Origin of the sequence: Micromonospora sp. NPDC023633 (assembly GCF_040640035.1) — a bacterium.
Taxonomy (GTDB): Bacteria; Actinomycetota; Actinomycetes; order Mycobacteriales; family Micromonosporaceae; genus Micromonospora.
In genome coordinates this window covers 1-47,788 of record NZ_JBFABB010000053.1, presented here as the reverse complement: position 1 = coordinate 47,788, position 47,788 = coordinate 1, and the positions used below count along the sequence as shown (strand labels likewise).

At 73.8% G+C, this 47,788-nt stretch carries 41 protein-coding genes and 2 pseudogenes; 27 read left to right on the top strand and 16 right to left on the bottom strand.

Features of this window, described 5'->3' with window-relative positions; translation table 11 throughout:
• From AB0G13_RS18270 to AB0G13_RS18250, 5 genes and pseudogenes are all read left to right on the top strand, one after another.
• A pseudogene (locus tag AB0G13_RS18270) lies at positions 1-84 on the top strand (acyl-CoA carboxylase subunit epsilon); the annotation flags it as partial.
• Positions 85-228: 144 nt separating this feature from the next.
• Positions 229-702 (top strand): hypothetical protein, encoded by a 474-nt coding sequence (locus AB0G13_RS18265; RefSeq protein ID WP_357875567.1) that lies wholly within the window; start codon positions 229-231, stop codon positions 700-702.
• A 1,447-nt stretch (positions 703-2,149) separates the two neighbouring features.
• Positions 2,150-3,271: a type VII secretion-associated serine protease mycosin gene (gene mycP / locus AB0G13_RS18260; RefSeq protein ID WP_357875577.1), complete on the top strand. Its 1,122-nt coding sequence runs from the start codon at positions 2,150-2,152 to the stop codon at positions 3,269-3,271.
• A gap of 101 nt (positions 3,272-3,372) precedes the next feature.
• Positions 3,373-4,029 carry a Maf family protein gene (locus tag AB0G13_RS18255; protein WP_357875565.1) on the top strand — a complete coding sequence of 219 codons (657 nt, stop codon included), beginning with the start codon at positions 3,373-3,375 and terminating at the stop codon, positions 4,027-4,029.
• A 9-nt stretch (positions 4,030-4,038) separates the two neighbouring features.
• Positions 4,039-4,692: an O-methyltransferase gene (locus AB0G13_RS18250; RefSeq protein ID WP_357875563.1), complete on the top strand. Its 654-nt coding sequence runs from the start codon at positions 4,039-4,041 to the stop codon at positions 4,690-4,692.
• A gap of 182 nt (positions 4,693-4,874) precedes the next feature.
• On the opposite strand, the gene AB0G13_RS18245 is transcribed toward AB0G13_RS18250, so the two are convergent.
• The 4 genes from AB0G13_RS18245 to AB0G13_RS18230 form a co-directional block, all read right to left on the bottom strand.
• Entirely contained in the window at positions 4,875-6,248 is a 1,374-nt protein-coding gene (locus AB0G13_RS18245; RefSeq protein ID WP_357875561.1) for an MFS transporter, read from the bottom strand.
• 97 nt (positions 6,249-6,345) lie between these two features.
• Positions 6,346-7,101 (bottom strand): ABC transporter permease, encoded by a 756-nt coding sequence (locus tag AB0G13_RS18240; RefSeq protein WP_357875559.1) that lies wholly within the window; start codon positions 7,099-7,101, stop codon positions 6,346-6,348.
• Positions 7,102-7,122: 21 nt separating this feature from the next.
• Complete coding sequence (locus AB0G13_RS18235) at positions 7,123-8,082, bottom strand: ATP-binding cassette domain-containing protein (protein WP_357875557.1); 960 nt, start codon at positions 8,080-8,082, stop codon at positions 7,123-7,125.
• Between the two features lie 130 nt (positions 8,083-8,212).
• Complete coding sequence (locus AB0G13_RS18230) at positions 8,213-8,836, bottom strand: PadR family transcriptional regulator (protein WP_357875575.1); 624 nt, start codon at positions 8,834-8,836, stop codon at positions 8,213-8,215.
• Positions 8,837-8,983: 147 nt separating this feature from the next.
• On the opposite strand from AB0G13_RS18230, the gene AB0G13_RS18225 reads away from it, so the two are divergent.
• Positions 8,984-10,732: a biotin carboxylase N-terminal domain-containing protein gene (locus AB0G13_RS18225; RefSeq protein ID WP_357875555.1), complete on the top strand. Its 1,749-nt coding sequence runs from the start codon at positions 8,984-8,986 to the stop codon at positions 10,730-10,732.
• 119 nt (positions 10,733-10,851) lie between these two features.
• Here AB0G13_RS18225 and AB0G13_RS18220 read toward each other — a convergent pair whose 3' ends face one another.
• Positions 10,852-11,742, bottom strand: coding sequence for a LysR family transcriptional regulator ArgP (locus AB0G13_RS18220; protein WP_357875573.1), 891 nt, complete (start codon positions 11,740-11,742; stop codon positions 10,852-10,854).
• 81 nt (positions 11,743-11,823) lie between these two features.
• On the opposite strand from AB0G13_RS18220, the gene AB0G13_RS18215 reads away from it, so the two are divergent.
• Positions 11,824-12,435, top strand: coding sequence for a LysE family transporter (locus tag AB0G13_RS18215; RefSeq protein ID WP_357875571.1), 612 nt, complete (start codon positions 11,824-11,826; stop codon positions 12,433-12,435).
• Positions 12,436-12,521: 86 nt separating this feature from the next.
• Positions 12,522-13,961 carry a GuaB1 family IMP dehydrogenase-related protein gene (locus AB0G13_RS18210; RefSeq protein ID WP_357875553.1) on the top strand — a complete coding sequence of 480 codons (1,440 nt, stop codon included), beginning with the start codon at positions 12,522-12,524 and terminating at the stop codon, positions 13,959-13,961.
• Between the two features lie 67 nt (positions 13,962-14,028).
• Here the strand turns inward: AB0G13_RS18210 and AB0G13_RS18205 are convergent, their stop codons facing one another.
• A complete protein-coding gene (locus AB0G13_RS18205) occupies positions 14,029-14,637 on the bottom strand; it encodes a TetR/AcrR family transcriptional regulator (protein WP_357875551.1) in 609 nt (202 codons plus the stop codon).
• 83 nt (positions 14,638-14,720) lie between these two features.
• Between AB0G13_RS18205 and AB0G13_RS18200 the strand changes: the two are divergent.
• From AB0G13_RS18200 to AB0G13_RS18185, 4 genes and pseudogenes are all read left to right on the top strand, one after another.
• Positions 14,721-15,168, top strand: a pseudogene (locus tag AB0G13_RS18200) (DoxX family membrane protein).
• Positions 15,169-15,193: 25 nt separating this feature from the next.
• The gene (locus tag AB0G13_RS18195) at positions 15,194-15,658 is read left to right on the top strand and encodes a MarR family transcriptional regulator (RefSeq protein ID WP_357875549.1); all 465 of its coding nucleotides are present in this window, start codon (positions 15,194-15,196) and stop codon (positions 15,656-15,658) included.
• Positions 15,652-17,385 (top strand): ABC transporter ATP-binding protein, encoded by a 1,734-nt coding sequence (locus AB0G13_RS18190; RefSeq protein WP_357875547.1) that lies wholly within the window; start codon positions 15,652-15,654, stop codon positions 17,383-17,385. Before AB0G13_RS18195 ends, AB0G13_RS18190 begins: the two co-directional genes overlap by 7 nt.
• A 199-nt stretch (positions 17,386-17,584) precedes the next feature.
• Positions 17,585-19,528, top strand: coding sequence for an ABC transporter ATP-binding protein (locus AB0G13_RS18185; RefSeq protein ID WP_357875569.1), 1,944 nt, complete (start codon positions 17,585-17,587; stop codon positions 19,526-19,528).
• A gap of 47 nt (positions 19,529-19,575) precedes the next feature.
• Here AB0G13_RS18185 and thrS read toward each other — a convergent pair whose 3' ends face one another.
• Positions 19,576-20,793 carry a threonine--tRNA ligase gene (gene thrS, locus AB0G13_RS18180; RefSeq protein WP_357875545.1) on the bottom strand — a complete coding sequence of 406 codons (1,218 nt, stop codon included), beginning with the start codon at positions 20,791-20,793 and terminating at the stop codon, positions 19,576-19,578.
• A 546-nt stretch (positions 20,794-21,339) separates the two neighbouring features.
• Here thrS and AB0G13_RS18175 point away from each other — a divergent pair.
• A complete protein-coding gene (locus tag AB0G13_RS18175; protein WP_357875543.1) occupies positions 21,340-21,990 on the top strand; it encodes a DedA family protein in 651 nt (216 codons plus the stop codon).
• Between the two features lie 94 nt (positions 21,991-22,084).
• Positions 22,085-22,705, top strand: a complete 621-nt coding sequence (locus tag AB0G13_RS18170) for a DUF998 domain-containing protein (RefSeq protein WP_357875541.1) — start codon at positions 22,085-22,087, stop codon at positions 22,703-22,705.
• Here the strand turns inward: AB0G13_RS18170 and AB0G13_RS18165 are convergent.
• Entirely contained in the window at positions 22,683-24,086 is a 1,404-nt protein-coding gene (locus AB0G13_RS18165) for an NAD(P)H-quinone dehydrogenase (protein ID WP_357875539.1), read from the bottom strand. The two genes, AB0G13_RS18170 and AB0G13_RS18165, sit on opposite strands and share 23 nt — an antisense overlap.
• 106 nt (positions 24,087-24,192) lie before the next feature.
• Between AB0G13_RS18165 and AB0G13_RS18160 the strand changes: the two genes are divergently transcribed.
• Entirely contained in the window at positions 24,193-24,648 is a 456-nt protein-coding gene (locus AB0G13_RS18160) for a gamma-glutamylcyclotransferase (protein ID WP_357875537.1), read from the top strand.
• A gap of 91 nt (positions 24,649-24,739) precedes the next feature.
• On the opposite strand, the gene AB0G13_RS18155 is transcribed toward AB0G13_RS18160, so the two are convergent.
• The 4 genes from AB0G13_RS18155 to AB0G13_RS18140 all read right to left on the bottom strand — a co-directional run bounded on the left by AB0G13_RS18155 (position 24,740) and on the right by AB0G13_RS18140 (position 28,223).
• Positions 24,740-25,702 (bottom strand): GNAT family N-acetyltransferase, encoded by a 963-nt coding sequence (locus AB0G13_RS18155; RefSeq protein ID WP_357875535.1) that lies wholly within the window; start codon positions 25,700-25,702, stop codon positions 24,740-24,742.
• A 154-nt stretch (positions 25,703-25,856) separates the two neighbouring features.
• Complete coding sequence (locus tag AB0G13_RS18150; RefSeq protein ID WP_357875533.1) at positions 25,857-26,600, bottom strand: hypothetical protein; 744 nt, start codon at positions 26,598-26,600, stop codon at positions 25,857-25,859.
• Positions 26,601-26,637: 37 nt separating this feature from the next.
• Entirely contained in the window at positions 26,638-27,588 is a 951-nt protein-coding gene (locus AB0G13_RS18145; protein ID WP_357875531.1) for a hypothetical protein, read from the bottom strand.
• 5 nt (positions 27,589-27,593) lie between these two features.
• The gene (locus AB0G13_RS18140) at positions 27,594-28,223 is read right to left on the bottom strand and encodes an MBL fold metallo-hydrolase (protein WP_357875529.1); all 630 of its coding nucleotides are present in this window, start codon (positions 28,221-28,223) and stop codon (positions 27,594-27,596) included.
• Positions 28,224-28,339: 116 nt separating this feature from the next.
• On the opposite strand from AB0G13_RS18140, the gene AB0G13_RS18135 reads away from it, so the two are divergent.
• A complete protein-coding gene (locus AB0G13_RS18135; protein ID WP_357875527.1) occupies positions 28,340-29,347 on the top strand; it encodes a DUF4349 domain-containing protein in 1,008 nt (335 codons plus the stop codon).
• On the opposite strand, the gene AB0G13_RS18130 is transcribed toward AB0G13_RS18135, so the two are convergent.
• Together AB0G13_RS18130 and AB0G13_RS18125 are read right to left on the bottom strand one after the other, a co-directional pair.
• A complete protein-coding gene (locus AB0G13_RS18130; protein WP_357875525.1) occupies positions 29,304-30,563 on the bottom strand; it encodes an amidohydrolase in 1,260 nt (419 codons plus the stop codon). The two genes, AB0G13_RS18135 and AB0G13_RS18130, sit on opposite strands and share 44 nt — an antisense overlap.
• Positions 30,564-31,265: 702 nt before the next feature.
• Positions 31,266-32,849: a methylmalonyl-CoA mutase family protein gene (locus AB0G13_RS18125; RefSeq protein WP_357875523.1), complete on the bottom strand. Its 1,584-nt coding sequence runs from the start codon at positions 32,847-32,849 to the stop codon at positions 31,266-31,268.
• Positions 32,850-33,062: 213 nt separating this feature from the next.
• On the opposite strand from AB0G13_RS18125, the gene AB0G13_RS18120 reads away from it, so the two are divergent.
• Positions 33,063-35,231: a protein kinase gene (locus tag AB0G13_RS18120; protein ID WP_357875521.1), complete on the top strand. Its 2,169-nt coding sequence runs from the start codon at positions 33,063-33,065 to the stop codon at positions 35,229-35,231.
• A 48-nt stretch (positions 35,232-35,279) separates the two neighbouring features.
• On the top strand, positions 35,280-37,004 hold the full coding sequence (locus AB0G13_RS18115; protein ID WP_357875519.1) for a phospho-sugar mutase: 1,725 nt from the start codon (positions 35,280-35,282) through the stop codon (positions 37,002-37,004).
• 165 nt (positions 37,005-37,169) lie between these two features.
• Here the strand turns inward: AB0G13_RS18115 and AB0G13_RS18110 are convergent, their stop codons facing one another.
• Both AB0G13_RS18110 and upp read right to left on the bottom strand, forming a co-directional pair.
• Positions 37,170-37,847 (bottom strand): GPP34 family phosphoprotein, encoded by a 678-nt coding sequence (locus tag AB0G13_RS18110; protein WP_357875517.1) that lies wholly within the window; start codon positions 37,845-37,847, stop codon positions 37,170-37,172.
• Positions 37,848-37,912: 65 nt separating this feature from the next.
• The gene (gene upp / locus AB0G13_RS18105; RefSeq protein WP_089002050.1) at positions 37,913-38,545 is read right to left on the bottom strand and encodes a uracil phosphoribosyltransferase; all 633 of its coding nucleotides are present in this window, start codon (positions 38,543-38,545) and stop codon (positions 37,913-37,915) included.
• A 132-nt stretch (positions 38,546-38,677) separates the two neighbouring features.
• Here upp and deoC point away from each other — a divergent pair, with 132 nt between their 5' ends.
• The 9 genes from deoC to cydD all read left to right on the top strand — a co-directional run bounded on the left by deoC (position 38,678) and on the right by cydD (position 47,696).
• Positions 38,678-39,637, top strand: a complete 960-nt coding sequence (deoC, locus tag AB0G13_RS18100) for a deoxyribose-phosphate aldolase (protein WP_334605384.1) — start codon at positions 38,678-38,680, stop codon at positions 39,635-39,637.
• Positions 39,638-39,643: 6 nt separating this feature from the next.
• Positions 39,644-41,074, top strand: a complete 1,431-nt coding sequence (locus AB0G13_RS18095) for an aldehyde dehydrogenase family protein (RefSeq protein ID WP_357875514.1) — start codon at positions 39,644-39,646, stop codon at positions 41,072-41,074.
• Positions 41,067-41,891, top strand: coding sequence for an aldehyde dehydrogenase family protein (locus tag AB0G13_RS18090; RefSeq protein ID WP_357875512.1), 825 nt, complete (start codon positions 41,067-41,069; stop codon positions 41,889-41,891). The genes AB0G13_RS18095 and AB0G13_RS18090 overlap by 8 nt, the downstream gene beginning before the upstream one ends.
• Positions 41,892-41,987: 96 nt before the next feature.
• Positions 41,988-42,110 carry a hypothetical protein gene (locus AB0G13_RS18085; protein WP_357875510.1) on the top strand — a complete coding sequence of 41 codons (123 nt, stop codon included), beginning with the start codon at positions 41,988-41,990 and terminating at the stop codon, positions 42,108-42,110.
• Positions 42,111-42,119: 9 nt separating this feature from the next.
• On the top strand, positions 42,120-42,584 hold the full coding sequence (locus tag AB0G13_RS18080; protein WP_357875508.1) for a BlaI/MecI/CopY family transcriptional regulator: 465 nt from the start codon (positions 42,120-42,122) through the stop codon (positions 42,582-42,584).
• A 10-nt stretch (positions 42,585-42,594) separates the two neighbouring features.
• On the top strand, positions 42,595-43,500 hold the full coding sequence (locus AB0G13_RS18075; RefSeq protein ID WP_357875506.1) for a M56 family metallopeptidase: 906 nt from the start codon (positions 42,595-42,597) through the stop codon (positions 43,498-43,500).
• A gap of 254 nt (positions 43,501-43,754) precedes the next feature.
• Positions 43,755-45,005, top strand: coding sequence for a cytochrome ubiquinol oxidase subunit I (locus AB0G13_RS18070; RefSeq protein WP_357875504.1), 1,251 nt, complete (start codon positions 43,755-43,757; stop codon positions 45,003-45,005).
• A 10-nt stretch (positions 45,006-45,015) separates the two neighbouring features.
• The gene (locus AB0G13_RS18065; RefSeq protein WP_357875502.1) at positions 45,016-46,023 is read left to right on the top strand and encodes a cytochrome d ubiquinol oxidase subunit II; all 1,008 of its coding nucleotides are present in this window, start codon (positions 45,016-45,018) and stop codon (positions 46,021-46,023) included.
• Positions 46,020-47,696: a thiol reductant ABC exporter subunit CydD gene (cydD, locus tag AB0G13_RS18060; protein ID WP_357875500.1), complete on the top strand. Its 1,677-nt coding sequence runs from the start codon at positions 46,020-46,022 to the stop codon at positions 47,694-47,696. The genes AB0G13_RS18065 and cydD overlap by 4 nt, the downstream gene beginning before the upstream one ends.
• Positions 47,697-47,788 lie beyond the last annotated feature (92 nt).

The following is a 47,788-nucleotide window of genomic DNA, read 5'->3' as shown; positions in this document are numbered from 1 at the left end:
TCCGCCTGGGCGCGCTCCGGCCGGCCCGTCGGAGCGGCGACCGCCGGCCCCGGCGCCTGGCGGGCGTCCGGCCTGCCCCGCTGACCATTTCGGTACGTATCACCGCAGCTCGGCGCCCCTGCACGCGCGCGGGGTGGCCGCTGTGTGCCGGGGCGGGGCTGCCGGCATCCCCGGGGACCCATTAATCTCACTCACGGAAACGGCGCAGTGACGGATAGGGAGGGCCGAATGATCCCCGAGGAGGACCGTCCAGCGTCCTGGCTCCGCGGCTACGGCGGCATCGAGGCAGACATCCGCCAACTCCGCGAGTTCGCCGACAAGCTCCAGGCCGAGGTGGAACGCAACTACGCCCCGCACCTGTCGTACATCGCCGAGGACATGACAGCACCGGTGCCCAACCCGGCCGACGCGTTCATCGAGCTGGTCAACTTCCTGCGCGCGCACCACGAGACCCAGCAGGCCACCGCCGACATGGTCTGGGGCGTCCGCGACGCCACCGGCCACCTGGCCGTCGCCGCCGGCACCGTCGCCACCAACTACACCGGGTCCGACGCCTTCGCCTCCGCGCGCGTGACCGACGTCGAGCGGGCACTCGCCAACCCGGCCGCCGCAGCGCCCCGCGGCGCGGCACCGGTGCTGGCCGATCCCACCGGGCCGGAGCCCGTGCCGGGGCAGGGGCAGAGGCCGGTGGTGCTGCCGTGATCGAGCGGGGCACCGGCGGCCGCACGTCCGCCCTCACCGACTGGCGGCTGATGGACGTCACCAGCATGTGGGCCTGCCTCCAGGACCACGACACCACCAACCACTGGAAGCAGGTCGCCGGCTGGCGCAAGGTCTGCGACCTCTCCCGCGCCCACCTGAGCCGCCTCCAGGAATACCGCCGAGGGCTGGCAGAGGCATGGCCCCCGGGAACCAACGAGGCCGCCCGGGCGTACATCCGCGAGCTGGACGAGCTGATCGACAAGGTGCAGCGCACGCACGACGCCGCCAGCGCCAACTACACCGTGCTCTCCGCCGCCACGCAGGCCATCAGCGCCACCCGCGCGGAACTCAAGAAGATCTACGAGGCGTACGCCGTCAAGGTCCAGGAGAAGCAGACGTACGAGGCGACGCTCGCCGACCCGAAGGCGGCCATGGGCAGCCGGGTCCCCGACCGCCCGGTCGCGGACGCCGACCTGGAACGGCTCAACGTCCAGGCGCGCGGCATCATGTACGGCCTCAGCGGCGAACTCCAACACGCCCAAGTAATGCTCCGTCAACCACCGCCTAGGCCTAAGCCTTCACCTGAGGCGGACCAGCACAACTCCGATGTCTACGGAGGCGGTTCAGCCGCTCCGGTGATTCCGCCTGTCGTTCCCGTGCCGTTGTCAAGTTCGACTACTTCGTCCGTTGCCCGGCCGGCTACGAACGCGCGACAGGTCTCCGCACCAACCATCCGTAACGTCGGGCCTGTCCTCGGCGGGGTCAAGCCCGGTCTAGCGCCTTCTCCAATCAATCCCGCGATGCCAGGTGCAACTCCACCCGGCCTCCCCACTGGCCCCGGCAGCGGACCGATGCCTGCTATGCCGCCAGGCGTGCGGCCTGGACACGGGATCTCTGGATTGCCGATCGGTCAGCCTGGCCCTAGCAGCCGGCCGGCAAACGGAACCATTAGCGGGCTCCCGCCTGCCACGCCACCGGGATCACCCCGGCCTATGCCACCAGGTGGTTTGATCGGCGGAACCCCCGGAATGGGATTCGGACCATCGAGTGGCAGCGGCGCACAGCAACGTCGGGTTAACCCGATTGGTGGAGTAATCGGTGGCGGGGGCGCAGGCACCGCTCCGACCGGGGGCGCAGGCTCCCGCCCAGGGGCTGGCCGCAACTTCAGCGCGGTGCAGGGTATACCGCCAATCGGTGGAGCACCCAGCATGGGCACTGCCCGCGCAGGCGGGATGCCGGGCCGGTCAGGGCGGTACGACGGCAGTGATGAGGAGTCGCGACGCTGGGATCCGGACCACCCATGGGAAGTGGACCGAGGCGTAAGCCCGGTAGTCCGCCCGCCGGACGAAGATGGCCCCATCGACCCAGGTCCGGCTATTGGCTTTAACCGTTGAGAACTCGGACCATCCAAGCCGCCTTGGCGCTGTTCAGTCTTACGGCAACACTCCTGCTGCCGACTCCCTCGCATGCTTGGTCTAAGCGTAGCGCCGCAAGTCCGCAGGGCGTCGACCGAATCCGGGGGGACCAGTGGCACCTGAACTTTCTCAGGGTCGCCGAAGTGCACCGGATCACTCAAGGTGAAGGTGTAACGGTTGCGGTGCCAGACACCGGCGTTCATCCGCATCCCGATCTTGCGCGCAATCTGCGCCGAGGCACAGATATTGTTGCTGGGGGTAGTGGCGACGGCCGACAAGACCAAGACAGCCACGGAACCGGCATGGCAGGTCTAATCGCCGCCCACGGGCATGCTGGCAAACAAGGCGCCCTTGGCATCGCACCAAAGGCGAAGATCCTTCCCGTACGGGTGAAAATTAACGACCAGGGGGGCACCAGTTACCACCTGGCAGATGCGATCAACTACGCAATCACGCAAAATGTCAAAGTAATCAGCATTTCAGCAGCAGGAGCAGCGGACAGCCGATTACATGCAGCAATCGAGGCCGCAATTCGCGCAGACATTGTTGTTGTCGCCGCAGCAGGCAATAAGCCCTTTAGCCAACATGTCGGATTCCCTGCCTCCTACCCTGGCGCAATTGCCGTAGGTGGTGTTGATCGGCTCGGCCAGCGAGCCTCAGTGTCAGTCACCGGGCCGGAGATAGACGTGGTCGCTCCGGCAGTCGACATCTTCAGCACTAGCATCGACGGCAAGTATCGCAAAGGCACCGGCACTTCGGACTCCACAGCCATCGTCGCTGGGGCGGCAGCGTTAATTCGGTCCAAGTACCCGTACCTGCCCGCCTCAGAGGTGGCGCACAGGCTCACGGCCACCGCGATCGACAAGGGAGCGCCGGGGCGGGACGACGAGTACGGCCACGGGGTCATCGACCTGGTGGCGGCGTTGACGGCAGACGTACCGCCGCTGGGTTTCGGTTCCGCGACGGCGGGCGCCCCCGCCCCCACCGCCTCGACCACGATGGCGGCAGCGGAGCCGGCGGACGGCGGGGACGGCGGGGCGACGACCCGCGGCCTGGTCACCCTCGGCGTGATCGTGGCTGCTGCCGGCGCGTGGACGTTCATCGCCCGTCGGCGGCGTCGTGGCGACGACCCTCCACCCCGCATCAGTCGCTGAGCTGTCCCTGACGACGACGGCGGGAGAGCGCGGGACGGGCAACGGTCGACTCATCCCACCGGGGGGCATCGTCGCCCCGGTCAGCCGGTAACGTCGGCGACGTGCCGAAATCCATGCCGCTCCGCCTCGTGCTCGCCTCGGCGAGCCCTGCCCGCCGCAAGATTCTCCAGGCCGCCGGGATCGAACCGGACGTGCTGGTCAGCGGCGTCGACGAGTCCCTCGTGGTCACCGATCGGGCCGAGGAGCTCTGCCTGGAGCTGGCCCGGATGAAGGCGCAGGCGGTGCTCACCCGGCTGCGACCGACCGACGACCAGCGGATGTTGGTGATCGGGTGCGACTCGGTGCTGGCCTTCGACGGGGAGATCCTCGGCAAGCCGGCCGACGCGGCGGACGCCACCCGGCGCTGGGAGCGGATGCGCGGGCGCAGCGGCGTACTGCACAGCGGGCACTGCCTGATCGACGTCGAGGCGGGGCGGCGGGCCGAGGCGGTCGCCTCCACCGTCGTGCACTTCGCCGACGTCAGCGACGACGAGATCGCCACGTACGTGGGCACCGGCGAACCACTGGCCGTGGCGGGTGCCTTCACGATCGACGGGCTGGGCGGGCCGTTCGTGGAGCGGATCGAGGGCGATCCGAGCACGGTCATCGGGCTCTCCCTGCCGATGCTGCGTCGCCTCCTCGCCGAGCTGGACCTGCGGATCACCGATCTGTGGACGAAGGTCGCGCTCGGCAACCAGACGGTCGAGCCGCTCGGCTAGCGTCCGTTCATGACCACCAAGTCGATCCCGCTCACGTCGGAACTGCACGCGTACCTGGTCGCGCACGGTGCGCCGCCGGACGAGATCATGCGGGACCTGGCCGAGGAGACGCGCGCGGCCCTGCCGAACGACGCGCATATACAGGTCGCGCCGGAGCTGGCCGCCTTCCTGACCTTCCTCACCCGGCTGCTCGGGGTGCGGCAGGCCGTCGAGGTGGGCACGTTCACGGGCCTCTCGTCGCTGGCGATCGCCCGCGGGCTGCCCGAGGGCGGGCGGCTGACCTGCTTCGACATCTCGGAGGAGTTCACCGGCATCGCCCGGCGGTACTGGGCCCGCGCCGGCGTGGACGACCGGATCGAGCTGCGCATCGGCCCGGCCGGGGACACGCTGCGCGAGCTGCCCCACGAGCGCTACCTGGACTTCGCGTTCATCGACGCCGACAAGACCGGCTACCCGATCTACTGGGCGGAGCTGGTGCCCCGGATGCGTCCCGGCGGGATGATCGCGGTCGACAACGTGCTGCGCGGTGGCCGGGTGATCGCCCCGCAGAACGCCGACGACCGGGCCATCGCGGCGTTCAACGACGAGGTGCTCGCCGACGTCCGGGTCGACGCGGTGATGCTCCCGATCGCCGACGGCCTGACCCTCGCCCGGGTGCACTGACCAACTCCACCGCAAGCACCGCCCTGCGCGATCCTGGTAAGAAACGGCCCCCGGAAGGGCCGTTCCGTACCAAGATCCAAGGGAGGCGTACCAAGATCCAAGGGCGGGCAGTCCGGGATCCAAGGGCGGCAGTCCGGGATCCGAGGGCGGCGTACCGGATCCGAGGGAGGCACCACTCGGGGTCAGGCGGGGGCCGGGGATCGGACCTCGGCGGGAACCGGGCGCAGGGCGCGGCCCAGTCGGGCGGCGAGCAGCGCGGCCGCCGCGATGAAGCCGGGCAGCAGCAGGAAGGCCAGGTGCGGTCCGACGCCGTCGGCCACCCAGCCGAGCGCGACCGGCGCGATCCCGAAGCCGACGCCCATCGAGTACGACGCCCAGCCGGCCGCCCGGTCCGCGGCCGGCCCGGCGACGGCGAGCGCGATCGAGATCGCCAGCGGATAGTGCAGGGCGTTGCCGAGACCGAGGACGACCAGGCCGGTGACGGCGAGCCAACCGACCGGCGCGATCCAGAAGAGCGCGAACCCGGCCAGCGACACGCCCAGCGCGGCCAGCAGCAGCGGCACGGGCCGGTACCGCAGGGCGAACCGGCCCCCGACGAGCCGGCCCACGAACATGCCGCAGACGATCGCGGCGACGGCGGCCGAGGCGGTGCCGGCCGCCATCCCGGCGTGCGAGCGGAGCACGTCGGCCGTCCAGAGCGACAGGCAGACCTCGATCGAGCCGGTGACCGCCATGAGCACCCAGGCGATCCAGTACGCCGGCGGCAGCCGCCGGCTCGACCGGTGCGCGTCGGCAGTCGCGCCGACGCCGGTGGCCGAGCCGATGCCGGCAGTCGCGCCGCCGCCCGTGGCCGAGCCGAGGCCGGCGGCGGCGGGGACCGTCAAGCCGGCAGCGGCAGGGACCGTCGGACCGGCAGCGGCGGGGACCGTCGGGCCAGCGGCGGGGCGGTCGCCGGCCGGTGGGGCACCGGGAGCCGCGGCAGCGGGGGCGGGCCGCGGCAGGCGTACGCGGAAGGTCAGGGCGGCGAGCGCGACCAGCGCGATCAGGCCGATCTCGACGGCCATCGCCGGTCGCCAGCCCCACCCGGCGTCCACGCTGGCGCCGATGAGCAGCGGGGCGAGGATGCCGGCGCCGGCGCCCACGGCGTTGGCCTCGGTCAGCGCCGCCGGCGCGCCGGTGCCGTGCCGGTCGGTGAGCACCACGGACACGCCGCTGATCACCAGCATGCCGAAGGTGGCGATCACCGCGACGGCGGTGATCGTGGCGGGCAGGGCGCGGACGAGGCCCAGGGCGGCGACGCCGGCCGCCACGCCCGCCAGCCCGGTCCAGATCGCCCGGCCCCGGCCGAGTCGGCGGGCCAGGGGCGCGAAGAGCGCCCCGCCGGCCAGCGCGCCGACGGCGATGCCGGTGCTGTGCAGGCCGGCGACGGCGGCCGAGGTGCCCTGTTCGTCGCGGAGCAGCGGCACGACCGGCCCGAAGCCGTAGAGGAAGAAGCCCCACAGCCCGAGTTGGGCGTAGGTCAGCCAGGTGAGCCGGTCACGGGTGAGGCGGGGCACCGGCCTCACGCTACAAGCGTCGGGCCGGCGCCCCGCCCCTGGTGAGAGGCAACTCTCCCCGGACGTCGGGAAGGGACCACCGCTGGGCGTCGCTCGTTCAGCGGACGCTGCGGGCGAACTGCCGGGCGGCCCAGACGACGCCGGCGGCGGCGAGGATCGCGATGATGCCCAGCCCCTGCCAGACCCTGTCGTCGCCGAGGTCGCCGGCGAAGAGGGCCCGGGTGCCGTCGACCGCCCAGGAGAACGGGTTCCACTCGGCGATGCCCTGGAGCCAGCCGGGGGCGAAGGTCAGCGGCAGCAGGATGCCGGAGAGCAGCAGCACGGGCTGGGCCACGGTGTTCATCAGCGGGGCCAGCGCGTCCTCGCTCTTGACCTTGAGCGCGATGCCGTAGGAGACGGCCGAGGTCATCAGCGCGATCAGGGCGAGCATGAGGTACGCCAGCAGCAGGTCGACGAGGGAGACGCGCAGGTCGAACAGGAGCGCGAGCAGGGTGATGATGACCGCCTGCACGATGAGCGACACCACGTCGCGCAGCGAGCGGCCGAGCAGCAGGGCGAGGCGGCTGACCGGGGTGACCCGGGAGCGTTCGATGACCCCGGCGCGCAGCTCGGCGATCAGGCCGAAGCCCTGGAACAGGCCACCGAAGATGGCCAGCAGCACCAGCAGGCCCGGTACGAAGATCTTGTAGGCCTCCGCCTGGGTGGGCGCGTTCAGCGCCGGCTTGAGCAGCGGGGCGAAGAGCAGCAGGTACATCACCGGCTGGAAGACGCCGACGAAGACCCAGACGGGGTTGCGCAGCAGCAGTTGGAGCTGGCGCTGGAAGATCAGCCAGGTGTCACGGGCGAGTTTCATGAGGTCTCTCCGGTCTCCGGATCAGGACTCGCGCAGCGAGCGGCCGGTCTTGGTGAGGAAGACGTCGTCGAGGCTGGGCCGGTGCAGCTCGATGGATTCGAGCCCGAGGCCGGCGGTGTCGACGCGACGCAGGATCTGCGGGATGGCGGTCGCCCCCTCGTCGACGTAGAGCCGCAGCCCGCCCTCCTCGACGGTCTCCAGCTTGTTGACGTAGGGCTCGCCGTCGAGCAGCTGCGCGGCCTGCGGGGTGGCCGCGGCGTCCAGCCCGACCAGCACGACGTCGCCGGAGATCTCGCGCTTCAGGTCCGCCGGGGTGCCCTCCGCGACCACCTCGCCGTGATCCGTGATCGCGATCCGGTCGCAGAGCGCGTCGGCCTCCTCCAGGTAGTGGGTGGTGATGAAGACGGTCATGCCGTCGGCGCGCAGCCGGCGGATCTCGTCCCACATGTGCGCCCGGCTCTGCGGGTCGAGGCCCGTCGTCGGCTCGTCCAGGAAGACGATCCTCGGCTCGTGGATGATGCCGAGGGCGATCTCCACCCGCCGCCGCTGACCGCCGGAGTAGGTCTTGCACTTGCGGTCGGCGTACTCGGTGAGCTGGAAGGCGTCGAGGGCACGGGCGGCCCGCCGGAGCGCCTCGGCCTTGCCGATGCCGTACATCCGGGCGTGCAGGACGAGCTCCTCCCGGGCGGTGGACTCGTCCCAGGTGCTGCCGCCCTGGGCGACGTAGCCGATGCGGCGGCGCACCTCGGCCGGGTCCCGGCGCAGGTCGGCCCCGGCGACGGTGGCCTCGCCGCCGTCCGGCTCGATCAGCGTGGCCAGCATCCGCAGGGTGGTGGTCTTGCCGGCGCCGTTGGGGCCGAGGAAACCGAAGATCTCCCCCTCGGCGACCTTGAGGTCGACGCCGCACACCGCGTCGACGGTCTTCGTCTGGCGACCCTCCCGGGAGCGGAACGACTTCCGCAGCCCTCTGGTCTCGATCATCTCTGCTCCTGGTCGTCCGGGCCGGTGCCACCGGCCACCTGTCTGTCCCTCGGAGACGACGCCGGACGGCAGGCTCCCCCGTGGCGTCCCGGGCAGGCTAACGCGATATAGCTCTTATGGTCAACGTTGATTATTCCTCCGCCGACGGCCCGGGCGACGGCCGGGGCGGCAGCCGCTCCTCCCAGCCCTCCCACCCCTGCGCCCGCTCCAGCCCCTCGGGCAGGTACGACACCCCCGACTCGATCCGTTCCGCGATCCGCTCGCACCAGGAGATCTCCGCCTCGGAGCGGGCCGTCCAGAGCTCGAACATCCACCCCACGTGCACCGGCTTGGTCTCACGCATCCAGTCAGAACTCAACGACGTACGCATCCACTCGACACCGGCGCGCAGCAGGTTCGCCCGGTTGCGCAGGGCAGCCGCCGCCTCCTCGCGCGGCATCGCGGGCAGGAAGGAGAACGCCGCCGCGAAGGGGTCCGGCGGCTCGTGCAGCTGCCACCACAGGCCGCGCAGCAGCGACTCGAACTCCTCCTCCCCCTTCGGGGTGACCTCGTACGTGGTGCGGGCCGGACGGGCGCCCACCTGCTCGGTGGCCACCTCGCGCAACAGCCCTTCCTGCGTCAGCTTGCGCAGGGCGTGGTAGATCGATCCGGGCTGCACGTTCGCCCACTTGTCGGCGCTCCAACTGAGCAGCTCGCGGCGCACGTCGTAGCCGTGCACGGGCTGCATCCAGCGCACCAGGCCGAGGATCATCATTCGCGTGGCAGACACCGGACGAGCGTAATAAGCAAATTTGACTAGGGCGCGGGGAACAGTGCGGCATCCCACACTGAGCGATCGTTAGGGCCGCCACGGTGGCCGATACACTCCCGGTCAGTGACCCTCCGGGGAGGAGCCAGCAAGGTGCGCAAGGTACTCATCGCCAACCGCGGCGAGATCGCCGTCCGCGTCATCCGCGCCTGTCGCGACGCCGGCCTCGGCAGCGTCGCCGTCTACGCGGACTCCGACCGGGACGCCCTGCACGCCACGCTGGCCGACGAGGCGTACGCGCTCGGCGGGGACACCGCCGCCGAGACGTACCTGCGCATCGACAAGCTGCTGGAGGTCGCCGCGAAGGCCGATGCCGACGCGGTCCACCCCGGCTACGGCTTCCTCTCCGAGAACGCCGACTTCGCCCAGGCCGTCATCGACGCCGGGCTGACCTGGATCGGCCCCACCCCGCAGGCGATCCGGGACCTCGGCGACAAGGTCACCGCCCGGCACATCGCCCAGCGCGCCGGCGCGCCCCTGGTGCCCGGCACCCCCGACCCGGTCGGCAGCCCCGACGAGGTGATGGCGTTCGCCGTCGACCACGGCCTGCCGGTCGCCATCAAGGCCGCCTTCGGCGGCGGCGGGCGCGGGCTCAAGGTGGCCCGGACCATGGAGGAGATCCCGCACCTGTTCGAGTCGGCCACCCGCGAGGCGGTCGCCGCGTTCGGCCGGGGCGAGTGCTTCGTCGAGCGCTACCTGGACCAGCCCCGCCACGTCGAGGCGCAGGTGCTGGCCGACCGGCACGGCAACGTGATCGTGGTCGGCACGCGGGACTGCTCGCTCCAGCGCCGGCACCAGAAGCTGGTCGAGGAGGCCCCCGCGCCGTTCCTCACCGACGCGCAGCGCGCCCAGATCCACGACAGCGCCAAGGCGATCTGCCGGGAGGCCGGCTACCACGGCGCCGGCACGGTGGAGTACCTGGTCGGCGCCGACGGCACCATCTCCTTCCTGGAGGTCAACACCCGCCTCCAGGTCGAGCACCCGGTCACCGAGGAGACCGCCGGCATCGACCTGGTCCGGGAGCAGTTCCGGATCGCCGACGGCGAGAAGCTGCGGTTCACCGAGGACCCGACGCCGCGCGGGCACTCCATCGAGTTCCGGATCAACGGCGAGGACCCGGGCCGCAGCTTCCTGCCCGCCCCCGGCACGGTCACGGCGCTGCGGCTGCCCTCCGGTCCCGGCATCCGGGTGGACACCGGCATCTCCGCCGGCGACGTGATCGGCGGCAACTTCGACTCGCTGCTGGCCAAGGTGATCGTCACCGGCGAGACGCGTACCGAGGCGCTGGAGCGGGCCCGCCGCGCCCTGGACGAGATGGTCGTCGAGGGCATGGCCACCGCGCTGCCGTTCCACCGGCTGGTGGTCCGCGACGAGGCGTTCACCGCCGAGCCGTTCACCGTGCACACCCGGTGGATCGAGACCGGGTTCGACAACACCGTCCCGCCGTTCACCGCCGCCGCCGGCCCCGCCGACGCGCCGGTCGAGCGCGAGACCGTCGTGGTCGAGGTCGGCGGCAAGCGGCTGGAGGTCAGCCTCCCGGCCGGCCTCGGCGGGGGTACGGCCGCCGCGCCCGCCGCACGCAAGCCGGCCCGCCGGGGCGGTGGGGCCAAGGCCGGCGTCGCGGTCAGCGGCGACGCGCTCACCTCCCCGATGCAGGGCACCATCGTCAAGATCGCGGTCGCCGACGGCGACACCGTGGCCGAGGGTGACCTGGTCGTGGTGCTGGAGGCGATGAAGATGGAGCAGCCGCTGCACGCCCACAAGGCGGGCACGGTCAGCGGCCTCGCGGCCGAGGTCGGCGCCGTCATCACCGCCGGCGCGGCGATCTGCACCATCGCCTGACCTGTCCGGGGTCGCCGCCCGATCGCCGGCCCGGCTACGTTCGGCGCTCGCCTGATCCCCGGCCGGCGGCCCGCCGGGTCGCTGCCCGGCCCCGGCTCGCTGCCCGGCCGACGCGCGGGTCAGCGCAGCTCGGTGGCGGCGACCGCGCGGACGGCGGCGGTCAGCGCGTCCAGCGTGGTCGAGTCCACCCGCCAGTGCTGCCAGTACAGCGGCCGGTCCAGGTGGCGCCCGGCGCCGAGGTCGACGCAGCGGCCGGCCGCGATGTCGGCACGGGCGAACCGCTCGGGGACCATCCCCCAGCCCAACCCCAGCCGCACGGCCTCGTTGAAGCCGTCGAAGGACGGGACGTAGTGGACGGGCGGGTCGATCCGACGCCGGGTCACGGTGCGGGCGAACCGCTGCTGGAGCTGGTCCTTGCGGTCGAAGGCCAGCACCGGCGCCGCCGCGAGGGCCGCCTCGGTGAGACCGTCGGGAAAGTGGCGGGCCGCGAACTCGGTCCGGGCCAGCGCGACGTACCGCATGGCGCCCAGCCGCTCCACCCGGCAGCCCTGGACGGCCTCGCGCTGGGCGGTCACCGCCGCCATCGCGGTGCCGTCGCGGATCAGCTCCGCCGTGTGGTCCTCGTCGTCGCGGCGTACGTCGAACAGGAGCGCCAACTCGGCGGGCAGCCGCGCCAGCGCGCCGACGAACCAGGTGCCGAGCGAGTCCCCGTTCGCCACGACGGTCACCCGGGTGGGGCCGGCTCCGCCCGTCGTCGGCGGGCGCGCGGCGTCCAGCGCCTCCCGCTCCAGCAGGGCCACCTGCCCGGCCAGCCGCAGCAGCGGCCGGCCCGCGTCGGTGGCCTGGCACGGCTTCGTCCGGCGGACCAGCACCTGCCCGACGGCCTGCTCCAACGCCTTCATCCGCTGGCTGACGGCCGACGGTGTGACGTGCAGGGCGTGCGCAGCCGCCTCGAAGCTGCCCTCGCGGACCACCGTGGCGAACGTCCGGAGCTGCATGGTGTCGAGCATGATGAAGCCCAGCTTATCCGCCATGAGAATCTTTAGCTGGGCTGCATCGGCCGCGCCTCGTAGCGTCGACCCGTGCCCGACATCCTCAGCAGCTCCCCGGCCGGTTCCGCCGTCGCCGGCTTCTCCCTGGCGATCGCGCTGATCGCCGCCATCGGCGCGCAGAACGCCTTCGTCCTGCGGCAGGGCCTGCGCCGCGAGCACGTGGTGCCCGTGATCGTCGTCTGCGCCGCCTCCGACGCGCTGCTCATCGGCGTCGGGATCGCCGGGATGGGCGGCGCCCTGGCGGAACACCCCGCCGCCCTGGCCGCCGCCCGCTGGTTGGGCGCCGCGTTCCTGCTCGGGTACGCCGTGCTGGCGGCCCGCCGCGCGCTGCGCCCCGGCGCGCTCTCCCCCGCCGACCGACCGCCGGCCACGCTCGGGGCGACGGTGCTGGCCTGCCTCGCCTTCACCTACCTCAACCCGCACGTGTACCTCGACACCGTCCTCCTGCTCGGCGGGGTGGCCCGCCAGCACCCGCACCACTGGGTCTTCGGCGCGGGCGCGGCGCTCGCCAGCGCGGTCTGGTTCACCATCCTTGGCGCCGCCGCCCACCGGCTCGCGCCCGTGCTGGCCCGTCCGGCGGCGTGGCGGGTCGTCGACAGCGTGGTCGCCCTCGTGATGGCCGCCATCGCGGTGGGGCTGGTGCTGGGCTGACCCGGGTGGCGTCGCGTACGGCCCGGCCGGGGTGTTTTCCGCTACCGCCGGGGGTGCGGGTGCCGGCGGGCGGGAATGATGGCGGGGTGCGGTTCCTACACGGCGCGGCTCCCGCGCACGACCTGACCTACAACGACGTCTTCATGGCGCCCGCCCGTTCCGAGGTGGGCTCGCGGCTCGACGTCGACCTGGCCACCACCGACGGCACGGGCACGACCATCCCCCTGGTGGTGTCGAACATGACGGCGGTGTCCGGCCGCCGGATGGCCGAGACGGTCGCCCGGCGGGGCGCGATCGCGGTCATCCCGCAGGACATCCCCATCGAGGTGGTGGCGAACGTCGTCGCCTGGGTCAAGCGGCGGCACCTCGTGCACGACACCGCGATCACGCTGGGCCCGACCGACACGGTCGGCGACGCGATCCACCTGCTGCCGAAGCGGTCGCACGGCGCCGTGGTGGTGATCGACGACGAGAGCCGGCCGGTCGGCGTGGTGACCGAGGCCGACACCGTCAGCGTGGACCGCTTCGCCCAGCTCCGGCACGTGATGTCCACCGAGCTGCACACGGTGCCGGCGGACGCGGACCCGCGTACCGGCTTCGACCGGCTCTCGGCGGGCCGGCGCCGCCTCGCCCCGGTGGTCGACGCCGAGGGGCGCCTGGTCGGGGTGCTGACCCGGCAGGGCGCGCTGCGGGCGACCCTCTACCGGCCGGCGGTGGACGACCGGGGCCGGCTGCGGATCGCCGCCGCGGTGGGCATCAACGGCGACGTGACCGGCAAGGCGGCGGCGCTGCTGGAGGCGGGGGTGGACACGCTGGTCGTGGACACCGCGCACGGCCACCAGGAGCGGATGATCACCGCCCTGCGGGCGGTGCGCGCGCTGGACCCGGCGGTCCCGGTGGCGGCCGGCAACGTGGTGACCGCCGAGGGCGTACGCGACCTCGTGCGGGCGGGAGCCGACATCGTCAAGGTCGGCGTCGGCCCGGGCGCGATGTGCACCACCCGGATGATGACCGGGGTGGGCCGGCCGCAGTTCTCCGCCGTGCTCGACTGCGCCGCGGCGGCCCGCCAGCTCGGCCGGCACGTCTGGGCCGACGGCGGCGTACGCCACCCGCGCGACGTGGCGCTGGCGCTGGCCGCCGGAGCCTCGAACGTGATGATCGGCTCCTGGTTCGCCGGCACCTACGAGTCCCCCGGCGACCTCTACACCGACGCCGACGGCCGGCGTTACAAGGAGAGCTTCGGCATGGCCTCGGCGCGGGCGGTCAGCGCGCGGACGGCCGACGACAGCGCGTACGACCGGGCCCGCAAGGCGGTCTTCGAGGAGGGCATCTCCTCGGCCCGGATGTACCTGGACCCGGCCCGCCCCGGCGTGGAGGACCTGATCGACGAGATCATCGCGGGGGTGCGGAGCGCCTTCACCTACGCGGGCGCGCGGGACCTCGCCGAGTTCCACGAGCGGGCCCTGGTCGGCGTGCAGAGCGCGGCCGGCTACACCGAGGGGATGCCGCTGCCCACCAGCTGGTGACCGGCCCCGCGCGGCACCGGGCGCGTGGCCGACGCCGCGCCCGCGTCGGCCGGGGCACCCGGCTTCGTCAGGGCGCAGCGGGTGCCGGCGGGCCCGGGACCGGTGCGGGCGGCTTCGGGAAGAGGCGGTGGATCACCTCGCGGGCCGCCGCCCGGGGGTCGTCGCCGACCCGGGGCGGCAGCGCGCCCGATAGCCAGAGCGTGGCGAAGCCGTGCACGATGGACCAGGCCGCGAGCGCGTCGCCCTGCGGGTCCGCCGCCGTCGGGCGCCCCTCGGGCAGCGCGGCGACGCCGGAGTGCAGCGCGTCGCCGGCACGCTGGCGGGCCGCCACCAGCTCCTCCGCGTCGGGCCGGTAGAGGTCCGGGCGGAACATCACCTCGAAGTGCGCGCGGTGGCCAACCGCGAAGTCGACGTATGCGACGCCCCTGTCGAGCAGGTCGCCGCCGGCGCCGTTCAACGCCTCGGCCAGCAGCTCGAAGCCCTCGGCGGCGAGGGCGGTGAGCAGCCCGGCCTTGTCGCCGAAGTGGTGCGCGGGGGCGGCGTGCGAGACACCCGCCCGGCGGGCCAGGTCGCGCAGGCTCAGGGCCGCCGGGCCGGACTCCTCGATCACCCGCACCGCCGCCGCGAGCAGGGCGCGACGCAGGTCGCCGTGGTGGTAGCCGCGCGTTCCGGTCATGCCGCGATCGTATCTTGCTATTGACAAGATGACACCTCGGGCCGCAATCTTGTCGGCGACAAGTTGCCCCGAGGAGGTACCGGATGGCTCCGCTGATCGCACTCCTGGCCGGCACCGCGCTCGCCCGACTGGCCGGACTGGTCGGCGCGGCCGCCGTCGACGGCTGGCACCCCGCGCTGCGGGTGGGGCTGGCGCTGATGTTCGTGGTGACCGGTGTCGCGCACTTCGCCCCCGCCTACCGGGCGGACATGATCGCGATGGTGCCGCCCACCCTGCCCCGGCCCGACCTGCTGGGTCACGCTCACCGGGGTGCTGGAACTGATGGGCGCGGCGGGACTACTGGTGCCGGCGACCGCCCGCTGGACCGCGGCCGGGCTGGCCCTGCTGATGCTGGCCATGTTCCCGGCGAACGTCTCGGCGGCCCGACGCGGGCTGACCCTGGCCGGCAAGCCGGCGACCCCCCTCGGCCCGCGCACGGCGGAACAGGTCTTCTTCGTCGCCGTGGCCACCGCTATTTCGTTTGGGGCCTGACGTTCAGGGCGCTAATCTATCGGCCATGGAACTGATCACGCTACGGGACGTGCCGATCGGGCGACTGCTCGTGGTCGCCGGACACGTCACCGGGCAGCGGTGGAACCGCTACCTCGCCGAGGCGCACGGCCTCACCCAGGCCGGGATGGTCACCCTGATGACCCTCGCCGAGCACGGTGAACTGTCGCACCGCACGGTCGCCGAGCACTGCTTCGTCCGGCCGGCCACCCTCACCGGCATCGTCGACACCCTCGCCCGCGAGGGCCTCGTCGAACGGCAGCGCGACAAGAGCGACCGGCGCAGCGTCAAGATCACCATCACGGCGGCCGGCCGGGCCCGGGTCGAGGCGCTGGCCGCCGTGATCCGCTCCGCCGCCCCGCTCACCTCGGTCGACGCCGATCCGGCGAAGGCGGCGGTGATCCGTGAGTTCCTCCTCGAGGTCATCGGCAACGGGGAGCACGGCGCCCCGGAAGGGGGCCCGGCGTGCTGACCCGGCTGCTGCGTACGCACCTTCGCCCGTACCACCGGCCGCTGGCCGCGGTGGTGCTGCTCCAGTTCGTCGGCACCATGGCGTCGCTCTACCTGCCCAGCCTCAACGCCGACGTCATCGACCTGGGCGTGGCCCGGGGCGACACCGACTACATCCTGCGCACCGGCGGCTGGATGCTCGCGGTCAGCCTGGTCCAGATCGTCTGCTCGGTCGCGGCCGTCTACCTCGGCGCGCGGGCGGCGATGGCCTTCGGCCGGGACGTCCGGTCGTCGGTCTTCGCGCACGTCAACCGCTTCTCCGCCCGCGAGGTCGCCCGGTTCGGCGCGCCCTCGCTGATCACCCGCAACACCAACGACGTGCAGCAGGTGCAGATGCTCGTGCTGATGAGCTGCACGATGCTCGTCGCCGTGCCCATCATGAGCGTCGGCGGCGTGGTGATGGCGCTGCGCGAGGACATCGGGCTCTCCTGGCTGATGCTGGTCAGCGTGCCCGTGCTGGCCGTCGCCCTGTGGCTGGTCATCCGGCGGATGGTGCCGGGCTTCCGGCTCATGCAGACCCGCATCGACACGGTCAACCGGGTGCTGCGCGAGCAGATCACCGGCATCCGGGTGGTGCGGGCGTTCGTCCGGGAGCCGTACGAGACGGAACGCTTCGCCACGGCGAACGCCGACCTCACCGCGACCGCCCTGCGCATCGGCCGCCTGATGGCGTTGATCTTCCCGGTGGTGATGCTGGTGCTCAACGTCTCCAGCGTCGCCGTGCTCTGGTTCGGCGCCCAGCGGGTGGACGCCGGGGCGATCCAGGTCGGCTCCCTCACCGCCTTCCTGCAGTACCTGATGCAGATCCTGATGGCGGTCATGATGGCCACCTTCATGCTGATGATGGTGCCGCGCGCGGCGGTCTGCGCCGAGCGGATCGTCGAGGTGCTCGACACCGACTCCTCCGTGGTGCCCGCCGCCCACCCCGTGACCGAGGTGACGGCCCGGGGCGAGCTGGAACTGCGCGACGTCGGGTTCCAGTACCCGGGCGCGGCCGAGCCGGTGCTGCGCAACGTGTCGTTCCGGGTGACGCCGGGAACGACGACGGCGGTCATCGGCAGCACCGGCGCGGGCAAGACCACCCTGCTGTCGCTCGTCCCCCGGCTGGTCGACGCGACCGCCGGCACGGTGCTGGTCGACGGCGTCGACGTACGGGACCTGGCGCCGGACGAGCTGTGGCGCCGGATCGGGCTGGTGCCGCAGCGGCCGTACCTGTTCACCGGGACCGTGGCGAGCAACCTGCGCTACGGCAACCCGGACGCGACCGACGCGGAACTCTGGGACGCGCTGGAGATCGCCCAGGCGCGGGACTTCGTCGAGGCGATGCCCGAGGGGTTGGAGTCGCCGATCGCGCAGGGCGGCACGAACGTCTCGGGCGGGCAGCGGCAGCGGCTGGCCATCGCGCGGGCCCTGGTCCGGCGGCCGGAGATCTACCTCTTCGACGACTCGTTCTCCGCGCTCGACCTCGGCACCGATGCGCGGCTGCGGGCGGCGCTGCGTCCCGTCACCGCGGACGCCGCCGTGGTGATCGTGGCGCAGCGGGTCTCCACCATCGTCGGCGCCGACCAGATCGTCGTGCTCGAGAACGGGGGCGTGGTCGGGATCGGCCGACACGACGAACTGCTACTCACCTGCCCGACGTACGCCGAGATCGTGGCGTCGCAGAACACCACGGAGGTGGTCGCGTGAGCGAGCGGAGCGAGCGAACCATCAGGCACGGCAGCGCGGCGCCTCGCGCCGCCGCGGAGCGAAGCGAGGTGGCGGCGTGAGCGAGCGGAGCGACAGGCACGGCAGCGCCGTACCGCAGCAGAAGCCGGCCGCCGACGCGCGGACGCCGAAGCGGCTGCCGCCCGGCGGGCAGCGCGGCGGTCCGCACGCGAGCATCGGGATGCCCGCCGAGCGGTCGATGAACTTCGGGCCCTCGGCCCGGCGGCTGCTGGGCCGGCTGCGCCCGCAGCGCCTCCAGCTCGTCGCCGTGATCGCGCTGGCGGTGGTCAGCGTGGGGCTCGGCGTGGTCGGGCCGAAGGTGCTCGGGTGGGCCACGGACCTGATCTTCACGGGTGTGATCGGCCGGCAGCTGCCGGCCGGCACCACCGCCGACCAGGCGGTGGCCGCCGCGCGGGCGGCCGGCAACGACAACTTCGCCGACATGCTCGCCCGGATGGACGTGGTGCCCGGCGTGGGCATCGACTTCGCCGCGCTGGCGCGGGTGCTGCTGCTGGCGCTCGGGCTCTACCTGGCGTCCAGCGTGCTGATGTGGTGGCAGGGCTGGCTGCTCAACGGGGTGGTGCAGCGCACGGTGCTGCGGCTGCGCGCCGACGTGGAGGAGAAGCTCAACCGGCTGCCGCTGCCCTACTTCGACCGGCAGCCCCGGGGCGAGCTGCTCAGCCGCGTCACCAACGACATCGACAACATCTCGACCAGCCTCCAGCAGACGCTGAGCCAGCTGCTCACCTCGCTGCTCACCGTGGTCGGCGTGCTGGCCATGATGTTCTGGATCTCGCCCCTGCTCGCCCTGGTGGCCCTCGTCGCCGTCCCGGTCTCGGTGGTCGTCACCACCAGCATCGCCAAGCGGTCGCAGCGGCAGTTCATCGCCCAGTGGGCGCACACCGGCGAGCTGAACGGCCAGATCGAGGAGGCGTTCACCGGCCACGAGCTGGTCAAGGTCTTCGGCCGGCAGCGCGAGGTGGAGGCCGCCTTCACCGCGAAGAACGAGGAGCTGTTCCGGGCGAGCTTCGGCGCCCAGTTCATCTCCGGGATCATCATGCCGGCGATGATGTTCGTCGGGAACCTCAGCTACGTGGCGATCGCCGTGGTGGGCGGCCTGCGGGTGGCGTCGGGGTCGATGAGCCTCGGCGACGTGCAGGCGTTCATCCAGTACTCCCGGCAGTTCACCCAGCCGCTCACCCAGGTCGCCTCGATGGCGAACCTGCTCCAGTCCGGGGTGGCCTCCGCCGAGCGGGTCTTCGCCGTGCTCGACGCCGAGGAGCAGAGCCCCGACCCGGTCGAGCCGGCCCGGGTGCGCGACCCGCACGGCCGGGTCGAGTTCGCGAACGTCTCCTTCCGGTACACCCCGGACAAGCCGCTGATCGAGGACCTCTCCCTGGTCGCCGAGCCCGGGCACACGGTGGCCATCGTCGGGCCGACCGGGGCCGGCAAGACCACGCTGGTCAACTTGGTCATGCGCTTCTACGAGCTGGACGCCGGCCGGATCACGCTCGACGGGGTGGACGTCACCACCATGCGCCGAGACGACCTGCGCGGCCGGATCGGCATGGTGCTCCAGGAGACCTGGCTCTTCGGTGGCACCATCCGCGACAACATCGCGTACGGCCGGCCCGGGGCGACCGAGGAGGAGATCGTCGCCGCGGCCCGGGCGACGTTCGTGGACCGGTTCGTGCGCAGCCTGCCCGACGGCTACGACACGGTGATCGACGAGGAGGGCAGCAACGTCAGCGCCGGCGAGAAGCAGCTCATCACGATCGCCCGGGCCTTCCTCGCCGAGCCGTCGCTGCTGATCCTGGACGAGGCGACCAGCTCGGTGGACACCCGCACCGAGGTGCTGCTCCAGCGGGCGATGGCCGCGCTGCGGTCGGACCGGACGAGCTTCGTCATCGCGCACCGGCTCTCCACCATCCGCGACGCCGACCTGATCCTGATGATGGAGGACGGCCGGATCGTGGAGCAGGGCACGCACGACGAACTGCTCGCCGCGCGGGGCGCCTACCACCGCCTCTACCGGTCGCAGTTCACCGCCGCCCTCCAGCCCGACCCCGACCCGGACGCTCTGCCCGAGCCCGCGCCCGCGCCGCTCGAGGGATCCACCCGGTAAGGGGCGGGCCGCCGGTGGCGCGGGGCGGGCGGCCGTCGGGGCCGGGCTCAGCCGGCCGGCAGCAGGGTCGGGGCGCGGTCGGCCACCACCGCGCCGATCAGCCGGAGGGCGTCGGCGGCGGGCATCGGGTCCAGGGCGCGGCCGCCGCGCAACCGCAGCGCGACCGCGCCCTCGGCCGCCTCGCGGGGGCCGACGACGGCGGCGTACGGAACCCGGGCGCGGGCCGCGTCGCGGATGCGGGAACCCAGCGAACCGGCCCCGTCGACCTCGACGCGCAGCCCGGCGGCCAGCGCGTCGCGGGCGAGCCGGGCCGCCGCCCCGGCCTGGTCGTCCCCGACGGGCAGCACGACCAGCTGCACCGGGGCGTACCAGGCGGGGAAGGCGCCCTCGTGCACCTCGATCAGGTACGCGAAGAGCCGCTCCATGCTGCCGACGAGGCTCCGGTGCACCATCACCGGCCGCCGCCGTGCCCCGGACGCGTCGGTGTACGACAGGTCGAACCGCTCCGGCTTGTCGAAGTCGAGCTGGACGGTGGAGAGGGTGAACTCGCGGCCGGCGGCGTCCAGCACCTGGATGTCGATCTTCGGACCGTAGAACGCGGCCTCCCCCGGGGCCTCGGTGAACTCCACCCCGTCGAGCGCGGCGCGGAGCAGCTCCTCGGCCCGCGCCCACTGGGCGTCGTCCCCGACGTACTTCTCCCCCGGCCCGCGCAGCGACAGCCGGAACCCCGCCGGCCGTACGCCGAGCGCGGCGTGCGCCTCGCGGATCAGCCGGAGGATCTCGACGACCTCCTCGCCCACCTGCTCCAGCGCGCAGAAGTTGTGCGCGTCGTTGAGCGAGATGGCGCGCACCCGGGACAGCCCGCCGAGCACCCCCGAGCGCTCGGCGCGATACATGCCGCCCAGCTCGGCGATCCGCAGCGGCAGCTCCCGGTAGGAGCGGCCCCGGGCCCGGAACACCAGGGCGTGGTGCGGGCAGAGCGCCGGCCGCAGCACGAACTCGTCGTCGGCGCCGAGCGCCATCGGCGGGAACATGTCGTCGGCGAAGTAGCCGAGATGGCCGGAGAGCTCGAAGAGTTCCCGCCTGCCCAGCGGCGGGGTGAGCACGTGCCGGTAGCCGGCCCGGCGCTCCAGCTCGCGGACGTACTCCTCGACGGCGTGCCGGGCGGCGGCGCCCGCCGGCAGCCAGAGCGGCAGCCCGGCGCCGGCCAGCGGGTCGGAGCCGAACAGCTCCAGCTCCCGGCCGAGTCTGCGGTGGTCGATCATGTCGCGCTCCTTGATCGGGTACGACCCGGAGGCGACCCGGTCACCGGACGCGACGAGGCCCCGGGGCGGATCGCCCCGGGGCCTCGTCGACGGTCAGGTCAGTACGGCGCGCCGGGGTCTCCCGGCGTCGTGGTGGATACCGCACTGTGCATACGGCGACGATACGTCCCCGCCCGCGCGGACCGCAGCCGGTTTTCCGGGGCGGTCCGGCACCCGGACGGCGCGGCGGGAGCACGGCTCGACGCGCCGCGCGGCACGGGGGCGGGCCGCCGGCACGGGACCTGCCGGCGGCCCGCGGCGGCCGGACCGTCAGGAACGGGGGACCCGACGGTCGTGGGGCCGCGCGCCGCCAACGGTACGCCGGGCCGCTCCGATCCGCCGACCCTCGACGGTCCGCGGGGCCGTCACCTGCGGGTGTGTCCGCTCGTTGTGTCCGGTGGCCCTGCCGTGTCGGTGGTCACCACGAGCCAGGGTCGTGCCCCGTGACGCCGGACGACCCGTCAGGCTCGGTACCCGCAATCGGCCCCGTCCGGCGAGGTGGCAGTCGTGCCCGAACTACTCACTGAGGTCGCGTCGCCGGCCTGGGCGTACCTCGCGCTGCTCGCGCTGCTGGTCGCGGACGCCTTCGTCCCGGTGGTCCCCACCCAGGTCGTGATGATCACCGGCGGCGCCCTCACCGTGTACGGCGGGCTGAACCTGCCGGTGACCATCGCCGTCGGCGCGCTCGGGGTCTTCGTCGGGGACCTGGCCTGCTACCTGCTCGGGCGGGGCGCGCCCGACCGCCGGGCACCCCGTGACATCGAGCGGGGCCGGGCCCGGCGGGTCGCCAGCCGGGTCACCCAGGGGCTGCGCCGGCCCGGGCCGCTCGTGATCCTGCTCTGCCGCTTCGTGCCGGGTGGCCGGATGGCGGCCTGCTTCTCGGCCGGCCGCAGCCGGTACCCGTACCGGCTCTTCCTGCTCTACGAGGGCCTGGCGGCGCTCGGCTGGGCCACCTACGGCGGGCTGGTCGGGCACCTCGGCGGGACGGCGCTCACCGGGTCGGCCTGGCGGCTGGCGCTGATCGCGGCGGTCGCGGCGGCCGGCTTCGCGGCGGCGGGCCTGGCCATGACCGTCGTCGGGGCCCGGCGGGCGACCGAAGCGGTCGCGGTGGTGCCGGTCGCCGTCCCGGTGCGGACGGACGCGCCCGGGGCGGAGTGACCGCCCGGGCGGCGCCGCCTAGGGGTGGTCCCGGGGATCGATCTCGGTGGGTGGCCCGGATCCGTCTGGGGTTCTCTCCGCGACAGGCTGAGCCATGCGCGGAACCCGGAACAGTGGACTGCTGGCCCTCGGCGGGATCGCCCTGGCGGCGCTGCTCGCCGTGATCGGCCACGCCGAGGTGAACGAGGACCTGGACCCGTGGGCGCTGACCGTCAGCGACTACGCCGTCTCGGACCGGGGCGGGGTGATCGACGTCGCGATGGTGGTGCTCGCGGCGGCCACCGCCGTGCTCCTTCCCGCCCTGTGGCGCGCCCACCGGCCGCCCGCCGCCGGAACGAACCGGGCGGCCGAGGCGCTCCTGGCCGCCTGGGTCGGCGGGCTGCTGCTGGCCGCGGTGGTGCCGACGAACGAGCCCGGCCTGCCCATGGACGCCGCCGCCTACGTCCACCGGTACGCCTCGGTGGTCGCCTTCCTGGCGCTGCCGGTCGCCGGCTGGCTGCTCGCCCGACACCTGCCCGAATCCGCCGGCCGCCGGGTACGCGGCCTCGCCACGGCCAGCGTGGCGCTGGCGGCGGCGATGGTCTGGTCGGCCTACCCCGGCGACCGGCTGCTGCTCGGCCTGGTCGAGCGGCTGCTCATCCTCACCGAGGTCGCGATGCTCGTCGTCGTCGCGGTCACCTTGCTGCCGCGGGTCACTCCAGCTCGTGCAGCATGAGCTGGCGGGCGGCCTCGGTGATGGAGCCGGAGAGGCTCGGGTAGATCGTGATCGTCTGGGCCAGCTCGTTGACCGTGAGGTTGTTCTCCACCGCCATGGTGATCGGCAGGATCAGCTCGCTCGCCTTCGGCGCCACCACCACGCCGCCCACCACCTGGCCGCTGGCCGGGCGGCAGAAGAGCTTGACGAAGCCGTCGGCGAGGTCGTCCATCTTGGCGCGGGCGTTGCCGTCCAGCGGCAGCATGACCTGTCGGGCCGGCACCTTGCCCGCGTCGACCTCGTCCTGCGAGACGCCCACCGTGGCCAGCTCCGGGTCGGTGAACACGTTCGCCGCGACGGTACGCAGGCGCAGCGGCCGGACCGCCTCGCCGAGCGCGTGCCACATCGCGATCCGCCCCTGCATGGCGGCCACGCTGGCCAGCGGCAGCACGCCGGTGCAGTCGCCGGCGGCGTAGATGCCGGGCACGTTGGTCCGGGAGACCCGGTCGACGGTGACGTAGCCGCCCCGGGCCAGCGCGACGCCGTACTCGGCCAGCCCCAGGTCGGCGGTGTTGGGGATGGAGCCGACCGCGATCAGCGCGTGCGAGCCGGCCACCCTGCGGCCGTCGGAGAGCTCGACCTCCACCCCGTCGGCGGTGCGCCGGACCGCGTCCGCCCGGGAGTTGTTCAGGATGCTCATGCCCCGGTTGCGGAAGACCCGCTCGATCGCCATCGCCGCGTCGGCGTCCTCGTGCGGCATCACCCGGTCGCGGCTGGAGACCAGGGTCACCTGCACGCCCATCGCCAGGTAGGCGCTCGCGAACTCCGCGCCGGTGACGCCGGAGCCGACCACGACGAGGTGCTCGGGCAGGTCCGGCAGGTCGTACACCTGGCGCCAGGTCAGGATTCGCTCGCCGTCCGGGACGGCGGTGGGCAGCTGGCGGGGGGTGGCGCCGGTCGCGACCAGCACGGTCGACGCGGCGATCGACTGCTCCCCGCCGCCGTCGGTCGGGGTGACGAGCACCCGGTGGGTGTGGCCGAGGGTGTCCTCGCCGAGCCGGGCGGTGCCCGACACGAAGTTCACCCCGGCCTTGACCAGCTTGGCGTGGATGTCGGCGGACTGGGCGAGCGCGAGGCGCTTGACCCGCTCGTGCACCGCGCTGGCGTCGACCGTGACCGCCTCCAGCCCGTCGGAGTGCACCCCGAACTCCTCGGTGTCCCGGTAGCCGGTGACCACCTCGGAGCTGGCGATGAAGGTCTTCGACGGCACGCAGTCGGACAGTACGCAGGCCCCGCCGGCGCCCTCGGCCTCCACGACGGTGACATCAGCGTCCAGCTGCGCGGCGACCAGGGCCGCCTCGTAACCGGCCGGTCCACCGCCGATGATCACGATCCGGCTCACAGCGCTCGCCCTTCGTCAGTGCTCACAGTGACTTTCTTCTCCCGAACGCGTCCGACACGCACTGTCGTATTCTCCCCCACCCGGCGGGCGGGCTATCGTCATCGCCGTGCGTCATCACGCCGCCTACGGCTCAAACCTCGACCCCGCCCGCATGCGCGCCTACTGTCCGCATTCGCCGATGGTGGGCACAGGCTGGCTGGAAGGCTGGCGACTCACCTTCGCGGGCGAGGACGTCGTCGGCTGGGAGGGCGCGGTCAGCACGGTCGTCGAGTCCCCCGGCGACCGGGTCTTCGTGGCGATCTACGACATCCACCCCTACGACGCCGCCCAGCTCGACGAGATCGAGGGGGTGGCCGCCGGCACGTACCGCAAGCTGCACGTGCGCGTCTCGACCCTCGACGGCGACGTGACCGCGTGGATCTACGTCTTCGACGGGTACGAGGGCGGACTGCCCACGGCGTGGTACCTCTCGGAGATCGCGAACGCCGCCGAGAAGGCGGGCGCGCCGGACGACTACGTCACCGAGCTGCGGTCCCGCCCCACCGGCACCGCGTCGGCCTAGCCCGTATCGTCGGCCCAGCGCGTATCCCACGGCCCCCAGTCTGCTCCGGAGCCGGGCGGGGCCTCCAGCCGGCCCCGGTCGGCGTCGTCAATCACACACCGGCGGCCGGGACGACCAACTCGTACATGTCGACCCGGCGCACCTCGCGCAGCCCCACCGAGAGGTAGAGCGACAGCGGGGCGGTCGGGTTGGCCAGGTCGACCCCGAGGCCGGCGGACTCCCGGCCCTTCGCGGCGTACCGGGCGAACGCGTGGCTCAGCAGCGCCGCGCCCACCCCCCGGCGCCGCTGAGCGGGCAGCACGGCCAGGTTCTTGACCCAGCCCTCGTTGCGGTCGAGCGCCTGGTCGGAGGACTGGAGGACGCCCGCGGGCCGCCCGTCCACCTCGGCGACGAACCACTCGTCCCAGGCCGTGTCGGCCGCGATCCGGGCCCGCCAGCGGTCGTAGGCCAGCGGCTCGTAGTCGGGGGTGTCGCGGAAGGCGGTGTCGAAGACCCGGTGGAAGTCGCGCAGCTCCGACTCGTCGCCGGGTCGCAGCGGGCGGACCGTCACCCCGGGCGGCGTTGGCGGCGGCTCGCCGGGCACCCCCGCCAGCGACCGGCTCATGACCTGGTAGCGCTTGACGAAGCCGAACCCGGCGGCGACCAGTTCCTCGACCCACCGGCGCTCGGGCGGGTAGGCGGGGCACCGCACGGTCAGGGCCGGCAGGCCACGCTCGGCGGCCCGCCCGGCCACCCGCTCCACCTGCCGGGCCAACAGCGGCGCCCGCACCGACGCGCCCCGGTCCGGGTCGACGAACACGTCGACGAACTCCCGTCCCGCCCCGGTCGGGTTGTCCAGGATCGCCCAGGCGACCAGCGTGCCGTCGGGGTCGGTCACCACCCAGGAGTCCCGCTCCGGGTCGACGTTCGGCGCGGTCAGCGCGTCGCGCACGTCGTCGGCGGCGAAGTCCGGGTGGCCGATGGCGAACGTGTCGGCGGCGTGCACCACCGCGAGGATCGCCGGTACGTCGTCCAGGGTGGGGCGGCGGGCGTGCCAGCCGGCGGGGAGAGTCACGCGGGCGATCCTGGCAGGCGGGCCGACGGGGCGCCGCCGATTTTCCGACCGCTGCGCCGGCCGGCTGCCGCGACTCCGGACGCCGGGCCACGCACGCCGGACGCCGGGCGTCGGGCCACGGGCGCCGGGCCACGCACCCCCGGGGCGGGGCGGCTCAGCCCTGGTCGGTCAGGTGCGTCCTGGTCGCGATGAGCAGTTCCACCAGCTCGGCGCCGTCCGCCGGGCCGAGCGCCGCGAACGCCGGCGAGGCCAGCCGGTCGGTCACCGCCTCGGCCCAGAGCCGCCGCCGGACCAACGGCCCGACCGGCGGGTACGGCGGCGGCCAGCCGCAGGCGACCGCGCCCGCCTCCCCGTCCGGCCCGGCGAGCACGGCCTCCAGCGGGGTCATCCCGCTGGCCCGGACCGCGATCAGGTGCGCCCCGGCGAAGTGCTCCCGCAGCAGGCGCAGGCCGACGGCCGTCCGGGCGCCGGCCGTCCGGACCGGCACCGGCATGGCCCGCCAGGCGGCGAAGAGCGGCATGCCGCTGGCGTCCGCGGCGTCGACCGCGCGGCCGAGCAGGGCGGCGAGCCGGCTCACCCCGGGAAGGGGGTCGAGCCGCTCCTCACCCCACCGGCAGCACTCGGCCAGGGTGGCGGCGGCCACCTCGACCGGCGGGACGACCCGCCGGGCCGCGTCCCAGCCGTCGGCGACCGCGTCGGGGGCCAGGAAGCCGAGGGCGGCGGCGACCGTCTCGGCGCGGACTTCGCCGAGGGCGCCGGCCCGCCCGGTGACGTAGAACGCCCAGCCGGAGATGCCGAGCAGTCGCGCCCGACGCAGGGTGGTCGGGCAGCGGGTGAAGAGGTCACCGAGTTCCAGCACGACCGGCTTGCTGGCCGCGGCGGCCTGTTCCGGCGTCATCCGCCCGTTCCCCGGTCGACCCGTCCGTCCACAGGGGTCAGTCTGCCGCGCCACCGTCCGACTCGGCAGTCCCCTCCTCGGCGTCGAGGGCCTCCACCGCCGCCTCGACCTCGCCGGCGCGGCGACGCGCGGCCGTCACCACCCGTTCCGCCCCGCGCCGCGCCAGCCGCGCCCGGCTCAGGTCCTGCTCGGCGACGGCCCGGCGCCGCTCCAGCTCGGCCAGCTCCGCCTCGACGGCGTCCAGGGCGGCGACGCCGTCGCGCTCGGTCGTCGTCGCGTCGGCCAGCTCCGCCTCGGCCCGTTCCTGATCGGTACGCGCCTTGGCCAGCTCCTTCTCCAGCGCCCGCCGTCGGCGTGCCCGCTCCGCCCGGGCGGCCCGTTCCGCCTGCTCGGCGCGGAGCGCGCTCCGGTCGGCGTCGCGCCGCTGCTTGCCCGCCGGCTCGGGCCGGGGCGCCGGTTCCGGCTCCTCCCCACCGGTCACCAGGCGCAGCTGCGGGCGGGGCACCTCGCCGAAGCCGGCGTAGGTGGCGGCCTTGAGCAGCCGGCCGGAGCGGACCTGTTCGGCGACGTCGGTGTCGGCGAGCGCGGCGTTGAGGGTGGCCTCCACCTCGGCCAGCGGCAGCTTCCCGGCCGACGGGGCGCCCTCGGCCCCGGCCGCCAGCTTGCGCACCTCGGCGACGAGCGCGCCGACCACCGCCCGCCGCTGGGTGGAGAGTTCCCGCAGCCGGGGCCCGCGCAGCTCGCGTTGGGCGGTGCGTAGCGCCTCGGCGAGCTGGGCCAGGTCGGCGACCAGCTCGGGGCGGCGGATGGCGAGCAGGTTGACCAGCCAGGCGGCCACGGTGGGCCGGCGCAGCCGGGCGATCTCCCGGGCGGTCTTCGGGTCGCCGGCGCGGCGGGCCTCGGCGACGGCCTCGTCGCGGATGGCGACGAACCGGTCCGGCGGGGTGGTGTAGAGCCGGTGCACCAGCTCTCGGGGCGGGCCGGGCATCGCCGTCAGGCGTCGATCCGGGTGCCCGGTTCGAGCCGGCGGTAGTCCACCTCGGACAGCCGGGCGAAGTTGCCGTTGAGCACGTTGAGCCCGTTGTCGTTGAGCAGCCCGTCGTGCAGCGCGTACGCCCGGCGCGGGGCGACCGCCCGGAGGAAGTCCAGCGACTCGGAGAACTTCGTCCACGGGGCGTGGATCGGCAGGAAGAGCGTGTCGACCTGGGTGTCCTCGGGGACGACCAGGCTGTCCCCGGGGTGGTAGACCACGTCGTCCAGCAGGTACGCCAGGTTGTCCACCACCGGGATGTCGGGGTGGATCACGGCGTGCTGCCCGCCGTAGGCGCGTACCGGCACGCCGGCGGCCGTGAACGACTGCCCGGGTCGGACCGGTTCGAGCGCCTCGGCGGCGTCGCCCAGGGTGTCGGCCAGCGACGCCGGACCGTGGATGACGAACCGACGCCGGTCGAGCTGCCGGGTGACCGCCCCGACGTCGAGGTGGTCGGGGTGCTCGTGGGTGATCAGCACCGCGTCCGCCCCGTCGAGCGCCGCCGCCTCGCTGAACACCCCCGGGTCGATGACCAGCACTCCCCCGTCGTGCTCCACCCGGAGGCAGGAGTGCGCGTACTTGGTGAGCTGCATCGTGACTCCAAGATTATCGAATCGTGACGTACTGAGCGCAGTCTGCCGGAACCGACGTGGTGGCGCGTCACGTCTGAGGTATCGCCCCGCACGGGGGCGAGGACGATGGAGGCGGGATGGACGGACGGGAACGGCGACGTCGGGGCGTACGGCTGACGGCAGCCGCGCTGGTGGCGCTGCTCGCGCTGGCGGGCTGCGGCAGCGACGCGAGCGACGACGCCGGCAGCGCGCCGCAGGCCGCGACGGCGGAGAAGGACCGGGCCGGCGGCGCGGCGGACCAGGCGGGCGGCGCGGCGGAGCCGGGCGGCGGCAAGGCCGAGGACGGCAGCGGCGGCGGCGCACCGGACCTGCGGGTCGACCAGCGCTCCATCATCTACACCGGCACGATGCGCGTGCAGGTGGACGATGTGGACGCCGCGGCGCGCAGCGCGATCGCCACGGTCACGGCGGCCGGCGGCTTCGTCGGCGGCGACCAGCGGCGCAGCGTCGACGCGGACGCGCGGGCCGAACTGGAGTTCCGGGTGCCGGCGGCGAAGTTCTACGGCGTCGTCGAGGAGCTGGCGAAGCTGGGTCGCCAGCAGCGGCGGGAGATCCACACCAAGGACGTCACCGAGCAGGTGGTCGACCTGGACGCGCGGATTACCACCCAGCGCGCCCGCGTGGAGAGCGCCCGCCGGCTGCTGGCCCGGGCCACCTCGATCAGCGACCTGGTGTCGCTGGAGAACGAGCTGTCCCGCCGCGAGGCGGACCTCGCCTCACTGGAGGCGAAGAAGGAGCGGCTGGCGGACCTGACCAGCCTGTCGACGGTCACCGTGTCGCTGGTCGGCCCGGACGCGAGCACCGCCGACGAGGAGACCGAGGTCGGCTTCCTGGTGGGGCTCGAGGGTGGCTGGAAGGTCTTCCTGACCTCCATGACCGTCCTGCTGACGGTGCTGGGTGCGGTGCTGCCGTGGCTGCTGGCCGTCGGCGTACCGCTGGCGGTGCTGCTGCTGGTCCTGCGCCGGCGGCGGCGCACGGCCCCGCCGGTGACGACGCCGGCGGGACCGGCCGCGCCGCTGCCGGCTCCGGCGCCGCTGCCGGCTACCGCGCGGCCGCCAGTGCCCGCAGCGCGGTCTGAACCATGAGCCGTACGCCGACCGGGATGGCCCGTTCGTCCGCGTCGAACGAGGCCCGGTGCAGGTCCACGTTCGGGCCGGAGCGGCCGACGCCCAGCCGGGCGAGCGCGCCGGGGACGTACTCCAGGTACCAGGAGAAGTCCTCGCCGCCCATGCTCTGCGGGGTCTCGGCGACGCCCTCCGGCCCGAGCGTGGCGGTGGTGGCGGCGGTCAGCACCTGGATGGCCCGGGAGTCGTTGCACACCGGCGGGCGGCCCCGCAGGTATTCCAGGTCGACCGTGGCCCCGGTCGGGGCGACCACGTCCCGGACCACCTGACCCACGATCTTGGGGGCCAGTTCCCAGGTGTCGCGGTCCATCACCCGCAGGGTGCCGGAGGCGCACGCCTCGGAGGGGATGACGTTGTAACGGGTGCCGGCCGAGGCGTGGCCGAACACCAGCAGCAGCCCGCTGTTGGCCGGCACCCGGCGGCTGACCAGGGCCGGCACCTCGGTGATCAGGCGGCCCAGCGCGTCGACCAGGTCGACGGTCAGGTGCGGGCGGGCGGTGTGCCCGCCGGGGCCGGTGAGCCGGACGGTGACGTTGTCGGCGGCGGCGGTGATCGGGCCGACCCGCAGGCCGATCTGCCCGACCGGCAGGTTGGGGTCGCAGTGCAGCGCGAAGATCTGCACCACGTCGTCCAGGCCGCCGGCCTCGATGACCTCCAGCGAGCCGCAGGGCAGGATCTCCTCGGCGGGCTGGAAGATCAGCCGGACCCGGCCGGGCAGCTCGCCGAGGTCGGCGAGCTGGGCCAGCAGCATGCCGACGCCGAGCATGACGGTGGTGTGCACGTCGTGACCGCAGGCGTGGCAGACGCCGTCCACCGTGGAGCGGTACGGCACGTCCTTCGAGTCGGTCAGCGGCAGGGCGTCGATGTCGGCGCGCAGCGCGACCACCGGGCCGTCGGGGCGGCCGTCGATGTCGCAGATCACCCCGTTGCCCTTCGGCAGCAGCCGCGGCCTCAGCCCGGCCAGGGTGAGCTCCCGGGCGATCAGGGCGGCCGTCTCGAACTCCTCGCCGGAGAGCTCCGGGTGCGAGTGGAGGTGGCGACGGGTGGCGATCAGCCCGGGCACCCGGAGGGCGAGCAGGTGGTCCAGCTCGAACGGCAGGGGCTGGGACCCGGACGGCGCCTCCGGCCAGGACGACGCCAGCTGGTTGCCGGTGGGTAGCGTCAACGCACTCGTCACGTCGAATTCTCGTTCGCTAGAGATGGATGGATCATCAGGAACCGCAGACAGCCTAGACCCCCGGTGACGCTGCGCAACCTCGTTCCCGTAGTGATCGGACCGCACAGCGTCACGTATGCCCTGCTCGGAGCGCTCGTAGATCTGCGGGACAGCAGGTAGATCCCGGTCGAACGTCGTCATCTGCCCCACACCTCCTACAACGCGTAACCGGAACGGCGGTCGCGAAATCGATGTCGATCTCGAAGCCGTCGTTCCGAATTGTCGCATTAGTCGGTCAGGTGAACTGACACTCCGACAATTACCCGACCGCGCCCGACTGAGGGCACCCGAGACGGTGACACGCTCCGTCCCGGACCAACCGCACACCGTGTGCGTCCGCGTCCACCCGGTCGGGATACCCCCGAACCCGTCCGGCACACGCCGTGGCCGGTGGACCACCACGCGCCGCGCCGCGCCGCCGAGCCCTTCCGGCGGCGTCGCCGGGGCCCGCTCCGCGCGTCTGCGCCGCCGATCGGCGGCGGAGCCTCCTCCGACTGTAGCGCTCCGCCCAGACGCCCGCGACCAGCGCAAACGCCCCGTGGGCCGGGCGTTACCCGCAGGTGGACCGGCCGGTTACGGCGCGGCGGTGACGAGCCGCCGGGCCGACGCCGACGGCCGCCCGCCCCGGCGCGGCGGGAGAGCGGACGGCCGTCGGTCGGGTGATCAGAACCGGTCGGTCGGCCGGTAGAGCCCCCACACCTGGCGCAGGGTGCCGCAGACCTCGCCCACGGTGGCGCGGGCCCGCAGCGCCTCCTTCATCGGGTAGAGCACGTTCCCGGTGCCCTCCGCGGCGGCGCGCAGCTCGGCCAGCCCCCGCTCGACCGCCCCGCCGTCCCGCTCGGCGCGCAGCCGGGCCAGCCGCTCCGCCTGCGCCGCCTCGATCGTCGGGTCGACCCGCAGCGGCTCGTACGGCTCCTCCTCGTCGATGGTGAACCGGTTGAGGCCCACCACCACCCGATCGCCGGAGTCGATCTCCTGCGCGATCCGGTACGCGGACTGCTCGATCTCCCGCTTCTGGAAGCCGGCCTCGATGGCGTCGACCGCCGAGCCGTGGTCGGCCACCCGCTCCATCAGCTCGGTCGCCGCCGCCTCGATCTCGGCGGTCATCGCCTCCACCACGTACGAGCCGGCGAACGGGTCGACGGTGGCGGTCAGGTCCGTCTCGTACGCCAGCACCTGCTGGGTACGCAGCGCCAGTCGGGCCGCCTTCTCGGTGGGCAGCGCGATCGCCTCGTCGAAGCTGTTGGTGTGCAGCGACTGGGTGCCGCCGAGCACCGCGGCGAGGCCCTGCACCGCCACCCGGACCAGGTTGACCTCGGGCTGCTGGGCGGTGAGCTGCACGCCCGCGGTCTGGGTGTGGAAGCGCAGCATCATCGACTTCGGATTCCTGGCGCCGAAGTCGTCGCGCATCAGCCGGGCCCAGATCCGGCGGGCGGCCCGGAACTTCGCCACCTCCTCCAGCAGGGTCGTGCGGGCGACGAAGAAGAACGACAGCCGGGGCGCGAAGTCGTCCACGGCCAGCCCGGCCTCCAGCGCGGCCCGGACGTACTCGACGCCGTTGGCCAGGGTGAACGCGATCTCCTGCGCGGGCGACGCGCCGGCCTCGGCCATGTGGTAGCCGGAGATGGAGATGGTGTTCCACTTCGGCACCTCCTTGCGGCAGTAGCCGAAGGTGTCGGCCACCAGCCGCAGCGAGGGCTTCGGCGGGAAGATGTACGTCCCGCGGGCGATGTACTCCTTGAGGATGTCGTTCTGGATCGTGCCGTTCAGGGCCGAGCCGGGGACGCCGTTCTCCTCGGCCACGAGCTGGTAGAGCAGGAGCAGCACCGAGCCGGGCGCGTTGATGGTCATCGAGGTGGAGACCTTGTCCAGCGGGATGCCGTCGAAGAGCAGCCGCATGTCGTCGATCGAGTCGATGGCCACTCCGACCTTGCCCACCTCGCCGTGCGCGATCGGGTCGTCGGAGTCGTAGCCCATCTGCGTCGGCAGGTCGAAGGCGACGGAGAGACCCATCGTGCCGGCCCGCAACAACTGGTGGTACCGCGCGTTGGACTCGGTGGCGGTGCCGAAGCCGGCGTACTGGCGCATGGTCCAGGGGCGGGAGGTGTACATGGTGGGGTACACCCCGCGCGCGTACGGGAACTCGCCTGGGCCGCCGAGCCGGGAGTCCAGTTCCTCCGGAAGGTCCGCCGCCGTGTAGACGCCCTTGATCGGGAAACCGGACTCGCTTGACCGCGGTTCGCTCATTAGCGGATGGTAGGACGCGCGGCGGCGTCGGCGGGTGAGGGATACCACACACCGACCGACGGGTCGACGGGCATCGACGATAGGTGAACGTTCGGATACGTACGGTCCAGTTGGGTAAACGTCCGTCGCGTCGGGTTTCGCATCGGGCGTCGGAACCAGCAAGATAGGGGGGTTGTGTCCCAGCCCCCCTCGAATTCCCCCGGTGGCTTTTCTGTGACTCAGATCCCGACGTGGAGCGGCGGACCAGTCAGTCCCCCCAACGGACGCGCGACCCCCGGCACGACCATCGGTGACCGTTACTCGCTGCGTTCGGCGGTGGGCAACGGCGGCATGGGCACGGTGTGGCGTGCCACGGACACACTCCTGCGGCGGGACGTGGCCGTCAAGGAGGTCGTCCTGCCCCCGGGGCTGGCCCCGAGCGACCGCGACGCCATGTACGAGCGCACCCTGCGCGAGGCCCGCGCCGCGGCGGCGATCCAGCACCCGGCCGTGGTCCAGGTCTACGACGTGGTCACCGAGGGCGGCCGGCCGTGGATCGTGATGGAGCTGCTCGACGCCCGCAGCCTCGCCGACATGGTGATCGAGGACGGGCCGGTCGCGCAGCGGGTGGTCGCCAAGATCGGCATCGCGCTGCTCGGCGCGCTGGAGGTGGCGCACGCGATCGGCGTGCTGCACCGCGACGTCAAGCCGGCCAACGTGCTCATCTGCGCCGACGGGCGTTGCGTGCTGACCGACTTCGGCGTGGCGCGGATGCCCACCGACGTGCAGCTCACCACCCCCGGGATGGTGCTCGGCTCGCCGCACTTCATCTCCCCCGAGCGGGCGATGGGCCAGGAGTTCGGCCCGCCGAGCGACCTCTTCTCGCTGGGCGTCACGCTCTACACGGCGGTGGAGGGGCGGCCCCCGTTCGACAAGGGCGACCCGATCGAGACCATGCACGCCGTGGTCGAGGACCCGCCCGCCCCGCCGCAGCGCAGCGGGCCGCTGGCCCCGGTGCTGATGGGCCTGCTGGAGAAGGACCCGGCCCGCCGCCTCGACGTGCACACCGCCCGGGCCATGCTGCGCGAACTGCTCGCCGGCCCGCTGACCAGCAACGCCGCCGCGGTGAACTCGATGACCGATCCCTACTCGGTGGTCCCGGTCCCCCGGGCGGTGCCGGCCCCGCCGGCCACCCCGGCGGAGCAGCCGAAGCCGAGCGGACAGATCGGCGGGCGGGCGATGCTCAACCCCGGCGAGTCGCTCACCGACCGGCTGGCGGCGCTGCGCCGGGGCGAGCGGCCCGCGCAGGCCGCCCTCCCCGCCAGCCCCGCCGCGATGGAGGACACCAGCGCCGACGCCCTGGCCGGGCCGCTGCACACCCCCACCGGAGCGATGCCGGTGCCGAGCGGGCCCGCGCCCGCCGGCCGCACCTACGGTGGCGCCGAGACGACCCAGCGGGTGACGCCCGGCGGGTCGGACGCCACCCAGCAGTTGCGGACCAACGCCGCCGGCCTGGTCGGTTTCAGCGGTCCGACGGAGGCGACCCAGCGGGTGGGGACCGGCATCCCCGCCTTCGGCGCCCCGTCGGAGGCCACCCAGCGGATGAGCGCCGGAACCCCCGTCTTCGGCGCACCGCCGCCGGAGGCGACCCAGCAGCTGGGCGGGACCTACGGCGGCGGCCAGTGGTCCGTGCCGGGCACCGGGCAGGCGTGGGCGACGCCGGCCACCGCGCCGGGCGCGGCCGGCTCCGGCGGCGGCTTCGCCGGTCGGGTGGGCGCCGTCGGCAACCAGGTCGTCGGCACGGTCAAGGGCTGGCCGCGCAAGATGCAGCTCGCCGCCGCCGGCGGCCTGGCCGTGCTGCTGCTGATCGGGGCGGTCGTCCTGTTCAGCGGCGGCGACGACGAGGCGCCGACCGTCCCGCAGGCCGCCCCGACCTCGCAGGCCCCGGCCGCCGGCGTACCCGAGATGGCGGAGCATTCCGCCCGGGGTGTGTCGGTCATGGTGCCGAAGGGTTGGGAACGGGTGACCGGCGGCCTGTACATCGACTACGTCGATCCCGGGGACGATGGGCGGAAGGTCCGAATCCTCAACGAGAAGTTCGGCGGCGGCTCGATGCGCTGGGCCGAGGTGGCCGAGGGTGTCCTGAAGGGCCCCAAGAGCTCGTGCACGAAGCCGTACAACCGGCTTTCCATGACGGAGCAGGAACTGGCCGGCAAGCCGGCCGCCCAGCTCGAATACACCTGCGGGGAGGGCGACAGCATGCGGCACGGCCTCTGGCGCGGGGTGGTGCACGACGGCCGGGTCTACTCGTTCTACCTCACCTCGACCGACGCGAAGTTCGCCGACAGCAAGCCGATCTTCGACGAGATGGTGAAGTCGTTCCAGCTCACCGAGGCCGGCTGAGCCCCGGGGGAGGCGCGGTGGTGATCCGCTGGCGTGCTATCAAGAGACATGCCGGCGGAAACCACTGACATCGACGACATTCGCGAGCAAGCACGGCGCTGGCTCGACGACGATCCCGACCCGGCCAGCCGGGAGGAGCTGCGGGCGGTGCTCGACCGCCTGCCGGCGAGCGCCCCGGAGCTGGCCGACCGGTTCGCCGGCCCGCTGACCTTCGGCACCGCCGGGCTGCGCGGCCCGCTGCGCGCCGGCCCGAACGGGATGAACCTCGCCGTGGTCACCCAGGCCGCCGCCGGGCTGGTCGCCTGGCTCGCCGCCCAGGGCGGCTCCGGCCCGCTGGTGATCGGGTACGACGCCCGGCACGGTTCCCGCGAGTTCGCCGAGCGGACCGCCCAGGTCGCCACCGGCGCGGGACGCCCGGCGTTGCTGCTGCCCCGCCCGCTGCCCACCCCCGTGCTCGCGTACGCGGTGCGCCACCTCGGGGCGGTCGCCGGGGTGATGGTCACCGCGAGCCACAACCCGCCGCAGGACAACGGCTACAAGGTCTACCTCGGCGCGGAGCTGGGCGGCACGCTCGGTGCGGGCGCCCAGATCGTGCCGCCGGCGGACGCCGGCATCGAGGCCGCGATCCGGTCGGTCGGGCCGCTGGCCGGGGTGCCGCTCGGGCCGGCCGGGCAGGTGCTCGGCGACGACCTGGTGGTCTCCTACGTGGAGCGGGCCACCGCCGTCATCGACCAGGACGGGTCGCGCGACCTGGCGGTGGCGTACACGCCGCTGCACGGGGTGGGTGCGGCGGTGCTCACCGCGGCGTTCGCCCGGGCGGGCTTTCCCGTGCCCGGCGTGGTGCCCGAGCAGGCCGAGCCGGATCCGGCGTTCCCGACCGTCTCCTTCCCCAACCCGGAGGAGCCGGGGGCGGTGGACCGGCTGGTCGCGCTGGCCGAGGCGACCGGCGCGGACATCGCCATCGCCAACGACCCGGACGCGGACCGCTGCGCGGTGGCCGTCCGGGACACGGGTCCGGCGGCGAGCGCGGGCGGCGAGGTCGCCGGTCCGGCCCAGCCGGACGGGAGCCCGCCCGGCTGGCGGATGCTGCGCGGCGACGAGGTGGGTGTGCTGCTGGCCGACCACCTCATGCGGCGCGGCGTGACCGGCCTGTACGCCACCACGATCGTGTCGTCGTCCCTGCTGCGGGCGATGTGCGCCGCCCGGGGACTGCCCTACGACGAGACGCTGACCGGGTTCAAGTGGATCGTACGGGCCGGCGGCGGGGCCGAGCCGCTGGTCTTCGGCTACGAGGAGGCGCTCGGCTACTGCGTCGCCCCGGAGCACGTACGCGACAAGGACGGCATCACCGCCGCGCTGACCGTGGCCGAGCTTGCCGCCGGGCTCAAGGCGCGGGGACGCACCCTGACCGACCGGCTGGACGAGCTGGCCGCCGAGTTCGGCGTGCACCACACCGACCAGCTCTCGGTGCGCGTGGACGACCTGCGGGAGATCGCCGCCGCGATGGCCCGGATCCGGGCCGCCACCCCGACGGCGCTGCTCGGGCAGCCGGTCACCGAGGCGCAGGACCTGCTCCCCGAGGCGGACGTGGTGATCCTGCGCACCGGCGCGGCCCGGGTGGTGATCCGCCCCTCGGGCACCGAGCCGAAGCTCAAGGCGTACCTGGAGGTGGTGGAGCCGGTGCCGGACGGCGACGTCGCCGCGGCCCGCGCCCGCGCCACCCACGCGGTCGCCGCCCTCCGCGCCGAGATGGCCACGGCCCTGGGCCTCTGACCCCCCCAGCCCCGCCCCCGCCCCCGCCCCCGCCCCGTCGATCATGAGGTTAGCGGCACCGGAAAGCGCTTCCCGGCCCGCCAACTCCATGATCGACGGGGTGGCGGCGGCCAGGGCGGGGGGCGGAGGCGGGGGCGGGGGCGGGGGCGGGAGTGCGGGGGTGGGTCAGCGGCGGGGGCCCAGGGCGGCGTCGACGGCGTGGCCCAGGGCCGCCACGACGAGGCCGACCGAGGGGCGGACCACCGAGTCGTCCAGGCTGACGGTGCCGGAGAAGCCGGCGCCACCGGCGATCTCCTCCAGCCGCTGCCGGGCCGCCCGGGCCGCGTCACCGGTCAGGCCGAGCGCCGGCTCCATCCGCAGGACCGCGACCAGGGTCGCCAGGGCCGCCGTCCGCTCGTCGGGCAGTTCACCGCTGGCGAGCGCCTCGGCGAGCCGGCGCCGGGCGTCCGCCTCGACGGCGGGGTCCACCGTCGGGTAGCGGTGCACGTGGATGAAGCCCAGCTCGGTCTCGTCGACGTCGCGCACCACGCCCTGGGCGCACAGGTCGCCGAGGATCCTGTCGCGCAGGCCGTGGCGCAGCCGCTGCACCCAGGACGAGGGGCTGTGCGGCGTGTCGGCGGCCATGCGGGCGAGGACCCCGTCGACGAGCGGCTCGCCGGTGGGCGTCGGGTCGACCACCGCCAGGGACCCCTCGGAGTACACGATCCGCCCGGCCAGGGCCAGTTCGATCAGCACCGCGGCGGCCATCCCCAGGTCGAGGCTGATCCGCGGCATGGTCGCCTTGCCGGTCTCGTCGTCGTACGCGAGGAGAAGCAGCTCTTCGGCGAGCGCAACACCAGTCATGGCCCGGAACGGTAGCGGCTGCGCGCATCTCGCGCACGGACTCGCGCGCAGCCGCGCGGCAGACCTCAGAAGCGGGGCATCCCACCGAACTGGCGGTCGCCGGCGTCACCGAGCCCCGGCACGATGAACATCCGGTCGTTGAGCCCCTCGTCGATCGAGGCGGTGACCAGGCGCAGCGGCAGGCCGGAGCGCTCCAGCCGCTCGATGCCGACGGGCGCGGCGAGCACGCAGAGCACGGTGATGTCGGTGCAACCGCGGTCGGCCAGCAGCCGGCAGCAGTGCTCCAGCGAGCCGCCGGTGGCGAGCATCGGGTCGAGCACCAGCACCGGCAGGCCGCTCAGGTCCCGCGGCAGCGACTCCATGTAGGCGCGCGGCTCGTACGTCTCCTCGTCCCTGGCCAGGCCGACGAAGCCCATCGAGGACTCCGGCAGCAGGCCGAGCGCGGCGTCGGCCATGCCCAGGCCGGCCCGCAGCACCGGCACGAGCAGCGGCGGGTTGGCCAGCCGGGTGCCCTCGGTGCCGGTGACGGGCGTCTGCACCGGGTACTTCTCGACGGGGAAGGAGCGCGCGGCCTCGTACACCAGCATGGTGGTGAGTTCGTGCAGCGCCGCCCGGAACGAGGAGGAGTCGGTGCGCGCGTCCCGCATGGCGGTCAGCCGCGACTGGGCGAGCGGATGGTCAATGACGTGTACGTCCACGATCGCTCAACCTACCGGTCCAGCCGTCCGGGCACTGCGGGTGCGGCCGGAGCAGCGACCCCGCTCACCACCGCAGCGCCGACAGGGCCGTGACCAAGATCACTGTCCGGTCGGATGCGTAGACTTCGGGGCATGACGGCGACAGCGACGTCGGCCCGGTCGGAGCTCTCCGAGTTGGGACGATCCGAGACCGCTCTGCGGACCTTCCTGCACGGCCTGCCGGGCGTGGACCAGGTCGGCGCGGAGCAGCGGGCGGCACAGCTCGGCACCCGCTCCATCAAGACCACCGCCAAGGCCCAGGCCATCGACCTGGCGATCCGAATGGTCGACCTGACCACGCTGGAGGGGGCGGACACCCCGGGCAAGGTGCGGGCCCTCGCGGCCAAGGCGCTGCGCCCCGACCCGGCCGACCCGTCCTGCCCGCACGTCGGCGCGGTCTGCGTCTACCCCTCGATGGTCCCGCACGTGGCCGAGGTGCTGCGCGGCTCGGGCGTCCACCTGGCCAGCGTGGCGACCGCCTTCCCGTCGGGCCAGGCGCCGCTGGAGGTCAAGCTCGCCGACACCCGGGCCGCCGTGGCGGCCGGCGCCGACGAGATCGACATGGTGATCAACCGGGGCGCCTTCCTGGCCGGCCGCTACTCCGAGGTCCACGACGAGATCGTGGCCACCAAGGAGGCCTGCGGGGACGCCCACCTCAAGGTCATCCTGGAGACCGGCGAGCTGGCCACGTACGACAACGTGCGGCGCGCCTCCTGGCTGGCGATGCTGGCCGGCGGCGACTTCATCAAGACCTCCACCGGCAAGGTCCCGGTCGCAGCCACGCTGCCGGTGACCCTGGTGATGCTGGAGGCGGTCCGCGACTTCCGGGCCGCCACGGGCCGGCAGGTCGGCGTGAAGCCGGCCGGCGGCATCAAGACCACCAAGGACGCCATCAAGTACCTGGTGATGGTCAACGAGACCGTCGGCGCGGACTGGCTGGACCCGGACTGGTTCCGCTTCGGCGCCTCCAGCCTGCTCAACGACCTGCTCATGCAGCGCACCAAGCTGACGACCGGCGCCTACTCCGGTCCCGACTACTTCACCCTGGACTGAGAGCCGATGTTCGAATACGCACCCGCCCCCGAGTCCCGCTCGGTGGTGGACCTCAAAGCCTCCTACGGGCTCTTCGTCGATGGTGAGTTCGTCGATCCCGCCGACGGCGGCACGTTCAAGACGGTCAACCCGGCCTCCGAGGAGGTCCTCGCCGAGGTCGCGGAGGCCGGCGCGCAGGACGTGGACCGCGCCGTCCGCGCCGCCCGCCAGGCGTACGAGAAGGTCTGGGGCCCGATGGCGGGCCGGGACCGGGCGAAGTACCTCTTCCGGATCGCCCGGATCATCCAGGAGCGCTCCCGCGAGCTGGCCGTGCTGGAGTCGCTGGACAACGGCAAGCCGATCAGGGAGTCCCGCGACGTCGACCTGCCCCTGGTCGCCGCGCACTTCTTCTACTACGCCGGCTGGGCCGACAAGCTCCCGTACGCCGGCTTCGGGCCGGACCCGCGGCCGGTCGGCGTCGCGGCGCAGGTCATCCCGTGGAACTTCCCGCTGCTGATGCTGGCCTGGAAGATCGCCCCGGCACTGGCCGCCGGCAACACGGTGGTGCTGAAGCCGGCCGAGACGACCCCGCTGACCGCGCTGCTCTTCGCCGAGATCTGCCAGCAGGCCGACCTGCCGGCCGGCGTGGTCAACATCGTCACCGGCGCCGGCGACACCGGCCGCGCGCTGGTCGAGCACCAGGGCGTGGACAAGGTCGCCTTCACCGGTTCGACCGAGGTGGGCCGGGCCATCGCCCGCGCCGTGGCCGGCACCCGCAAGAAGCTCACCCTGGAGCTGGGCGGCAAGGCGGCCAACGTCGTCTTCGACGACGCCCCCGTCGACCAGGCGGTCGAGGGCATCGTCAACGGGATCTTCTTCAACCAGGGGCACGTCTGCTGCGCCGGCTCCCGCCTGCTGGTCCAGGAGAACGTCGCCGACCGGGTGCTGGAGTCGCTGAAGCGGCGGATGGCCCAGCTGCGCGTCGGCGACCCGCTGGACAAGAACACCGACATCGGCGCGATCAACTCGGCCGCGCAGCTGGCGCGGATCCGGGAGCTGTCCGACGCCGGGTCCGCCGAGGGCGCCGAGCGCTGGTCGCCGCCGTGCGAGCTGCCGGAGCGCGGCTTCTGGTTCGCGCCGACGATCTTCACCGGGGTCACCCAGGCGCACCGGATCGCCCGCGAGGAGATCTTCGGCCCGGTGCTGTCCGTGCTGACGTTCCGCACCCCGGCCGAGGCCGTCGAGAAGGCCAACAACACGCCGTACGGGCTGTCGGCCGGGATCTGGACCGACAAGGGCTCCCGGATCCTGTGGATGGCCGACCGGCTGCGCGCCGGCGTGGTCTGGGCCAACACGTTCAACAAGTTCGACCCCACCTCGCCGTTCGGCGGCTACAAGGAGTCGGGCTACGGTCGCGAGGGCGGCCGGCACGGGCTGGAGGGCTACCTCAATGTCTGAGCGGGTCGCGGTACGCAAGACGTACAAGCTCTTCATCGGCGGGAAGTTCCCGCGCAGCGAGTCGGGACGGTCGTATCTCGTGCAGGACGCGAATGTCTCCCTGGCCTCCCGCAAGGACGCGCGGGACGCCGTCGTCGCCGCCCGCGCCGCCGTGAAGGGCTGGGCCGGGGCGACGGCGTACAACCGGGGTCAGATCCTCTACCGGGTCGCCGAGATGCTGGAGGGCCGGCGCGAGCAGTTCGTCGCCCTCGGCGTGCCCGGCGACGAGGTCGACGCGGCCGTGGACCGCTGGGTCTGGTACGCCGGCTGGTCCGACAAGCTCCCCCAGGTGTACGGCGGCGCCAACCCGGTCGCCGGGCCGTACTTCAACCTGTCGGCGCCCGAGCCGACCGGCGTGGTGGCCGTGGTCGCCCCGGAGTCCCCGGCGCTGCTCGGCCTGGTCAGCGTGATCGCCCCGGCGATCGTCACCGGCAACACCGTGGTGGTGGCGACCTCGCCGACGCAGCCCCTGGCGGCGGTGACCCTGGCCGAGGTGCTCGCCACCTCCGACCTGCCCGGCGGCGTGGTCAACCTGCTCACCGGGCGGATCACCGAGACCGTGCCGGCGCTGGCCGCCCACATGGACGTCAACGCCATCGACCTGACCGGGGTGGCCGACGCCGAGCTGGCGACGGAGCTGGAGATCAAGGCGGCGCAGAACCTCAAGCGGGTGCTCCGGCCGGCCCCGGCCGACCACGACTGGTCCGCCGACCCGGGCATCACCCGGATGACCACGCTGCTGGAGACGAAGACGGTCTGGCACCCCAAGGGGGTGTGACTGTTCTCTGTCCTGGGGTTTTCCGGGGGAGCCCCGCCCGCTCCGGGCGGTCAGGCTTGATCCCTGCGCGGGCGGGGCTCCCCCGGAAAACCGTCCGTGGACAGATCCGTGGGAAAGCTCAGCTCAGGTGTGCTGCCTCGGGTGGAGCTCAGCTCCGGGGCGCTGCCGTGGGTGGCTGCGGTGGTGTGCGGGGCGGGGCAGGTCTACTACCGGGGGTAGGATTGCGGCGTGACTCGGCTTGGTGATCTCGAACGTGCGGTGATGGACGTCTTGTGGGACTCGGTCCCGGGCACGTCGGACGGGATCACCGTGCGCGAGGTGGCCGACGCGCTGGACGGCCGCGAGCTGGCGTACACGACGGTGATGACCGTGCTGGACCGGCTCGCCGGCAAGGGCATGGTGCAGCGCCAGCGGGAGGGTCGGGCCTGGCGTTACCGGGCCGCCGCCAGCCGCGAGGCGTACATCGCCCAGCTCATGCTCGACGCCCTCGACCTCGGCGGCAGCCGGGACGCCGCGCTGGTGCGCTTCGCCCGCTCGGTGACCGGCACCGAGGCCGAGGTGCTGCGCGCCGCCCTCGGGGCCGAGGCCGCAGCGACCGGGCACGACGGGGACGCGCTGACCGACCGGGTCGAGGCGCCGACGGTCGACGGGGTCGGCCGCCCGCCCCGGGCCGACAAGGCAGCGGACCGGTAGGGCGGCGGTCGTGGCGTACGCCCTGCACTTCGCCGCGTCGATGCTGGCCTGCTGGCTGACCGCGCAGGTGCTGGCCCGCTCCACCTGGACGTGGCGCAGCCCTCGGGTCGCGATCGTCTGCTGGCAGGCGGTCGGGCTCGCCCTCGGGCTCTCCGCCATGGGCGTGCCGATGGCGCTGGGCCTGGCCGCCTACGACCGCCCGACCGGCAGCGCGCTGGTCGCCCTCGCCACCGACCTCGGCCACGGCACCCTGCCCGTCGGGCTGGGCGCGCCGCACCTGGCCGCCGTCGGGGTGGGCTTCGGCATCGGCGCGGTCCTGCTGACCACGACGGTCCGCAGCGTCCACGGCACCGTACGCGCCCAGCGTCGGCACCGGGACCTGCTCGCCCTGGTCGCCCGCCGGGACCCGACGGTGCCCGGGGCGCTGGTGCTCGACCACCCGAGCGCGGCGGCGTACTGCCTGCCCGGGATGAAGCCCCGGGTGGTGGTCAGCGCGGGCACCCTCGACCTGCTGGACCGCGCCGAACTGGCGGCCGTGCTCGCCCACGAGCGGGCGCACGCCCAGGAGCGGCACGACCTGGTGCTGCTGCCGTTCACCGCGCTCAGCCGGGCGCTGCCCTGGTTCGCCTGGGTGCGCGAGGCGCACGAGCGGGTCGCCCTGCTGGTCGAGATGCGGGCCGACGACAAGGCCCGCGAGGCGCACGCCGACGCCCCGCTGGCCGGTGCGCTGCGCCGGTTCGCCGCGGCCGGCAACCGGATCACCCCGGCCGGCACCCTCGGGCTGGGCGACCGGGACCTCGACGTACGGGTGCAGCGACTCCTGGTCGCCGACCGGCCGCCCCGGCTGCTCGGCGCTGCCGCGCTGGCCGTGGCGACCAACGTGGCCGCCCTGCCGGTCTCCCTCTTCCTGAACTGACCCGGGCGGCCCCTCCTCGGCCGCGTTCCCGCGCCCGGACCGCTCTCCCCGGCGCGGGAGTTACCGCTGCGTGGATCGCGTCCGACCATGCTGGCAACCAGGCCCGCCCGGCGACGCGACCCGCCCGTCGCCCCTCCCCCACAACTACTACGATTCGTCGTAGCATTCTCTACGACGGGCCATAGTAGTCATGCGTAGGCAATCTACGTGTAGGCTCGCTACGACAAGTGAGCCAACCGTACGGAGAGCCGGCCATGGACACCCTGCTCCTCGCCCGCCTGCAGTTCGCCACCACCACGTCGATCCACTTCCTCTTCGTGGCGGTGACCCTCGGCCTGGTGACCCTGCTGGTCTATCTCCAGACCGCCTGGGTGATCACGAACAAGCCGGTCTACGAGCGGCTGACCCGGTTCTGGGGCCAGCTCTACGTGATCAACTACGTGCTCGGCATCGCCACCGGCATCGTGATGGAGTTCCAGTTCGGGCTGAACTGGAGCGGGCTGTCGCGCTACGTCGGCAACGTCTTCGGGGCGCCGCTGGCCATCGAGACGCTCGTCGCCTTCTTCCTGGAGTCGACGTTCCTCGGCATGTGGATCTTCGGCTGGCACCGGCTGCGTCGGGGCGTCCACCTCGCCCTGCTCTGGGGCGTCGCGATCACCGCGTACGCCTCGGCGTTCTGGATCATGGTGGCGAACTCCTGGCTGCAGAACCCGGTCGGCTACGAGGTGCGCGACGGGGCCGCCCACCTCACCGACTTCTCCGCGCTGCTGGACAACCCCACCTTCCGCATGGCCCTCGGGCACGTCGTCACGGCGGCGCTGCTCGTCGGCGGGATGCTGATGGCGGCGGTCAGCGCCTGGCACCTGGTCCGGCGCACCCCCGACTTCGCGCTGCACCGCAAGGGGCTGCGGATCGGGCTGGTCACCTCGGCGGTGGCGATCTTCTTCGTGCAGGCCTTCGGCTTCGCCCAGTTCTTCGCGATCGGGGACGTGCAGCCGACCAAGTTCGGCGACGACCCCGCCGCCGCGCCGCTGATCGCCGACTGGACCGCCCGGTTCGGCCCCGGCGACTACACCCCGCCGGCCCTCGCCAACGTCGGCCTCGGTTTCATGATCCTGATCGGTTTCACCCTCGGCCTGCTCTGGCTGATGCTCCCGCTGCTCTGGCGGGACTGGGTGATCCGGCTGCGCGTCCCGCTGTGGATCCTCCAGTTCGCCCTGCCGCTGCCGTTCGTCGCGATGATCCTCGGCTGGATCGCCCGCGAGGTCGGCCGCCAGCCCTGGGCCGCGTACGGGCTGCTGCCCGTGGAGAAGGCGGTGTCGCCGGTCAGCCCCTGGCTGATGCTCACCTCGCTGATCGGCTTCAGCCTGCTACTCGGCGCCCTCGCCGTCACCAACTGGGTGCTGCTGGCCCGGCACGCCGCCCGGGGCGCGCACGACCCGGCCCTGGGTCGGCAACCGGACCAGCCTCCGGCCGACCCCCACCCCGAGCCCGCCTTCGCCTGAGGAGACGACCGTGGAACTCGCCTGGTACGCCCTGCTCGGCCTCTTCTTCGCCGTCTACCTGGTGCTGGGCGGCTACGACTACGGCGTCGGCCTGCTGCTCGCCCGGCACACCGACCCCGCCCGCCGCCGCGCCGCGCTCAACGCGGTCGGCCCGTTCTTCCTCGGCAACGAGGTCTGGCTGGTGGCCGCCGTCGGCATCCTGTTCGGCGCCTTCCCCGTGCTGGAGGGCGAACTGCTCTCCGGCTTCTACCCGGCGGTCCTCGGCGCGTTGACCGGGGTCGTCCTGGTGACCGCCGGCGTGCAGCTGCGCAGCCGCCCCGACGGGCAGCGCGCCCGCGCCTGGTGGGACCGGGTCGTGGTGGTCGGCAGCGTGCTCGCCGCGCTCGGCTGGGGGGCCGTGCTGGCCGGACTGCTCCAGGGCGTACCGCTGCACGCCGACGGCCACGTCGCCGGGGTGACCCACCTCTTCACCCCGTTCGTGGCCGCCGCCGGGCTCGCCGTCGTCGCGCTGGTCGCGCTGCACGGTGCGACCTTCCTCACGCTGCGGCTGCCCGCCGCCGACGCCGCGCCGGTCGGGCGACTGGCCGCCCGGCTCGTCCCGGTGGCGCTCACCACCGTCGGCGCGGCCGCCGTCCTGGGCCTGCTCTCCGCCGACGTACGCGCCGCCGCACGGCAGCCGGTGGTGGGCGTACTGCTGCTGTCGTTGCTGGTCGCCGCGCTGCTGGGGGCCCGGGTCGCGCTCGCCCGGCGGCGGCCGGGGCTGGCCTTCGCCGCCACCTGCGCCGCCCTGGCGCTGCCGGTGGCGCTGGCCGGCGCGACCATCTGGCCCTACGCGCTGGTCTCGACGGTCGACCCGGGGGCGTCGCTGACCGTGGCCGACGCGGCGGCGAGCGCCCCCACGCTGCGGCTGCTGGGCTGGCTGACGCTGCCGCTCCTGCCGGCCCTACTAGGCTTTCAGGCGATGTGCTGGTGGGTGTTCCGGGGACGGACCGACGGCAGGGCACCGGTGTACTGGTGAACCGCCGTCCCTTCGACCCGCGTCTGCTGCGCCGGGTCCCGGGGGCCCGGCGCGACCTCGCCGTGCTCGCGCTGCTCGGCGTGCTGGCCGCGGGGCTGGTCGTCGCGCAGGCCACCGCGCTGGCCGCGCTGCTGGCGACCGCGTTCGAAGGGGGGCTGGACCGGCCGGCGCTGGCCGGCTTCGCCGCCGCGGTGGCCGCCCGCTCGCTGCTGGTCTGGGCGCAGGGCACGGTGTCCGCGCGGGTCGCGGCGACGGTCAAGGCGGCACTGCGGGCGGACCTGCTCGGGGCGGTCGGGCGGCACGGCCCCGGCTGGGTCGCCGGCCAGCGCGCCGGGCAGCTCGCCACGCTCACCGGGCGCGGGCTGGACGCGCTGGACGCCTACTTCACCGGCTACCTGCCGCAGCTGGTGCTCAGCGTCACCGTGCCGCTCGCCGTGCTGGCCCGGATCTTCGTCGCCGACTGGAGCTCGGCGCTGATCATCGCGGTCACCCTGCCGCTGATCCCCATCTTCGGCGCGCTGCTCGGCTGGCAGGCGCAGGCCGCCACCGAGCGGCAGTGGCGGCGGCTCTCCCTGCTCGGCGGGCACTTCCTCGACATGGTCGCCGGGCTGCCCACGCTGCGCGCGTTCGGCCGGGCCCGGGCGCAGACCGAGGTGGTCCGCCGGATGGCCGACGGCCACCGGGTGGCCACCATGAAGACGCTGCGGATCGCGTTCCTGTCCGCCCTGGTGCTGGAGCTGGTGGCCACCCTCTCGGTGGCGCTGGTCGCCGTGCCGGTGGGCGTGCGGCTGCTCGGCGGCGGGCTGACCCTCCAGACCGCGCTGCTGGTGCTGCTGCTCACCCCGGAGGCGTACCTGCCGCTGCGGGCGGCCGGCGCCCGGTTCCACGCCAGCATGGAGGGGCTCACCGCGCTGGACAAGGCGCTCACCCTGTCGGCCGCCGCCCCCGCGCCCACGCACGGCGAGGGCTCGGCCGTCCCCGACGGCCGCGGTGAGATCCGGTTCGAGGCGGTGACCGTGCGGTACGAGCGGACCACCGCCCTGCGCGACGTCACGCTGACCGTCCGGCCGGGCGAGCGCGTCGCCGTGATCGGGCCGAGCGGCGCCGGCAAGAGCACCCTGCTCGGCCTGCTGCTCGGCTTCGTCACCCCGACCGCCGGCCGGGTCACCGTGGGCGGGGTGGACCTGGCCGACGCCGACGCCGACGGCTGGCGCCGCCAGGTGGCCTGGGTCCCGCAGCGGGCCCACCTCTTCGCCGCCTCGCTGGCCGACAACATCCGGCTCGGCGCCCCCGACACCCCGGACGCCGCGCTCGCCCCGGCGGTCCACGACGCCGCCCTGGACGACGTGGTCGCCGGGCTGCCCGGCGGGCTCGCCACCGTCCTCGGCGAGCGCGGGCACGGCCTGTCCAGCGGGCAGCGGCAGCGGGTCGCGCTGGCCCGCGCGTTCCTGCGGGACGCGCCCGTGGTGCTGCTCGACGAGCCGACCGCCCGACTGGACACCGCCGCCGAGGCGGTCGTCCTCGACGCCACCCGCCGGCTGGTGGCCGGGCGGACGGCCCTGCTGGTGGCGCACCGGCCGGCGCTGCTCGCCGACGCGGACCGGATCCTGCGGATCGAGGACGGCCGGGTCACGGAGCTGACGCCCACGGCGGCCGGGGAGGCGACCCGATGACCGACGAGCCTTCGTCGTCCGGCCCCGGGCCGGGTAGCCGCCCCGCTGACGCGCCCGACACCGACGGCGGGCCGGCGGCCGGCGGCGGCCGG

Excerpts from the sequence above, each read along its gene's own strand:
- AB0G13_RS18230 (WP_357875575.1), bottom strand. The coding sequence starts at position 8,836 with ATGATGATCCTCGGCCTGGTGCGCTGGATGCAGCCCGTGCACGGCTAC.
- AB0G13_RS18220 (WP_357875573.1), bottom strand. The coding sequence starts at position 11,742 with ATGCTCGACACCATGCAGCTCCGGACGTTCGCCACGGTGGTCCGCGAG.
- AB0G13_RS18095 (WP_357875514.1), top strand. The coding sequence starts at position 39,644 with ATGTTCGAATACGCACCCGCCCCCGAGTCCCGCTCGGTGGTGGACCTC.
- AB0G13_RS18090 (WP_357875512.1), top strand. The coding sequence starts at position 41,067 with ATGTCTGAGCGGGTCGCGGTACGCAAGACGTACAAGCTCTTCATCGGC.
- AB0G13_RS18235 (WP_357875557.1), bottom strand. The coding sequence starts at position 8,082 with ATGATCGAGACCAGAGGGCTGCGGAAGTCGTTCCGCTCCCGGGAGGGT.
- AB0G13_RS18265 (WP_357875567.1), top strand. The coding sequence starts at position 229 with ATGATCCCCGAGGAGGACCGTCCAGCGTCCTGGCTCCGCGGCTACGGC.
- thrS (WP_357875545.1), bottom strand. The coding sequence starts at position 20,793 with ATGATCGACCACCGCAGACTCGGCCGGGAGCTGGAGCTGTTCGGCTCC.
- AB0G13_RS18240 (WP_357875559.1), bottom strand. The coding sequence starts at position 7,101 with ATGAAACTCGCCCGTGACACCTGGCTGATCTTCCAGCGCCAGCTCCAA.
- AB0G13_RS18195 (WP_357875549.1), top strand. The coding sequence starts at position 15,194 with ATGGAACTGATCACGCTACGGGACGTGCCGATCGGGCGACTGCTCGTG.
- AB0G13_RS18205 (WP_357875551.1), bottom strand. The coding sequence starts at position 14,637 with ATGACCGGAACGCGCGGCTACCACCACGGCGACCTGCGTCGCGCCCTG.
- AB0G13_RS18125 (WP_357875523.1), bottom strand. The coding sequence starts at position 32,849 with ATGAGCGAACCGCGGTCAAGCGAGTCCGGTTTCCCGATCAAGGGCGTC.
- deoC (WP_334605384.1), top strand. The coding sequence starts at position 38,678 with ATGACGGCGACAGCGACGTCGGCCCGGTCGGAGCTCTCCGAGTTGGGA.
- AB0G13_RS18150 (WP_357875533.1), bottom strand. The coding sequence starts at position 26,600 with ATGACGCCGGAACAGGCCGCCGCGGCCAGCAAGCCGGTCGTGCTGGAA.
- AB0G13_RS18135 (WP_357875527.1), top strand. The coding sequence starts at position 28,340 with ATGGACGGACGGGAACGGCGACGTCGGGGCGTACGGCTGACGGCAGCC.
- AB0G13_RS18250 (WP_357875563.1), top strand. The coding sequence starts at position 4,039 with ATGACCACCAAGTCGATCCCGCTCACGTCGGAACTGCACGCGTACCTG.
- AB0G13_RS18170 (WP_357875541.1), top strand. The coding sequence starts at position 22,085 with ATGCGCGGAACCCGGAACAGTGGACTGCTGGCCCTCGGCGGGATCGCC.
- AB0G13_RS18070 (WP_357875504.1), top strand. The coding sequence starts at position 43,755 with ATGGACACCCTGCTCCTCGCCCGCCTGCAGTTCGCCACCACCACGTCG.
- AB0G13_RS18185 (WP_357875569.1), top strand. The coding sequence starts at position 17,585 with ATGCCCGCCGAGCGGTCGATGAACTTCGGGCCCTCGGCCCGGCGGCTG.
- AB0G13_RS18145 (WP_357875531.1), bottom strand. The coding sequence starts at position 27,588 with ATGCCCGGCCCGCCCCGAGAGCTGGTGCACCGGCTCTACACCACCCCG.
- AB0G13_RS18110 (WP_357875517.1), bottom strand. The coding sequence starts at position 37,847 with ATGACTGGTGTTGCGCTCGCCGAAGAGCTGCTTCTCCTCGCGTACGAC.
- AB0G13_RS18115 (WP_357875519.1), top strand. The coding sequence starts at position 35,280 with ATGCCGGCGGAAACCACTGACATCGACGACATTCGCGAGCAAGCACGG.
- AB0G13_RS18140 (WP_357875529.1), bottom strand. The coding sequence starts at position 28,223 with ATGCAGCTCACCAAGTACGCGCACTCCTGCCTCCGGGTGGAGCACGAC.